The sequence below is a fragment of the Vitreimonas sp. genome, assembly GCF_035627415.1.
Classification (GTDB): Bacteria; Pseudomonadota; Alphaproteobacteria; order Caulobacterales; family Aquidulcibacteraceae; genus Vitreimonas.
This window is the reverse complement of the sequence record NZ_DASPLU010000005.1, coordinates 57,672-112,116: the sequence shown is the minus strand read 5'-3', so window position 1 is coordinate 112,116 and position 54,445 is coordinate 57,672. Positions and strand designations below refer to the sequence as shown.

58 protein-coding genes and 1 pseudogene (2 of these 59 only partly in view) are annotated in these 54,445 nt (G+C 64.3%); 24 read left to right on the top strand and 35 right to left on the bottom strand.

The window, feature by feature from the left end; all coding sequences use genetic code 11:
• A protein-coding gene (locus VEA80_RS02465; RefSeq protein WP_325059100.1) for a TonB-dependent receptor crosses the window boundary here: on the top strand, positions 1-1,926 show its 3' portion. The gene continues 54 nt to the left of window position 1, outside the view; only the last 1,926 of its 1,980 coding nucleotides appear in the window; the start codon falls outside the window, past its left edge; it ends in the stop codon at positions 1,924-1,926.
• On the opposite strand, the gene VEA80_RS02460 is transcribed toward VEA80_RS02465, so the two are convergent.
• The 3 genes from VEA80_RS02460 to zapE form a co-directional block, all read right to left on the bottom strand.
• Positions 1,916-3,226, bottom strand: a complete 1,311-nt coding sequence (locus tag VEA80_RS02460; RefSeq protein WP_325059099.1) for an aminotransferase class V-fold PLP-dependent enzyme — start codon at positions 3,224-3,226, stop codon at positions 1,916-1,918. The two genes, VEA80_RS02465 and VEA80_RS02460, sit on opposite strands and share 11 nt — an antisense overlap.
• Before the next feature lie 87 nt (positions 3,227-3,313).
• Positions 3,314-3,733 (bottom strand): YciI family protein, encoded by a 420-nt coding sequence (locus tag VEA80_RS02455; protein WP_325059098.1) that lies wholly within the window; start codon positions 3,731-3,733, stop codon positions 3,314-3,316.
• A gap of 56 nt (positions 3,734-3,789) precedes the next feature.
• The gene (gene zapE, locus VEA80_RS02450) at positions 3,790-4,896 is read right to left on the bottom strand and encodes a cell division protein ZapE (protein ID WP_325059097.1); all 1,107 of its coding nucleotides are present in this window, start codon (positions 4,894-4,896) and stop codon (positions 3,790-3,792) included.
• 134 nt (positions 4,897-5,030) lie between these two features.
• Here zapE and VEA80_RS02445 point away from each other — a divergent pair, with 134 nt between their 5' ends.
• Positions 5,031-5,954: a 1-acyl-sn-glycerol-3-phosphate acyltransferase gene (locus VEA80_RS02445; RefSeq protein WP_325059096.1), complete on the top strand. Its 924-nt coding sequence runs from the start codon at positions 5,031-5,033 to the stop codon at positions 5,952-5,954.
• Positions 5,955-6,053: 99 nt separating this feature from the next.
• Entirely contained in the window at positions 6,054-7,280 is a 1,227-nt protein-coding gene (locus VEA80_RS02440; RefSeq protein WP_325059095.1) for a tetratricopeptide repeat protein, read from the top strand.
• On the opposite strand, the gene VEA80_RS02435 is transcribed toward VEA80_RS02440, so the two are convergent.
• The 4 genes from VEA80_RS02435 to VEA80_RS02420 form a co-directional block, all read right to left on the bottom strand.
• Positions 7,277-7,549 carry a hypothetical protein gene (locus VEA80_RS02435; protein WP_325059094.1) on the bottom strand — a complete coding sequence of 91 codons (273 nt, stop codon included), beginning with the start codon at positions 7,547-7,549 and terminating at the stop codon, positions 7,277-7,279. The genes VEA80_RS02440 and VEA80_RS02435 overlap by 4 nt on opposite strands.
• A gap of 158 nt (positions 7,550-7,707) precedes the next feature.
• On the bottom strand, positions 7,708-8,490 hold the full coding sequence (locus VEA80_RS02430; protein WP_325059232.1) for a succinate dehydrogenase iron-sulfur subunit: 783 nt from the start codon (positions 8,488-8,490) through the stop codon (positions 7,708-7,710).
• A 53-nt stretch (positions 8,491-8,543) separates the two neighbouring features.
• On the bottom strand, positions 8,544-9,983 hold the full coding sequence (gene creD / locus VEA80_RS02425) for a cell envelope integrity protein CreD (protein WP_325059093.1): 1,440 nt from the start codon (positions 9,981-9,983) through the stop codon (positions 8,544-8,546).
• 60 nt (positions 9,984-10,043) lie between these two features.
• Positions 10,044-10,535 carry a hypothetical protein gene (locus tag VEA80_RS02420; protein WP_325059092.1) on the bottom strand — a complete coding sequence of 164 codons (492 nt, stop codon included), beginning with the start codon at positions 10,533-10,535 and terminating at the stop codon, positions 10,044-10,046.
• Between the two features lie 131 nt (positions 10,536-10,666).
• Between VEA80_RS02420 and VEA80_RS02415 the strand changes: the two genes are divergently transcribed.
• Positions 10,667-12,772, top strand: coding sequence for an AsmA family protein (locus tag VEA80_RS02415; protein WP_325059091.1), 2,106 nt, complete (start codon positions 10,667-10,669; stop codon positions 12,770-12,772).
• Between the two features lie 14 nt (positions 12,773-12,786).
• Here the strand turns inward: VEA80_RS02415 and VEA80_RS02410 are convergent, their stop codons facing one another.
• Both VEA80_RS02410 and VEA80_RS02405 read right to left on the bottom strand, forming a co-directional pair.
• Positions 12,787-13,173, bottom strand: a complete 387-nt coding sequence (locus VEA80_RS02410; protein WP_325059090.1) for a VOC family protein — start codon at positions 13,171-13,173, stop codon at positions 12,787-12,789.
• A gap of 70 nt (positions 13,174-13,243) precedes the next feature.
• Positions 13,244-13,795 carry a nuclear transport factor 2 family protein gene (locus tag VEA80_RS02405; protein WP_325059089.1) on the bottom strand — a complete coding sequence of 184 codons (552 nt, stop codon included), beginning with the start codon at positions 13,793-13,795 and terminating at the stop codon, positions 13,244-13,246.
• A gap of 75 nt (positions 13,796-13,870) precedes the next feature.
• Between VEA80_RS02405 and VEA80_RS02400 the strand changes: the two genes are divergently transcribed.
• Positions 13,871-14,830 carry a LysR family transcriptional regulator gene (locus VEA80_RS02400; RefSeq protein WP_325059088.1) on the top strand — a complete coding sequence of 320 codons (960 nt, stop codon included), beginning with the start codon at positions 13,871-13,873 and terminating at the stop codon, positions 14,828-14,830.
• A gap of 208 nt (positions 14,831-15,038) precedes the next feature.
• Here the strand turns inward: VEA80_RS02400 and VEA80_RS02395 are convergent, their stop codons facing one another.
• The 4 genes from VEA80_RS02395 to sdhC are packed head-to-tail and all read right to left on the bottom strand — an operon-like array spanning position 15,039 to position 18,449.
• The gene (locus VEA80_RS02395; protein ID WP_325059087.1) at positions 15,039-15,827 is read right to left on the bottom strand and encodes a hypothetical protein; all 789 of its coding nucleotides are present in this window, start codon (positions 15,825-15,827) and stop codon (positions 15,039-15,041) included.
• Positions 15,828-15,859: 32 nt separating this feature from the next.
• Entirely contained in the window at positions 15,860-17,644 is a 1,785-nt protein-coding gene (sdhA, locus tag VEA80_RS02390) for a succinate dehydrogenase flavoprotein subunit (protein ID WP_325059086.1), read from the bottom strand.
• Positions 17,645-17,649: 5 nt separating this feature from the next.
• Positions 17,650-18,048 (bottom strand): succinate dehydrogenase, hydrophobic membrane anchor protein, encoded by a 399-nt coding sequence (gene sdhD / locus VEA80_RS02385; RefSeq protein WP_325059085.1) that lies wholly within the window; start codon positions 18,046-18,048, stop codon positions 17,650-17,652.
• Between the two features lie 2 nt (positions 18,049-18,050).
• Positions 18,051-18,449, bottom strand: coding sequence for a succinate dehydrogenase, cytochrome b556 subunit (sdhC, locus tag VEA80_RS02380; RefSeq protein WP_325059084.1), 399 nt, complete (start codon positions 18,447-18,449; stop codon positions 18,051-18,053).
• A 187-nt stretch (positions 18,450-18,636) separates the two neighbouring features.
• Between sdhC and VEA80_RS02375 the strand changes: the two genes are divergently transcribed.
• Together VEA80_RS02375 and VEA80_RS02370 are read left to right on the top strand one after the other, a co-directional pair.
• Entirely contained in the window at positions 18,637-20,388 is a 1,752-nt protein-coding gene (locus tag VEA80_RS02375; RefSeq protein WP_325059083.1) for a DUF885 domain-containing protein, read from the top strand.
• Complete coding sequence (locus VEA80_RS02370; RefSeq protein ID WP_325059082.1) at positions 20,385-20,966, top strand: hypothetical protein; 582 nt, start codon at positions 20,385-20,387, stop codon at positions 20,964-20,966. The genes VEA80_RS02375 and VEA80_RS02370 overlap by 4 nt, the downstream gene beginning before the upstream one ends.
• Positions 20,967-21,111: 145 nt before the next feature.
• On the opposite strand, the gene VEA80_RS02365 is transcribed toward VEA80_RS02370, so the two are convergent.
• Positions 21,112-22,155: a MaoC family dehydratase gene (locus VEA80_RS02365; protein ID WP_325059081.1), complete on the bottom strand. Its 1,044-nt coding sequence runs from the start codon at positions 22,153-22,155 to the stop codon at positions 21,112-21,114.
• Positions 22,156-22,265: 110 nt separating this feature from the next.
• Between VEA80_RS02365 and VEA80_RS02360 the strand changes: the two genes are divergently transcribed.
• On the top strand, positions 22,266-23,261 hold the full coding sequence (locus tag VEA80_RS02360) for a hypothetical protein (protein WP_325059080.1): 996 nt from the start codon (positions 22,266-22,268) through the stop codon (positions 23,259-23,261).
• On the opposite strand, the gene VEA80_RS02355 is transcribed toward VEA80_RS02360, so the two are convergent.
• Positions 23,262-24,149: a CoA ester lyase gene (locus VEA80_RS02355; RefSeq protein WP_325059079.1), complete on the bottom strand. Its 888-nt coding sequence runs from the start codon at positions 24,147-24,149 to the stop codon at positions 23,262-23,264.
• A 63-nt stretch (positions 24,150-24,212) separates the two neighbouring features.
• Here VEA80_RS02355 and pdxY point away from each other — a divergent pair, with 63 nt between their 5' ends.
• The 3 genes from pdxY (at position 24,213) to VEA80_RS02340 (ending at position 27,530) form a co-directional block, all read left to right on the top strand.
• A complete protein-coding gene (pdxY, locus tag VEA80_RS02350) occupies positions 24,213-25,046 on the top strand; it encodes a pyridoxal kinase (protein ID WP_325059078.1) in 834 nt (277 codons plus the stop codon).
• Positions 25,046-26,155: a serine hydrolase domain-containing protein gene (locus tag VEA80_RS02345; protein WP_325059077.1), complete on the top strand. Its 1,110-nt coding sequence runs from the start codon at positions 25,046-25,048 to the stop codon at positions 26,153-26,155. Before pdxY ends, VEA80_RS02345 begins: the two co-directional genes overlap by 1 nt.
• A 106-nt stretch (positions 26,156-26,261) precedes the next feature.
• The gene (locus VEA80_RS02340) at positions 26,262-27,530 is read left to right on the top strand and encodes a glycosyltransferase family 87 protein (RefSeq protein WP_325059076.1); all 1,269 of its coding nucleotides are present in this window, start codon (positions 26,262-26,264) and stop codon (positions 27,528-27,530) included.
• On the opposite strand, the gene VEA80_RS02335 is transcribed toward VEA80_RS02340, so the two are convergent.
• The 8 genes from VEA80_RS02335 to VEA80_RS02300 all read right to left on the bottom strand — a co-directional run bounded on the left by VEA80_RS02335 (position 27,475) and on the right by VEA80_RS02300 (position 32,345).
• Complete coding sequence (locus VEA80_RS02335) at positions 27,475-28,182, bottom strand: metallophosphoesterase family protein (RefSeq protein WP_325059075.1); 708 nt, start codon at positions 28,180-28,182, stop codon at positions 27,475-27,477. The genes VEA80_RS02340 and VEA80_RS02335 overlap by 56 nt on opposite strands.
• A complete protein-coding gene (gene rarD, locus VEA80_RS02330) occupies positions 28,179-29,096 on the bottom strand; it encodes an EamA family transporter RarD (RefSeq protein ID WP_325059074.1) in 918 nt (305 codons plus the stop codon). The genes VEA80_RS02335 and rarD overlap by 4 nt, the downstream gene beginning before the upstream one ends.
• Positions 29,093-29,524 (bottom strand): GNAT family N-acetyltransferase, encoded by a 432-nt coding sequence (locus VEA80_RS02325; RefSeq protein WP_325059073.1) that lies wholly within the window; start codon positions 29,522-29,524, stop codon positions 29,093-29,095. The genes rarD and VEA80_RS02325 overlap by 4 nt, the downstream gene beginning before the upstream one ends.
• 116 nt (positions 29,525-29,640) lie before the next feature.
• On the bottom strand, positions 29,641-30,672 hold the full coding sequence (locus tag VEA80_RS02320) for an aspartate-semialdehyde dehydrogenase (protein WP_325059072.1): 1,032 nt from the start codon (positions 30,670-30,672) through the stop codon (positions 29,641-29,643).
• 75 nt (positions 30,673-30,747) lie between these two features.
• Positions 30,748-31,281: a GNAT family N-acetyltransferase gene (locus tag VEA80_RS02315; RefSeq protein ID WP_325059071.1), complete on the bottom strand. Its 534-nt coding sequence runs from the start codon at positions 31,279-31,281 to the stop codon at positions 30,748-30,750.
• A 134-nt stretch (positions 31,282-31,415) separates the two neighbouring features.
• Entirely contained in the window at positions 31,416-31,685 is a 270-nt protein-coding gene (gene rpmA / locus VEA80_RS02310) for a 50S ribosomal protein L27 (protein ID WP_325059070.1), read from the bottom strand.
• A 15-nt stretch (positions 31,686-31,700) separates the two neighbouring features.
• A complete protein-coding gene (gene rplU, locus VEA80_RS02305) occupies positions 31,701-32,009 on the bottom strand; it encodes a 50S ribosomal protein L21 (RefSeq protein ID WP_325059069.1) in 309 nt (102 codons plus the stop codon).
• A gap of 105 nt (positions 32,010-32,114) precedes the next feature.
• Positions 32,115-32,345, bottom strand: coding sequence for a hypothetical protein (locus VEA80_RS02300; protein ID WP_325059068.1), 231 nt, complete (start codon positions 32,343-32,345; stop codon positions 32,115-32,117).
• A gap of 270 nt (positions 32,346-32,615) precedes the next feature.
• Between VEA80_RS02300 and VEA80_RS02295 the strand changes: the two genes are divergently transcribed.
• The 3 genes from VEA80_RS02295 to VEA80_RS02285 all read left to right on the top strand — a co-directional run bounded on the left by VEA80_RS02295 (position 32,616) and on the right by VEA80_RS02285 (position 33,511).
• Entirely contained in the window at positions 32,616-32,933 is a 318-nt protein-coding gene (locus VEA80_RS02295; protein ID WP_325059067.1) for a hypothetical protein, read from the top strand.
• A gap of 87 nt (positions 32,934-33,020) precedes the next feature.
• Positions 33,021-33,203 (top strand): hypothetical protein, encoded by a 183-nt coding sequence (locus VEA80_RS02290; RefSeq protein WP_325059066.1) that lies wholly within the window; start codon positions 33,021-33,023, stop codon positions 33,201-33,203.
• A gap of 26 nt (positions 33,204-33,229) precedes the next feature.
• Positions 33,230-33,511, top strand: a complete 282-nt coding sequence (locus VEA80_RS02285; protein WP_325059065.1) for a hypothetical protein — start codon at positions 33,230-33,232, stop codon at positions 33,509-33,511.
• Between the two features lie 34 nt (positions 33,512-33,545).
• Here the strand turns inward: VEA80_RS02285 and VEA80_RS02280 are convergent, their stop codons facing one another.
• The 4 genes from VEA80_RS02280 to VEA80_RS02265 form a co-directional block, all read right to left on the bottom strand.
• Positions 33,546-33,920 carry a hypothetical protein gene (locus VEA80_RS02280; protein WP_325059064.1) on the bottom strand — a complete coding sequence of 125 codons (375 nt, stop codon included), beginning with the start codon at positions 33,918-33,920 and terminating at the stop codon, positions 33,546-33,548.
• Positions 33,917-36,907: a class I SAM-dependent DNA methyltransferase gene (locus VEA80_RS02275; protein WP_325059063.1), complete on the bottom strand. Its 2,991-nt coding sequence runs from the start codon at positions 36,905-36,907 to the stop codon at positions 33,917-33,919. The genes VEA80_RS02280 and VEA80_RS02275 overlap by 4 nt, the downstream gene beginning before the upstream one ends.
• Positions 36,908-37,696: 789 nt before the next feature.
• Positions 37,697-37,939, bottom strand: coding sequence for a GIY-YIG nuclease family protein (locus VEA80_RS02270; RefSeq protein WP_325059062.1), 243 nt, complete (start codon positions 37,937-37,939; stop codon positions 37,697-37,699).
• Between the two features lie 317 nt (positions 37,940-38,256).
• Positions 38,257-38,523 carry a helix-turn-helix transcriptional regulator gene (locus VEA80_RS02265; protein ID WP_325059061.1) on the bottom strand — a complete coding sequence of 89 codons (267 nt, stop codon included), beginning with the start codon at positions 38,521-38,523 and terminating at the stop codon, positions 38,257-38,259.
• Between the two features lie 81 nt (positions 38,524-38,604).
• Here VEA80_RS02265 and VEA80_RS02260 point away from each other — a divergent pair, with 81 nt between their 5' ends.
• The 4 genes from VEA80_RS02260 to VEA80_RS02245 all read left to right on the top strand — a co-directional run bounded on the left by VEA80_RS02260 (position 38,605) and on the right by VEA80_RS02245 (position 41,153).
• Positions 38,605-39,492 (top strand): hypothetical protein, encoded by an 888-nt coding sequence (locus tag VEA80_RS02260; RefSeq protein ID WP_325059060.1) that lies wholly within the window; start codon positions 38,605-38,607, stop codon positions 39,490-39,492.
• A gap of 246 nt (positions 39,493-39,738) precedes the next feature.
• The gene (locus tag VEA80_RS02255; RefSeq protein ID WP_414731489.1) at positions 39,739-40,548 is read left to right on the top strand and encodes a helicase HerA domain-containing protein; all 810 of its coding nucleotides are present in this window, start codon (positions 39,739-39,741) and stop codon (positions 40,546-40,548) included.
• Between the two features lie 32 nt (positions 40,549-40,580).
• Positions 40,581-40,940, top strand: coding sequence for a hypothetical protein (locus tag VEA80_RS02250; protein ID WP_325059059.1), 360 nt, complete (start codon positions 40,581-40,583; stop codon positions 40,938-40,940).
• 3 nt (positions 40,941-40,943) lie between these two features.
• Positions 40,944-41,153, top strand: coding sequence for a KTSC domain-containing protein (locus tag VEA80_RS02245; protein WP_325059058.1), 210 nt, complete (start codon positions 40,944-40,946; stop codon positions 41,151-41,153).
• A gap of 54 nt (positions 41,154-41,207) precedes the next feature.
• On the opposite strand, the gene VEA80_RS02240 is transcribed toward VEA80_RS02245, so the two are convergent.
• From VEA80_RS02240 to VEA80_RS02230, 3 genes are all read right to left on the bottom strand, one after another.
• Entirely contained in the window at positions 41,208-41,777 is a 570-nt protein-coding gene (locus VEA80_RS02240; protein WP_325059057.1) for a recombinase family protein, read from the bottom strand.
• 130 nt (positions 41,778-41,907) lie between these two features.
• A complete protein-coding gene (locus VEA80_RS02235; protein WP_325059056.1) occupies positions 41,908-42,312 on the bottom strand; it encodes a hypothetical protein in 405 nt (134 codons plus the stop codon).
• A 5-nt stretch (positions 42,313-42,317) separates the two neighbouring features.
• Positions 42,318-46,493, bottom strand: coding sequence for an RHS repeat-associated core domain-containing protein (locus VEA80_RS02230; protein WP_325059055.1), 4,176 nt, complete (start codon positions 46,491-46,493; stop codon positions 42,318-42,320).
• Between the two features lie 153 nt (positions 46,494-46,646).
• Between VEA80_RS02230 and VEA80_RS02225 the strand changes: the two genes are divergently transcribed.
• Entirely contained in the window at positions 46,647-47,636 is a 990-nt protein-coding gene (locus tag VEA80_RS02225) for an RHS repeat domain-containing protein (RefSeq protein WP_325059054.1), read from the top strand.
• A gap of 5 nt (positions 47,637-47,641) precedes the next feature.
• Here VEA80_RS02225 and VEA80_RS02220 read toward each other — a convergent pair whose 3' ends face one another.
• The 3 genes from VEA80_RS02220 to VEA80_RS02210 all read right to left on the bottom strand — a co-directional run bounded on the left by VEA80_RS02220 (position 47,642) and on the right by VEA80_RS02210 (position 48,695).
• Positions 47,642-47,905: a hypothetical protein gene (locus tag VEA80_RS02220; protein ID WP_325059053.1), complete on the bottom strand. Its 264-nt coding sequence runs from the start codon at positions 47,903-47,905 to the stop codon at positions 47,642-47,644.
• Between the two features lie 14 nt (positions 47,906-47,919).
• The gene (locus VEA80_RS02215) at positions 47,920-48,222 is read right to left on the bottom strand and encodes a hypothetical protein (RefSeq protein WP_325059052.1); all 303 of its coding nucleotides are present in this window, start codon (positions 48,220-48,222) and stop codon (positions 47,920-47,922) included.
• Between the two features lie 167 nt (positions 48,223-48,389).
• Entirely contained in the window at positions 48,390-48,695 is a 306-nt protein-coding gene (locus VEA80_RS02210) for a DUF6804 family protein (protein ID WP_325059051.1), read from the bottom strand.
• Between the two features lie 556 nt (positions 48,696-49,251).
• On the opposite strand from VEA80_RS02210, the gene VEA80_RS02205 reads away from it, so the two are divergent.
• Positions 49,252-49,803 (top strand): GIY-YIG nuclease family protein, encoded by a 552-nt coding sequence (locus VEA80_RS02205; protein ID WP_325059050.1) that lies wholly within the window; start codon positions 49,252-49,254, stop codon positions 49,801-49,803.
• Here VEA80_RS02205 and VEA80_RS20385 read toward each other — a convergent pair.
• A complete protein-coding gene (locus VEA80_RS20385) occupies positions 49,757-50,074 on the bottom strand; it encodes a thermonuclease family protein (protein ID WP_349257193.1) in 318 nt (105 codons plus the stop codon). The two genes, VEA80_RS02205 and VEA80_RS20385, sit on opposite strands and share 47 nt — an antisense overlap.
• Positions 50,075-50,499: 425 nt before the next feature.
• On the opposite strand from VEA80_RS20385, the gene VEA80_RS02200 reads away from it, so the two are divergent.
• Positions 50,500-52,026 carry a PfkB family carbohydrate kinase gene (locus tag VEA80_RS02200; RefSeq protein WP_325059049.1) on the top strand — a complete coding sequence of 509 codons (1,527 nt, stop codon included), beginning with the start codon at positions 50,500-50,502 and terminating at the stop codon, positions 52,024-52,026.
• Between the two features lie 570 nt (positions 52,027-52,596).
• Here VEA80_RS02200 and VEA80_RS02195 read toward each other — a convergent pair.
• Positions 52,597-53,206, bottom strand: a pseudogene (locus VEA80_RS02195) (transposase); the annotation flags it as partial.
• A gap of 114 nt (positions 53,207-53,320) precedes the next feature.
• On the opposite strand from VEA80_RS02195, the gene VEA80_RS02190 reads away from it, so the two are divergent.
• The 3 genes in view from VEA80_RS02190 to VEA80_RS02180 are tightly spaced (at most 41 nt apart) and all read left to right on the top strand, a layout consistent with a single transcriptional unit that may run on beyond the window.
• Positions 53,321-53,650: a hypothetical protein gene (locus VEA80_RS02190; protein ID WP_325059048.1), complete on the top strand. Its 330-nt coding sequence runs from the start codon at positions 53,321-53,323 to the stop codon at positions 53,648-53,650.
• 5 nt (positions 53,651-53,655) lie between these two features.
• Positions 53,656-54,327 (top strand): SOS response-associated peptidase, encoded by a 672-nt coding sequence (locus VEA80_RS02185; protein WP_325059047.1) that lies wholly within the window; start codon positions 53,656-53,658, stop codon positions 54,325-54,327.
• Between the two features lie 41 nt (positions 54,328-54,368).
• Positions 54,369-54,445, top strand: partial view of an endonuclease/exonuclease/phosphatase family protein gene (locus VEA80_RS02180; RefSeq protein WP_325059046.1) — the 5' end (the start) only. 802 nt of this gene lie beyond the right edge of the window; the window shows 77 of its 879 coding nt (coding positions 1-77); its start codon is at positions 54,369-54,371; its stop codon lies beyond the right edge, outside the window.

Below are 54,445 nucleotides of genomic sequence, written 5' to 3'. Positions count from 1 at the left end.
GCGGCCGAGGGCGAAGCGGTTTACTCGTCGCTGCCGATCGACCCCGCGACGCTCGAAGAAGCGCTGCGGCTCGATCAAGCGCTCGCGGTGGCGCCCGCCGCCAATCTCTTCCGCCGCAACGACAGCGGCGCCGCCAACCCGACCGTGCAAGGCCTCTCCCTGCGCGCGATTGGTCCGTCCGGCGCCGGCCGCGCTTTGGTGACGCTCGACGGCGCGCCGCAGCACGATCCGTTCGGCGGCTGGGTGATCTGGGGTGCGCTCGCGCCGGAGCTGATCGCGCGCGCCAACGTCATTCGCGGCGCGGGCGCTGGGCCGTACGGCGCCGGCGCGCTGACGGGCGTGATCGATCTCGAGGAACGCACTGCGCCCGGCTTCAGCCTCCGCGCCGAACACGGCGAGCGCGACTACACGCGCGTCGCCGGCGTCGGCGGCGCCGGCGACGAACGCTTCAGCGCTCTCCTAGCGGCGTTCATCGAACACGACGACGGCTGGATTCCGACGCGCGAAAGCCGCGGCGCAGCCGATGCGCCGCTCTGGCGCGACGCGATGAGCGGCGCGGCGCGCGTACAGGCGATGCAAGGCGACATGCTGATCTCGGCGCGGCTTTCCGGTTATGCGGAAGAGCGCGGCTCAGGCTTGGTCGGCGCCGACTCCAGCGCCGATGGCGCCGCCGTGAGCCTCACTCTGGTGCAGTCGCCGCGCGCCGATGCGCTCGGCTGGCGCCTGCAGGCCTGGGCGCGCGAGAGCGACATGAGCAACAGCTTCGTCGCCGTTTCGGCCGACCGCAGCACGACGACGCCCGCCGCGCTGCAGTACGCCACGCCCGCGTTCGGCTGGGGCGCGAACGCAGCGCTGCGGTGGAGCAACGCCGAGATCGGCCTCGACCTGCGCGCCAGTGACGGCGAGACACGCGAGCGCTTCTTTTTCGCCGGCGGCGAATTCACGCGCTCAAGGGTGGCTGGCGGCGCGACGCTGAGCGCCGGCGCCTACGCCGAAGGCTGGCGTACGTTCGGCGAAACCCTGCTCTCCGGCGGCGTGCGGCTCGATTGGTGGAGCGCCTCCGAAGGCCGGCGGCTCGAGCGCAATCTGCTGACCGGCGCGCCGACGCTCGACGTGAACCCGGAAGACCGCAGCGCCTGGGCGCCGACAGCACGCCTCGGCGTGCGGCGCGCGCTCGGCGAGCTCGATCTCCGCGCCGCCGCCTACGCCGGTTTTCGTCCGCCGACCTTGAACGAACTCCACCGCCCCTTCCGCGTCGGCAATGACGTGACCGAAGCCAATCCGGCGCTCGATCCCGAACAGCTCTACGGCGTCGACGCAGCAATCGGGCACGAAAGTGAGGAATTGAGCTGGAGCGTCGGCGTGTTCGCGGTGCAGCTGGTCGATCCGATCACCAACGTCACGCTCGGCATGGGCCCGGGCACGTTTCCGCCCGGCGTCAACGTCCCTGCCGGCGGCGCTTATCGGCAGCGACTCAATGCCGGCGTGATCGAGGCGGTCGGCGTCGAAGCCGATGCGCGCGGCGCCTGGAGCGATGCGCTGAGCTGGCGCGCGGCGCTGAGCTACACGGACGCTGAAGTCGACGGCGAAGACGTTGCGCCCCAACTCACCGGTCTCAGGCCCGCGCAGGCGCCGGCGTGGAGCGCGACGGCGGGCCTCGCCTGGCGACCGTGGGCCGGCGGCGAACTCGGCGCCGATCTCCGCTACGAAAGCGCGCGCTTCGACGACGATCTCAACACCCGCCGCCTCGAAGCGGCGCTGACGCTTGATCTGCGTTACGAACAGGATGTGACGGCAAATACGGCGGTGTTCGTCGCGCTGGACAACGCGCTCGACGCCGCGATCGAGACCGGCGCGACCGCCGACGACGTAACGCTCTACGGCGCCCCACGTAGTGTGCGCATCGGCCTTCGACTCACGGGCTGAGCTCACGCACGGCGCTCAGCGCCGCGTCGATCTCCGCCGGCGTGTTGCGAATGCTGGGCGTGAGGCGCACCCACGGACGCGCATAAGGCGCAGCGGAAGCGACAATGCGCCGATCGCGCAGGCGCGACACAATCGCATCGGGGGATGCGCCGTCGATGTCGAACGAGACAATGCCCGCCGAAAGCTCCGGCGCGAGCGGCGTCGCGAGGGTGACGCCATCGATGCCGCGCAGGCCCTCCTTCAGCTGTGAGGCGAGTTCGTGCGTGCGCGCCTCGACACGATCCTTGCCCAGCGCATCGTGTAGCGCGAACGCCTCCGGCAAGGCCCAGCGATGCTCGAACGCCTTGAACCCGCCCGGACTGGCGCGTGCGCCGCTCGCGCCGGCGCCAGGCTCGCGCCCCGTGATCCAGGCGTCGAACACGCCGTCGTCGAGAAAGCTCGGAATCTGCGTGTCGATCCGCCGCCACGCCGCATCGCGGCCGGCGATCATGCCGGTGCCGCGCGGGCCGAACAGCCATTTATGGCAGCCCGAGGCGATGAAGTCGCAACCGAGCGCATCGAGCGTGACGTCCTGATTGCCGTAGCCGTGCACGCCGTCCAACACGAACAGAATCCGTTCTGCTTCGTCTCGGCCGCCATTGGCGGCTTCGATCACGTCGGCGATCGCCTTCACGGGAATCTTAAGCCCGGTGCTCGAATGCACCCAGGTGAGGCCGACGACGCGCGTGCGCGGCGTGATCGCCGCGGCGATGCGCCCGGCCAGCTCGGCCGCGCTCACCCCCTCCGGCGTCTCGCCATGCAAGGAGACGCGCCGCTGCACCGCGCCCGTGCGCGCGCAGGCGAGCCGCGCCGATTCATGGGTGACGAAATAATCCTGCTCGGTCGTCAGAATCTCGTCGCCCGGCGCGAGCCGCAGGCCCGCATACACGATCCCGACGCCCATCGTCGTGCTGTCGACCAACGCGATCTGCCGCGGCGCGACAGACAGGTACGAGCCCGCGGCCGCGCGCGCCGCCTCCGTCAAACGCTGATTGTTGGCCTCGAGATAGCCGACCGTGTCGCGATCGAGCGCGCGGCGATGGCGCTCGATCCCCTCGCGCACAGGCCGCGGGTGCGAGGCGAGCAGCATCGCGCTCATGTCGATCAGGCCGCGCTCGATCGCGAACTGGCGGCGCACCCGGTCCCAGGCGTCGCGCGCACGCAAATCGCCGTAATCGCTCGCGGAATCGTCCGCGCACGCCGCCGTGACGGACGCGGCCAATCCTGTTGCGGCGATGAAGGTTCTTCTATCCAGGCTCATCGCGCCACCGGCCCGCCTCACCGCTAACGAGCGCCGAACACGTGGGTTCCTGGTAAGGCGGCTGCGATGTCGGCTGCGCCCGCTGCGCTAGGATCGTCGCGGCAGCGGCGAGTCGGTTCTGTAGCGCGGCCGCCAATGCTCGATGTCGCCGACGAAAACGTCGCTGGCGATCGCTGGATCGGCGGCCATGATCGCGCGCGCCGCCGCGATGTCGGCCGCCACCACAATCGCCATGCCGCCCTCGCTCTCGACAAATCCGCCGGCGGCGAAGGCGCGTCCGTCCGCCACCAGCTGTCGCCAGTACGCTGCATGCGATCCGAGCGCCTGCCGGCTCATCGGCTCGCCCGCGCGCCAAGCCGGCCCCGGCCGGAACGTGAAGATGAAGAGCTCCACCGCCGCGCCCTCCTCCGTTTGCGCCAGAGCTGTTCGCAACGTGGAGCATGCCGCCACGACCGCCGCTACTGGGCTGAGTACCAGCAATCGCCGCGCAAAGCTGTGTTCGCTCATAGCGACCTCCCGGACCGAGCTTGAGCAACGATTCTAGCACCGAGTTGGCGCTATCACTAATCCACGATCCCGCTCTTCCACTCCGCATCGCGCCGCGGCAGCGCGAGATAGCTTTCGCTGCGCATTTCCATGAGGCGCGAGGCGGTCCGTTCGAACTCGAAGCTCTGGTCGCCTTCTGGATAGAGCCTCTGCGGCTCGGCGTCGGCGGAGGCGATCAGCTTCACCTTCGCCTCGTAGAGCGCGTCGATCAACGTGCGGAAGCGCGCCGCCTCCTCGCGCTTGGCCGGCGAGAGCTTCGGAATGTCTTCCAGCAGCACGGTGTGGAAGCGCTCGGCGATCTCGAGATAATCCGCCGCGCCCAGCGGCCGCGCGCACAGCTCCTCGAACCCAAACCGCGCGACGCCCGCCGCTTCGCGCTCCACTTTGAGCGCCCGCCCGTTGACATCGAGCGTCACCGCCTGCGCGTGCGCGCCGTGCGTCAGCCGCTTCCAGGCTTGTTCGATCGCCTCCTCCGCCGCCGGCCCGAGCGGGGCATAATAAACCGGCGCCGCCATCAGCCGCTCCAGCCGATAGTCGCGCGGGCCGGCGATCTCGATCACCTTGAGCTTCTCTTTCAGCAGCGCGATGAACGGCAGAAAGAGCTGGCGGTTGAGGCCGTTCTTGTAGAGTTCGTCCGGCGGCCGGTTCGATGTGGCGACGATCACCACGTCCAACGCGAACAGCCGTTCGAACAGCCGGCCCAGGATCATCGCGTCGGCAATGTCGGTGACCTGCACTTCGTCGAAGCACAGAAGCCGCGCGCCGGCGGCGACCTTTTCCGCAATCTCCGCGATCAGCTGATCCTGCCCCGCGCCGCGCGCGCGCGCCTCGCGCAGCGCCGCATGCTGCTCGAGCATGAACTCGTGGAAGTGCACCCGGCGCTTCTTCTTGGTCGGCGCATGCTCGAAGAACAGGTCCATCAGCAGCGACTTGCCGCGCCCGACCGGTCCCCAGAGGTAGAGCCCGCGCGGCGTTGCGCCCTTGCCCAGCCACGCGTCGGGCCGCCAGCGCTCCAGCTCCCCCGCCAGCCGGTCGAGCCGCTCGGCGCCGCGGCGCTGGGCGGCGTCGGCTACCAGATCGCCCGCCGCGAGGCGCTCTTCGTACGCAGCCAGGGGCGAGTTCATTCCGTCTCCAAAAAGCGTGGCGGGTCCAGCGCTTAAACCCCGCTCCCGCAGTTCAAGGCAAGCCGCCCCTTTTCCAGGAACCGGCCGCGTGCTTCCCTGCGTTGAGTCGCAAGCTCTGGGACCACCTTCTTCGCATGACGCAGTTGGAAGCCGCCGTCCCGTCCCGCACGGCCCAAGCCGCGCCCGCCAAGCACATCGTCGACGTGCTGATCGAGGAGCGCGCGCCGAAACTGTCGGCCAGCCCCTGGTGGCCGCTGCTGCGGCCGCAGCTCTATACGATCCTCAACTACGACAAGGCCGTGCGCATGGCCGACCAGATCGCGCCGATGGGCGGGCGCGAGGCGCTGGAGACGGTGTCGGAGCTGCTTTCGGTGAAGCTCGAAATGACGGGCGTCGAGCGCGTCCCGAAGGACGGCGCCTTCCTGATTCTCGCCAACCACCCGACCGGCATCACCGACGGCGTTGCGCTCTACGACGCCGTGAAGCCGCACCGGCCGGATGTGATGTTCTATGCCAACTCCGACGCCGAGCGGGTCTGCAAGCGCTTCAACGACGTGCTGATCCCGGTCGAATGGGTGCAGGCCAAGCGCACGCGCGAGCGCACCCGCGTGACGCTGAAGATGACCGACGAGGCTTTCGAACAAGGCCGCCCGCTGGCGATCTTCCCGTCCGGCCGCCTCGCCCGCATGCGCGACGGCGTGCTGACCGATCCGGAATGGATGTCGACGGCGGTGAGCTTGGCGCGCAAGTACGAACTGCCGATCCTGCCCGTGCACATGGCCGGGCCGTACTCGTTCTGGTTTCACACCTTCGCGAAGATCTCGCCGGAGCTGCGCGACATCACGCTTTTCCACGAGCTGTTGAACAAACAGGGCAAGACTTATCAGTTGACGTTCGGCCCTCTCATCCCCTGGCAGCAAGCCGTCGGGGACGCGACCAGCATCACCCGGAAGATGAAGCACTACATCGAACGCGTGCTTCCCGGCGCGCCGGACGCGCCCTTCGATCCCGACGGCCCGGAATGCGCCTGGCGCGATCCGCCGAAGCCGCCGGCCTGATTCTCACGTCCGCTTGATTCTGAAATTTTGGCCATAGACGCACGTCACAACGCAGCGCAGAGTGATGATGCGAGGGTTGGGCACGGAGGGGAGACTTCCATGCGCGCCCGTGTGATGGCGATTGCGTTCTGGTGTGCGTTGGCTGCGAGCACGGCGGCGATCCCGTACATTCCGCCGCCACAACCTGTGTATGAAGCGCCGATCGATCGCGCGCTCGAGAACGTCGCGGCGATGGAGGGCCTCGACCCGGCGCAGCGCGAGCAATTGCTCGGCCGCCTGAACCTGCTCGCCTACGCGCGCGACGACGGCGCGTTCACTTACATGCGGGAGAACCACGAGTTCGTCGAAGCGGGCCCCATTCCGTGCGCCGAGGCCTACCCGCAGCGTTACCCGCCGCCCGAGGCGCCGCAATCCTTCCCGCCCGACGCGTTCTGTGCGGCGTTTGATTTCGCCCTTGGCCCGCGCAGCGAAACGCCGAACCTTGCGCCGCAGGCGCCTGGCGATGACGCCATGGCTCGCCTCGAAGCGGCGCGCACGCACTATGCGCGCGCGCTCGCACTGCAGGCGGACAATCTGCGCGCACGGCTCGGATACGCCTACACGCTCGATCGGCTCGGCCGGCTACGCGAGGCGCGCCGCCAGCTGCGCGACATCATGCGGCGGGGCATGCCGCGTCTCGCCGGCGCGCAATCGGAGTGGGAGGACCACGCCGTGCTCACCGAAACCGCCGCGCACCTCGGCCACTTGGCGACATCGCGCAGCGACCGCGCGCGGGTTGAACGCCTGCGCGCTCGCCTCGAAGCCAGTCAACCGATCATCTATGTGACACCCATCGTTGTGCCGCTGAGCGACGCGCCATTCGAGCGCTTGATCGACACGCGCTCAGACGTGGCGTTCGACTTCGCCGGCACCGGCGACACCCGCGCGCAAGGCTGGCTCACCGCCGACGCGGCGTGGCTGGTCTGGGATCCCGAATGGCGCGGCGAAGTGCGCTCTGGCTTCGACCTGATCGGCCAGCGCACCTGGGCGGTGTTCTGGAGCGATGGTTTCGAAGCGCTGCGCGCACTCGACGATAATCGAGACGGCGAACTCACAGCCGCGGAACTCGGCGGCCTCTCGCTCTGGCGCGACGAAGACGGCGACGGGATCAGCGATCCCGGCGAAGTGTTGCCCGCCAACGTCCACGGCATCGCCGCGCTCAGCGTCCGAGGAGAGCCGACCCGGCGCGGCCTCATCACCGCGCCCGCCGGCGTACGGTTCGAGGATGGCCGCACGCGCCCGCTTTACGACTGGACCCCGGGCCCAGAGCGCGCCGCCGTCAGCTAGTGCGTTAAATCCTCGGCGCCGCGGTCGACCGCCCCGTTCGCTTTGCCGTTGCGGCGGCGCTGCATGTACATGTAGCCGCCGGCGGCGAGTGCGGCGGCGCCGAGCGCCGCGGATGTCCACGTGATCGGATGTTCACGCATGCTCTGCAAGGTCGCATGCGTCGCGCCGCGCGCCTGTTCGGAGACGGCGCGTCCGGCTTTCATCGCTCGGTTTTGCGATCCTTTCGTCGCGCTCTCGGGCGCGCCGGCTTCGGCTTGAGTATTGGCCATCTGACTGAAGCTCCTTCTGGCGTAGTTGGTCGCCTCGCCCTTGCGGGCGAGAGGGCGCGTCCCGGTTCTCTGCGGACGCGGGACCCTATCCGGCGAACGCGAGCGCCGAACGACCGTTCCGACGGAGCAGGCCGAAACAGCGTTTGATGGAAGCGGATTTAGAGCTTGCGCTCCACCATCGCCTTTTTGATCTCGGCGATGGCCTTGGCGGGGTTGAGGCCCTTGGGGCAGACCTGGGCGCAGTTCATGATGGTGTGGCAGCGATAGAGCTTGAACGGATCTTCGAGCGCATCGAGCCTTTCGCCTTGCATCTCGTCGCGGCTGTCTGCGATCCAGCGATAGGCCTGCAGCAGCGCCGCCGGGCCGAAGAAGCGCTCGCTGTTCCACCAATAGGAAGGGCACGAGGTCGAGCAACAGGCGCAGAGGATGCACTCGTAGAGGCCGTCGAGCTTGGCGCGCTCTTCGGGGCTCTGGCGCCATTCGCCGTCCGGCTCGGGCGTGACGGTTTGCAGATACGGCTGGATCGCCGCGTACTGCGCCATGAAATTGGTGAGGTCCGGCACCAGATCCTTCAGCACCGGCTGGTGCGGCAGCGGCGAGATGGCGATGGCGCCGCCTTTGATCTCGTCGATCCCCTTGGTGCAGGCGAGCGTGTTGCGCCCGTCGATATTCATCGCACAGGAGCCGCAAATGCCTTCGCGGCACGAGCGGCGGAACGAGAGGGTCGGGTCGACCTCGTTTTTGATGTAGATGATGGCGTCGAGCACCATCGGGCCGCACTTGTCGAGATCGATCGTGTAGGTGTCCCAGCGCGGGTTTTCGCCGGTCTCGGGATCGTAGCGGTAGATCTTGAACTCGCGCGGGCGCTTGGCCCCTTCTGGGCGCGCGTGGCGCTTGCCCGGCTTGACCTTGGAATTCTGCGGCAGCGTGAGTTCGACCATGGCGGGCGCGAACCTGACGAGCGCCGCAGCGCCCGTCAAGCGCGCCAAATGCCCTACTCGGCCGGCTTTTGCGTGGCGTGACCGGCCTGGGCGCCCGCGCCGTACCAGTCGATCCGCCGGGTGGCGATCATGGTGGCGGCAATGACGGCGAAGGCGACGATCGAGCCGGCCAGCAGCGCAAAGTCCTCCAGCGTCATCAGCACGTACATGGCTGCGTAAAGCAGAGCGAGACCGGCGAGCGCCCGCACGCCAACGGCGCGTGAGGCGAACGAGGCGCCGGCGTAAAAGGCGAGCAGCAGCACGGTCGCGGCCGCCGCGATCAGGAAGGCTGGCGTGAAGCCGATCAGCTCGGTGATCGACAACAGCAAGAGATAGAACACGCACTGGGCGAGGCCGACCAGGAGGTATTGCGCCGGGTGCGCCTTGCGCCCGCTGACCGCCTCGAAAATCAAGGTCGCCAGGAAGACGATGCCGATGAACATGATGCCATAGCGCACCGCGCGGGCGACGCCTTGATACACGTCATCCGAGGCGACGAAGCTCACGGCCATGTCGCGCCCGGCGGCGAGGCCGAGATTGAACGTGTTGAGATCGGCCGCCGCCTCCATGCCGCGCGCGACGAACGGCACACGCCACGTGACGGCGAAGCCCTCGGCGTCCGGCGACACCGGATCGGCGGCCTGGAAGTAGCCTTCGGCGCGCACGTCCTGGCGATCGCCGCGGATGCTGACAGACGTGTCCTGCGCGAACGCGGCGACGGAGAAACGCTGCGCGCCGGTGAGCTGGAGCCGCGTCTCGACGCTGAAGTCGGTCGGGCCAATCAAACGCGCTGGGGCTGCAAAGGCTTGCAGGTTGCCAGGCAGCGGCGCCATCGGCGTCGAGGAGAGCCCGGGCCGCGTGTAGTCGGCCGCGACCGGTACGGCTGCGACGCTCAAATCGGAGATCGGCTCGAACGTCGCCGTCGCGCCGTCGGGAAAGCGCAATTCGGCGGCGTTGCGGATGGCGCGGCTGTCGCTGACGAACATCACCACGCGCGCCTGCGTCCAGTCGAAGCGATAGGCGGGATCGACGCCCTCGAGCGCCGCGGCGGGGCGGAAGCTCGCATCGAGCTCCGTCACGGCTTCATAGACGGCGGCGCGATAAATTCCGCGCCGGCGCTCGACGACGCTGAGCACCGCGTCGGCGGCGCCGGTTTCGGCGAACACGACGAACGAACCGCGCTCGGTGCGCCGCTGCGTGCGGCCCTCATCATCCGTGGTTTCGAGCGTGCGCTGGTAGGGCACGAGCAGCATCGGCCCGCCGACGATTTGCGCGCCGCCGGAGCGGGCGCCGATCTCGTGCATCACGGTCGCCGCGCGCGACTGGCGCTCGCCGACCAAGCCGCCGACGAGCAGCAGCGGAACGCCCATCACCAGAACGAGCAGACAAACGAGCAGCAGCTTCAGGCCGAGCGATCCGCGCGGGATCAGGCCTGAGATCGGATTGGTCGCCACGGATTCCCTCCCCGCGGATCGCGTCACATCATGACGCGCACACAACACTGAGCGCCTGGATCAAGGCGATATCTCGACATCGACCGCGCTTTCCGGCGGCGCCCATTCGTTCGGATTGGGCGCGCGGGGCGGCTCGGCGCTCCAGGCGATCACGAACGCCGCCGCGCCCGCCAGCGCACACGCGAGCGACCAAAGCAGCACGATCCAGTCGTAGCTTGAGGTAGTGCGGTCCACGACCGTACGGCCATCCTCGTCAACGATTTCCGGGAGGTCTGAACGCTCGTGGCGAGCGACCGCCCGCGCCACTTCTGCCTGCTCAGCCAATTTTGATTCGGCAGCAGCGATTGAGGCCTGGCGGCGCGAATCGATCAGCAAGTAGCCGGCGATGAACACAACCGGGACCGCGAATCCCCAGGGCGCTGCTGCGGGCATCCAGTCGCGCACGAACAGCCCTAGCGAGCCGACCAGCAATCCGCCCATCACCAGGAATTCGGCGATGCCCTGGCCACGGTCGCCCAGCGCGGCGCGCAGCCGGCGCCGGCGCGCGCCCATTTCATCGAACAGCGAAGCAAAGAAACCGCCCATCGGTCTGGGGATTAGCCCAATGCGGACGCGCGGCAAAGCCGCCGCCCGGGTCGATTTCACGTGATAGAGCCCCTAAACTTCAGGCCAGAGGATTTGCGATGTCAGACCAGCCGAAGCCCAAGGGGAAGCTCAAGCTCAACCTGAAGACGATCGGCGTCGGCGCCGGCGTTCTGCTCGTCGCGCTGGTGCTGCTGGTGGTCGGCTTCATCGCCTTCTTCCCGAAGGAGCTGGCGGCGCGCGAGGCCGAGCGCCGGATCGAGGAAGCGACCGAGCGCGATCTCGTGCTTGGCGGCGAGATCGACGTGTCGTTCTGGCCAGCGCTCGGCTTCTCGGTCGCCAACGCTTCGCTCTCCAACCCGGAAGGCTTTCCGGCCGACCATCCGTTCATCGCCGCCGACCGCATCGTCTTCGCGGTGAAGGTGATGCCGCTCTTGCGCGGCGCGATCGAGGTGAAGGAGCTGATCTTCGAAGGCGCCGAAGTGCGCATGATCGCCGAAGCCGATGGCGGCGCGAACTGGATCTTTCCCACCCGAGAGACTCCGGAAGATCAGTTCACGCTCGACGATCTGCGGCTTGACGACGTCCGCATGATCGACAGCCTGATCTCGTTCCAGGGCGCCGAGGGCGGCGCGCCGCTGGTGCTGGAGGACGTCGACGCCGGCCTCGCGCTCGAATCGCTCGATGCGCCCGCCCGGCTCGATGCAGAGTTCGATTATCGCGGCGAGCGGCTCGATCTCGAAGGCACGGTGCGCATTCCACGCGCGATGCTGGAGAAAGGGCAGACGCCGCTCGCGGCCAATGTGCGCTCGGCGCTGCTCGACGCCAGCTTCGACGGCGCCTTCGACGCCGCAAGCGGCGCCCTCACCGGCCGCGTCGACGCGCGCGGCGACAGCCTGCGCCGTCTGCTCGCCTGGTTCGGCTCGCCGATGGCCGAAGGCGGCGGCTTCGGCCGCTTCAGCCTCGCTGCGCAGATGGCGCGTCAGGGCGAAACCACTGCGTTGACCAGCGCCGCGCTGCAGCTCGACGAGATCGAGGCCCAAGGCAATCTCAACCTTCTCAACCAAGAGAACGGCCGCCTCCGCATCGCCGGCGGACTGACGACCGAGCGCGTCGATCTCAACACCTACCTGCCCGCGCCGGCGCAGGGCCGCGAGGCGAGCGGCGTCGAAGTCGGCTCGTCCTGGAGCCAGGATTCGCTCGATCTCTCCGGTCTGCGCGCGCTCGACGCCGATCTCGATCTCACCATCGGCGCGCTGCAGTTCCAGCGCATGCGTTTCACGAACGTCGCGCTCGACATGCGCATCGCCAACGGCGCCCTCGACGCGCAGCTGACGCGCATCGCGCTTTATGACGGCGCCGGCGTCGCCCGCATGATCGCCGACGGCTCCGGCGCCGTGCCGCGCATCGCCATCGAGATCGACGCCCAGAACATCCAGGCCGAGCCGCTGCTGCGCGACGCGATCGGCTTCGACAAGATCACCGGGCGCGGGCGCCTCACCGCATCCTTGGTCGGCCACGGCGCCTCGCAGGCGGCGATCATGCGCTCGATGCGCGGCAGCGCCGCGTTCGCGTTCAACGACGGACAGTGGAAAGGCATCAATCTCGCCCAGGTGGCGCGCACGGTGCAGGCGGTGGTGAGCGGCGAGGCGGTGGGCGCCGGCGCGGCCACCGATTTCGCCGAACTCGCCGCCAACTTCACCGTCGCCGACGGCGTCGCCGCGACCGACAATCTGCGCCTGCTCAACCCGTTCGTGCGCCTCGAAGGCCGCGGTCTTATCAATATCGGCGCCCAGACCATCGACATGCGCCTCGCCCCGCGCGCGGTGCGTTCGATCGAGGGCCAAGGCGGGCAGGCCGGCGTCGCCGGGCTCGGCATTCCGTTCCGCATCACCGGCCCCTGGTCGCGCGTGAGCTTCCGCCCGGCGATCGAGGACGTCGTGCAACAACAACTCCGCAACGTGCTGAGCCAGCAGGAAAGCGGCAGCCCGCTCGGGCGCCTGGGCGACGCGCTGTTCGGCCGCACGCCCGCAGCGGAGACGCCGGCGCCCGCGACTGAAACGCCCACGCCCGCCGCAGAAGGCGAAACGCCGGCGGCGCCTGCTCCGCAAGAGCGCCCGCGCAACCCGCTCGAAGACATCTTCCGCCGCGCCGTCGAAGGCCAGCGCGAGCAGCCGAAGCAGGAAGAGCCGGCGCCGACGCCGTAGGCCGCCCTACGACGCTATTGCTTCTTCTGCCGCTCGGTCCAGAACACGGCGAGCTTGTTGCCGTCGAGATCGCGGAAGTAAGCGAAGTCGCCGAAGCCCGCGCGCGGGCCGGGCTCGCCCTCGCACTTGCAGCCGAGCTCCAGCGCCTTGGCGTGGATGCGCGCGACATCTTCCTTCTCGTCGACATTGATCGCCAGCATCGTGCCGTTGCCGGGATGGGCCGCTTCGCCATTGTACGGCCGCGTCACCATGATCATCGGCCCCGAACCCAACCGATACATGAGCCCGTGCGGCGTCGGAAACAGCCGCTTGCCGCCCAGCTCGGCGCTCAGCGCATCATAGAATGCGCACGCGCGATCGAAGTCGTTCGAGCCGATACAAACGTAACCGAGTTGCGCCATCGCGGTTTACTCCTCTTGCGTGGGCGAACTGAAGGACCCGTCGCGCGGGCGCGTCAAGGTTCACCCTGCGCTAACCTGCCCGCGCCAACTCCGCGGTGCGGTCCATGCCGATATTGTCCACCAAGGTGTCGGCGTGGCGATGCACGAGCTCCCACGCGCCGCCGCGCCGGCGCCAAACCTGCGTCACCCGAAGCGACCAGTCCTGCTCCGGCAAACCCGCGATCACGGCGCGCTGGCGCTCGATGAACACGAGCACCGCCATGTCTCCGCTGACATAGCCTTCGACGAATTCGAACGTCGCTTCGCCACGGGTGAAGACGCGCGCCAGCTCATCGAGCCGCTCGTCCGTACCGCTAAAACCACGGCTCACGCCGCCGCTCGGCTGCATCAACGTGAAATCCTCGCTGATCGGGCCGACGATCTCATACCACCGGCGCATGTCGCCATTGATGAAAGCTTCGTTCGCGCTTTCCGCGCGCGCGATCAGGCGCGCCAGCGTCGCGCTCTCCTCGGCCTGCCCGTCCGCGCGCGCGCTGCAGCCGTTGAGCGGGAGCATCACCGCGACGAGCGCCGCGAACGCGCGCGCGAGATCGAACCTCCGGCGCCGATCGAACATCACCATCAAAGCCATCCTTTGCGTTGCAACGAGAGGATGGCGCTTCCGTGATACTGCATCCAGTGATATGAATTCAGCGATATGATGAATGAAACTGACCTCACTCGCGCCGACCTGAACCTCCTGGTGCTGTTCGAGACGGTGATGCGCGAGCGCCATGTCGGCCGCACGGCGCAGCGGCTCAATCTCTCGCCCTCGGCCGTGAGTCACGGCCTCTCCAGACTGCGCGCCTTGTTGGCCGATCCGCTGTTCATCAAAACGCCGCGCGGCGTCACGCCTACCGATCGCGCGCTCGCGCTCGAAGCGCCGGTCGCGGAGATTCTCGCGCGCGTCCGCGCCGTCGTCGCAACCTCTGCGCCGTTCGACCCGCGCACCTCGGCGCGCGCCTTCACGATCGGCGCGCCGGACGGGACGGCCGCCGTGTTCTTGCCGCCGCTGGTGAAAGCTCTGCGCCGGGAGGCACCGCACGTGGACATCCGCATTCGCCAATTGATGCCGCGGCCGGGAGAAACCTCGATCGAGGCGGCGTGGCGAGATGCGTTCACCGATCTTGACGCGCGAGCCATGGATCTGGCCGTCATGCCGGTCGCGACGGCGCCGTTGCGGTTTGCGATGCGCACGCTGTTCGAAGAGGGCTTCGTCATCGCGGCGCGGAGCGGCCACCCCTGGCTCGCGAAGCCGACGCTCAGCGCTTTCGTCGTCGCCGAACACCTCGTTGTGTCGCATACGGGGGACGCGAACGGGTTTGTCGATATCGCGCTGGCGGAGCGCGGGCTGGCGCGGCGCGTGGCGCTCACCGCGCCCAACTTCATGCTGGCCTTGGCGCTGCTGGCGGACAGCGATTTGCTCGCCGCCGTGCCGCGGAGCCTGTTCGAGCTGCATGGGCGGCGCTTCAAGTTGGGATGCGCGAAGGCGCCGTTGGCGCTGCCAAGATTTGCGCTGAACGCGTTCGCGCCTAAGCCGGCGCTCGAAGACGCCGGGCTGAGCTGGCTCGTCGCCCTGCTGGCGCGGCGCCGCTTCGTCAACTCGGACGCGGCGTAGGGTTTGCAACACGCCCAGCGCTGCGGCGGCTAAGCGGGCGCTCGCGCTGATCGTGCTGAGCACCCAAGACAGTGGGCAGCGGCCTGCGTCGGCAGCGCTGCGGCTCGCGGCCGCGAGTGCGTGAAATCCAGCAGCTCCGCTTCGGACCGCCGCCTTCGGTTGCGCATCACGGAGCACACGCCCTCTCAGGTCCGGGGGCGCGAAGGAGCTAAGATGTGCGTCTTACCGTTGTCACGTCAAATGCTGGCCCATCCCCAAATTGACCTTCGATCACCACGGAGCGACTGCCTCTTCCGGGGAGCGCAAGATTCTCCGTCGGAGCGCGCACACCTCGGCACTCAGTCTCGACCGTTAGCGCAATTGCGCTGGCAGACGGAACGATCGACACGATCCTCCCACCGCCCTCGGTCTCCCAGTGAGGACATCCATACAGGACGAAGAATCCATCACGCCACGAGGTGCGATCCATATCAAAACGGCCAACCGAGAGCGGATAGCAATCAGGGCGACCGTCATCATCAACATCACATGGCATCCGCTGAGCCATGGACGCGATGCCGGCTCCGGCTAGCCAGACCTCCGTTCCATGCTGCTCAACACGGGAGAAGTCCCAGCTAAACAAGGCGATATTGTCTCGGTAACGATTTCCCTCGTCGCTCTGGTAAAAAAGATAGACCCCCTTCTCAGCACCGTAACGAACGATGCGAATTCGGTCCGTCCATAGGCCCGCCCCGGGCACGATCTCGCGCACGTTCGGCAAAACGTGCTCGCTTTCTCGCCCCTCATCGAGGGTTTCAGCGCCGTAGACTCGCTCCAGGGCGATTCGTTGATGCTCGTTCGGTTCTGGCCGTCGAATCGGTCGAGGAGCTTCTTTCTGTCCCTCAATCTGTTCGGTCGCGCGCGTAAAGGGGCTCGGATTTCCCGTAAAAAACAAGAAGTAAGCGGGAATCAACGCCGCGGCAGCAAACAGGGCACCCCAAGCCTGAAGAGTCTTCATGCGCCAATTGTACAGGCCAACTCGCGCGGCGCTCAATACACCCGCTTCTTCGGCGGGATGTACTCCACTTCGTTCGTCATCGTCTGCGTGATCACCGGGCGGTAGTCGATCGTCACCTTTCCGGTCTTCGCATCGAGCCACGCGAGCGTGTGCTTCATCCAGTTTTCGTCGTCGCGTTCCGGGAAATCCTCGCGCGCGTGGGCGCCGCGGGACTCGGTGCGGTTCAAACCGCCGTTCACAGTGACGATGGCCTGGCCGATCAGATTGTCGAACTCGAGCGTTTCGACCAGATCGGTGTTCCAGATCAGCGAGCGGTCGGCGACGGAAACGTCCGGAGCTTCGTCCCAGAGCTTGGCCATCCGATCGACGCCTTCGGCCAGCACCGCGCCGGTCCGATAGACGGCGCAGGTGTCCTGCATCGCGCGCTGCATCTTGTCGCGCAGTTTCGCCGTCGGCGTCTTGCCGCTGGCGTGGCGGAATCTGTCGAAGCGCGCGAGGTGCGCGTCGCCCGCGTTCGGCTTCAGCGTCGGCTGCGAGGCGTTCGCTTTCAGCACTTCGCCGCAACGCAAGCCCACGGCGCGGCCGAACACGACCAAATCGATCAGCGAGTTCGAGCCCAAGCGGTTTGCGCCGTGCACCGACACGCACGCCGCTTCGCCGACGGCCATCAATCCCGGTACGACGCGCGGCTCGCCGTTCACCTTGGTCAGCACTTCGCCGTGATAGTTCGTCGGGATGCCGCCCATATTGTAATGCACAGTCGGCAGCACCGGGATCGGCTGACGCGTGACGTCGACGCCGGCGAAAATCTTCGCGCTCTCGGAGATGCCCGGCAGCCGCTCGTGCAGCACCTTCGGATCGAGGTGATCCAGGTGCAGATAGATGTGATCCTTGTGCGGGCCGACGCCGCGGCCCTCGCGGATCTCCAGCGTCATCGCCCGCGAGACCATGTCGCGCGGCGCGAGATCCTTCACCGTTGGCGCATAACGCTCCATGAAGCGCTCGCCGTTCGCATTGGTGAGGTAGCCGCCCTCGCCGCGGGCGCCTTCGGTGATGAGGCAGCCGGCAGGGAAGATGCCGGTCGGGTGGAACTGCACGAATTCCATATCCTGCAGCGGCAGCCCTGCACGCAGCACCATGGCGTTGCCGTCGCCGGTGCAGGTGTGAGCGCTGGTGCAGGACAGATAGGCGCGACCGTAGCCGCCGGTGGCGAGCACGACGGTTTGCGCGCGGAAGCGATGCAACGTGCCGTCGTCGAGCTTCCACGCCGTCACGCCGCGGCAGACGCCGTCTTCCATGATGAGATCGAGCGCGAAGAATTCGATGAAGAAATCGACGCTATGGCGCAGCGATTGGCCATACATCGTGTGCAGCATGGCGTGGCCGGTGCGGTCGGCGGCGGCGCAGGTGCGCTGCACCGGCGCTTCGCCGTAATTGCGCGTCATGCCGCCGAACGCGCGCTGATAGATCTTGCCTTCCTCGGTGCGCGAGAACGGCACGCCCCAGTGCTCGAGCTCGTACACCGCCGCGGGGGCGTTGCGGGTCAAATACTCGATCGCGTCCTGGTCGCCGAGCCAGTCCGACCCTTTCACGGTGTCGAACATGTGCCACTGCCACTTGTCCTCGCCCATATTGCTGAGCGCCGCGGAGATGCCGCCCTGCGCCGCCACCGTGTGCGAGCGGGTGGGGAAGACTTTTGTCACGCATGCGGTCTTGAGGCCCGCCTGCGCGCAGCCGAGCGCGGCGCGAAGCCCCGAGCCGCCGGCGCCGACGACGACGACGTCAAACGTGTGATCGATCCAAGTGTAAGCGGCCAAGGACGTCAGACTCCGAAATTCACCAGCAGCACGGCGAACACCGCGCCGGCGCCAAGCGCGAGCGGTGCGAACGCGTTGAGGATCAGCAAAAGCACTTTGGTGAAGGGCTTGTGGATGTAGTCGAGGATCACTTCCTGCATGCCGAGCGACATGTGGTAGAGGCCGATCGCCACCAGCAGGATGACGCCGACGGCGTTCACCGGATCGGACAGGAAGTCGATGGTCGCGGTGTAGCCGCCGTCGCGGATCGCGAGCGCGGCGGCGACGGCGAACCAAGGCCCAAGGATCGCCAACGCGATCGAGGTCCAGCGCATGGCGATGAAGTGGCCGGTGCCCTCCCCCGCCGCGCCGTGATGGCGGACGCGGCCGAGCGGACTGCGCATGCTGCGTTCACGTGCGCTCATCGTCAGGCTCCGAAGCTCAACAGCGCCCAGAGCCCGAGCGGGGCGGCGACGGCGAACAGGATGGCGAACCAGGCGCTCGTGTCCGCATCCGCGGGAACGAGGCCGGCGCCGGTGTCGAACACAAGGTGACGGATGCCGTTGGCGAGGTGATAGGCGAGTGCGGCGACGATCAGGTAGAGGATCGTCTGACCGTACCAGGCGACGATGTGCGGCTCGATCTGGGCGTAAGCTTCGGGCCCGGCCGCCGCCGCCATCAGCCAGATCGCCAGCAGGATCGCCGCGCCGTAAAGGCCGACGCCGGTGACGCGATGCAGGATCGAACTCGCCATCGTCACGTGCCAGCGCCAGATCGAAAGATGCGGCGATACGGGTCTGTCTTCCGGGCGGGGCGCGCCGGCCATGAGAACCTCTTGTCTCTGATATGGGAGCGGAATCTGGCGCGCGGAGATTAGGCGGGGCCGCCCCCAAGTCAATGAACGGAATTGCCGCGTTTTCGGACCGTCGGCGGCCCAGGCGCGGCCGCTGGTCGATCCTAGGCATGCGCTCCCCGCAGCTGATGCTAAGCTGGCGCCAACAGGGGGACCCATCATGATCCGCACGCTTGCCGTCTGCATCGCCGCTTTGCTGGCGACCTCACCCGCCTTCGCACAGAACCGTACCAACAGCCGCCTCGCCGCCGTGATGGCGGGCTATGAGCGGGTCGACCGCGCCGCCAGCCCGTTCACCGCGGCGCGGGAAGGCGACGCCGAGGCGCTGCGTCGCCTGCCCGATCCCTCGCGCGAAGCGGCGCTCGCACTCCGCGCCGAACTCGCAGCACTCCGGGCCCTGGCCGAACGTGTGCCGACGCGCGGGCTCTCCGCAGACGACTCGCTCAACCGCAGTTTCCTGATCCGCGTTTTGGACGAGGACATCCGCGCCATCGACCTCGATTTCGGCCGCGTGCCGATCAGCAATGGCGACGGCTTCTTCACCTTGGCCGACGGGCTGGCCTACGGCACGCCGATCCGCTCCGCCGCCGACGCCGAGGCTTGGATCGCGCGCCTCGAAGCGCTGCCGCTCTATTACGAACGCAGCATAGCCAACGCGCGCCGCGGCATCGCCACGGGCTACACGCAGCCGCGCATCGTCGTCGATCGCGCATTGGAGACAGCGCGCGGCCAGCTCGAAACTCTGGAGACGACGTTGCTCGTTCCGTTCGAGCGCGTGCCGACGACGTTCACCGTGGAGCAGACAGAAGGCTATCGCGCCCGCGTCCGCGCTTTGGTGCAGACGCAGATCCTGCCCGCGCACCGCAACGCAATCGCCTTCATGGAGAACGAATATCTGCCGGCGGCGCGGCCCGGCATCGGCCTCCGCTCCGTCCCAGGCGGGGAAGAGCTCTACCGCTTCTTGGTGCGCTCCTACACGACGACGGAAATGACGCCGGAGGAAATTCACGCGCTCGGCAACCGCGAAGTCGCGCGCATCCGCGCGGCGATGGAAGCAGAAATCCGCGCCAGCGGCTTCGAGGGCGACTTCGCCGCGTTCCAGACCTTCCTGCGCACCGATCCGCGCTTTTACGCCCGCACGCCGGAAGAGTTGGTGGCCCGCGCCTCCGAAATCGCCAAGCGCGCCGATGGCGAACTGCCGCGCCTGTTCGGCACGCTGCCGCGGCTCTCCTACGGCATCCGCGTCATTCCCGCCGAAGCGGCCGAAGGCTCGACCACGGCCTACTACACGCGGGGCAGCGAAGCGCTGGGGCAATCCGGGACCTATTGGGTCAACACCTCGCGGCTCGATCAGCGGCCGTTCTACGAACTGCCGGCGCTGACGGTGCACGAAGCCATGCCGGGCCATCACCTGCAGATCGCCCGCGCGCAAGAGCTGGGCGAACTCCCGTATTTCCGCCGCAACACCTTCATGACCGCGTTTGTCGAAGGCTGGGGTCTGTACGCTGAAACGCTCGGCGAAGAGATGGGCATGTACCGCGATCCGTACGAACGCTTCGGGCGGCTCTCCTACGAGATGTGGCGCGCCTGCCGCCTCGTCGCCGACACCGGCATCCACTGGATGGGCTGGGACATCGAACAGGCGCGCCGCTGCTTCGCCGAAAACAGCGCGCTCTCACCGCACAACATCCAGACCGAACTCGAACGCTATATCGCCACCCCGGGCCAAGCGCTCGCCTACAAGATCGGCGAACTGCGCCTGCGCGCGCTGCGTGCGGAAGCGACCGAAGCGCTCGGTGACCGCTTCGACGTCCGCGCCTTCCACGACGAAGTGCTCGGCGCCGGCGCGCTGCCGCTGGATGTGCTGGAAGCGCGCGTGCGCGCCTGGATCGCGCGGGAGCAGCGGCAATGACGTTCACGATCGACTTCAACCAGCTCGCCCGCGTCGGCAAATTCGTCGCGCTGCTCGGCTTTCTGCTGCCCTGGGTGACGGTGTCGTGCTCCGGCACGGAAATCCTCACCGCCACCGGCGTGCAGCTGATGACCGGCGACCCGCAACTGGCTGGCCCACTCGAAGGCATGGCCGAGAGCCAGCGCGAAGACGCCGAGCCCTCCATCATCACCATCGTCGCCTTCGCCGTCGCCGCTATCGGGCTCCTGGTCAGCCTCGCAAGCCGCTCGCGTACCGCTGCGGCAGCGATGCTGGCCACCTCGCTGCTGGCGGCCGGGCTTTCCTATTTCAGCATCGAGAACATGCGCCAGGAGATGCGCCGCGAGCTGACCAACGAAACCAGCCAGCAGCAGCCGGAGGAAAACCCCTTCTTCAGCGCCGAACAACAGCAGCAGATGAGCCAGGCGATGGCTTCCTCCATCCGCGTGGTCGAGGAGGAAGGCTATTACCTGACGCTCGTCTCGCTCCTGCTCGCCGCCCTGTTCGCGTTGTTGACTTTGTTCACACGGCGGGCGGAGACATCGTCGACCGATGCGTGAAGCAGCATAAAGCTCGTCATTCCGGGGCTCAGCGAAGCTGAGAACCCGGAACCCAGGGGCAACCGCACCGCCGCTTGCCCCTGGGTTCCGGATCGCGCTTCGCGCGCCCGGAATGACGAAATATTGGCGCGCTTTTCGGAAGTGTTCACCGCTTCGGGATCGCCGCCCAGTAGTCGAAATCCAGCACGACGTCCGGCTCGTACTCGCCCGGCTCGGTTTTGAACGGAAAGCCGGCCGCGCTCCTATTCTTCACCGCCACCAGCCGCAGCCGCAGCGCGCCGGCAGAGCCCAAATCCTCCTTCGCCAGCACTTCGCTCCACGCATACAGCGTATCGCCCGCGAACAGCGGATTGACATGGCGGCCGCCATTGATCGCCAGCATCAGCTGCGCGTTGGCGAGGCCGTTGAACGCCAGCGCCCGCGCGATCGAGATCGTCACACCGCCATAGATGAGCCGCTTGCCGAAGCGCGAGTCCTTCTGCGCCAGCGCGTCGAAATGCACCCGCGCCGTGTTCTGGTAGAGCCGCGTCGCCAGCTGGTGCTCGGCCTCCTCCACCGTCATGCCGTCGATGTGATCGATCTTCTCGCCGACGGCGTAATCTTCGAACGTGTGCGGCGCGCCGGCGAGCTGCAGATCATAGCCTTCGAAATCCAGCCCCGGCGGCAGCAGCAATTCCGCGCCCTTGACGAACGGCGCCGGCGTGATCGGCGGCGCGTCCGTCGTCACCGCGCCCGGATCGCGCTTGTTGACCATCACCCAGCGCACGAAGCTGAGCACGGCTTCATCGTCCTGATTGAACCCGGTGGTCCGCACCGTGACGACGCCGGTCTTGCCGCTCGAGTTTGCTTTGAGGCCGATGACTTCCGACACCGCGTTCAGCGTGTCGCCCGGATACACCGGCGTCAAAAACCGCCCCTCGGCATAGCCCAGGTTCGCCACCGCGTTCAGCGAGATGTCCGGCACGCTCTTGCCGAACACGATGTGAAACACCAGCAGCGGATCGATCGGCGCGCCCGGCAGCCCGCAATTTTGCGCAAAGCTGTCGGCCGAAAACAGCGCGTAGCGCGATCCGGTCAGCGCGATAGTGAGCGCTACATCCGCTTCCGTGACCGTGCGCGGCGTCGCGTGTGCGATGGTCTGGCCGGGCGCGAAGTCTTCGAAGAAATGGCCGGGGTGAGACTTGGTCATGCGCCCGGTATGAAGCCAATTCCCCGGCCCCGCACAAGCGAGCAGCGCCAGGAATCGACTCGCTGGCGGCGCCGGCGCGTGTTAACCTTCCCGCAGCGGGAGGAACGACCATGGCGGACGGCGGCGGCTGGATCGGCAAGTACGGCGTGCCGAGCCTCATCCTTTCAGCGGCGGTGTTCGCCTTCCAGCAACAGCAGCAGATCTTCGACCGCCGGCAGAACAACGTCGAAAGCGGCTATCAATTCTACTCCGAGCAGCGCACCAGCCTGCACTATGCCGGCGACGTGGAATCGGAGCTTTCCCTGCTGCGCATCGTCGGCCGCGCCTTCCCCAGCATCTACTGCGACGTGCGCCAGGATTTGTACAACCGCGCCTACGAAGCCGAGGATCGCACCGGTCTCGCCGACACAACCGGCCGCACGCCGATCGACGCCGCCGACATCGAGATTCTGCAGAACGCGCTCAATGAGCCGCAATACGATCGGCCCGCCGAAGCGCAATATCCGCGCAATGTCATCGAGAACTTCACCCTCACCCGCGCGCGCGCCTGCGATCCGCTCGGCGAACAGGAGCAGCAGGTCGCCGAGAACGGCGCCGCACAGCAAAGCCCCGCCGCAACGACAGAAGCCGCGCCGGCGCCTTCAGCGAGCGAAGCCGCCGAGACCGCTCCCGGCGGCCAAGCGCGCCCACGCATCGCCGTGCGCTCGAGCGCGCCGACGACGACGCCCGCAACTGCGCCGACGCTCGCCGCCGCGCCGACCTTGATGCGCGTCTTCATGCACGTGCCGCTCGGCGGCGTCCGCGAAGCCGGCATCCAGGACATGACCGACACCGCCCGTTCGGAGCTCGCCTCATCGAATTTCCGCGTCATGCGCGGCGTCGAGCGCATCGCCCCGCGCAACTTCCCGCGCGAGCCCACGATCCGCTATTTCGGCCCGGAGCAGGAAGACGAAGCCCGCGCGCTGGCCGAATATCTGAACTATCAGTATCGCAACGAGGACCTGCATTTCAGCCTGGTGGCGATCGGCGACCGCTATCCCAATATGCCGCCGAACAATATCGAAGTGTGGATTCCGAATCCGCGCGGCGGCGCGCCGGCGCAATAGCTAGCTTCCCAGCGCCGCGATCGCTTCGCTCACCGCCACAACGCGCTTGGCCTCCTCCAAGTGCAGCAGCTCCGTCATCCGTCCATCCACCTTGATCACGCCCTTGCCGGCGTTTTCCGGCAGCGCGAACGCTTCGATCACCCCGCGCGCCCGCGCCACTTCCTCTTCCGCCGGTGCGAACACCGCATTTGCCGCTTCGATCTGGCTCGGATGGATCAATGTCTTGCCATCAAAGCCGAACGCCAGCCCCTGCTCGCACTCGGCGCGGAAGCCTTCGGCGTCGGCGATGTCGTTATAAACGCCGTCGATCGCCGTCAGCCCTTCCGCGCGCGCCGCCGTCACCGCCAGCGACATCGCCGCGTGAAAAGCCGCCCGCCCCGCGCTCGGCCGCGCCCGCGTCTCCTTGGCGAGATCGTTCAAGCCCATGACGAAACACGAAAGCCGCGTGCCCTTCGCCGCGGCCGCGATCTCGGCGATGTCGAGAATAGCGCGCGGCGTCTCGATCATGACCCAGAGCGTCGCGTCCGGCGCAAAGCCGGCCTCGCTCATCGCCCGATCCAGCGCCCGCACCTGCTCGCCACTCTCGACCTTCGGCGCCAGCATCCCATCCGGACCCGCGGCGCCCGCCGCAGCAATGTCCTCGCCGCCCCACGGCGTCGACAGCGCATTCACACGCACGATCACTTCGCGTTTGCCATAGCCGCCGGCCTTCACTGCGGCCGCAACTTGCGCGCGCGCCGTCTCCTTCGCGTCCGGCGCGACCGAGTCCTCCAGATCGAGCAGCAGCACGTCGGCGGCCAGCGTCTTCGCCTTCTCCATCGCCTTCGTGTTGGCGCCGGGCATATAGAGGCAGGAGCGGCGCGGGCGATGTGCGAGGTGTGTGGTCATCGGCGAACTCGGGGATGGTGAGACAAACGGCAATCGCCTACATCTGCGGCGAGGTCCAGCCGCGTGAAGACAATTTTGTCGATCCAGAGCCAGGTCGCCGGCGCACGCGTCGGCAACTCGGTCGCCGCGTTCGCGATGGAGCGGCTCGGCGTGCGCGTGCTGCAGCTGCCGACCGTGCTGCTCGGCCGCCGTCCCGACCACGGCCCGCCCGGCGGCGGCCCCGTCGCGGCCGACATGCTGGCTGCGATGATCGATGGCCTCGCTGCCGATTCCCTGCTCGGCGACATCGACGCCGTCCTCACCGGCTATATCGGCGCCGCCGACCAGGCGCCGGTGATCCTCGATTGCGTCGCCCGCGTCAAAGCCGCGAATCCGAACGCCTTCTTCGTTTGCGATCCGGTGCTGGGCGACGAAGGCCGCACCTTCGTCAAGGACGAGGTCGCCGAAGCCGTGCTCAACAGCCTCTGCGCTCACGCCGATTGGCTGACGCCGAATCTCTATGAACTCGGCCTCATCACCGGCGCGCCGCTGGAAGGCTTGGCCGAAGCGCGCGCGGCGGCCAAGCGCATCCACAAGCCGGTGCTCTGCTCCTCGATCCGCACCGCGCTCGGCCTCGGCAATTTGCTCGCCGCGCCCACCGGCGACTGGTTCTGCGAAACGGCGCGTCTGCCGCGTGCGCCCAAGGGCACAGGCGACCTGCTCTCGGCGCTTTATGTTGCGCGCCGCGTGCGCGGCGATGCGCTGGCGGTCGCGCTCGAAGGCGCCACCGGCGCCGTCTATGACGTCATCGTCCGCTCGCTGGCGGCGGAGAGCGAGGATTTGTTGTTGCCGGAGGCGCAGGACGTGCTTGCAGATCCCGTCACTTGGCCGCGCGCGCGGTTCACGGAGCTGGTGTGATGGCGCAAGGCTATGTCGCGCCCGGCTTCGAGCGCGTGCGCGAAGCGTTCGACGCACAGCTCGCCGCCGAAGAACTCGGCGCCGGCTTCGCCGCGATCCGCGACGGCGAGGTCGTGGTCGACATCTGGGGCGGCTGGGCCAATCGCGAACAGACGCGGGCCTGGGCGCAGGACACCATCGTTCCGGTCTATTCCAGCACCAAGGGCGTCACCGCGCTCGTCATGGCGCTGCTGCACGACCAGGGTAGGCTCGATTACGATGCGCCCGTCGCCGCGCTCTGGCCGGAGTTCGGCGCGCACGGCAAAGACAAAGTCACGATCCGGCAAACGCTCGCGCACCAGGCCGGCGTGCCGGGCTTCCTTCAGCCGATCGATCCCGATCTCTGGCTCGATCCGCCCGCCGCCGCGGCCGCCATCGCCGCGCTCGAGCCGCTCTGGCCGCCGGGCAGCGCCAGCGGCTATCACCCGCTGACGTGGGGCTACATCGCCGGCGAGATCGCCAAGCGCGCCGGCGGCCGTCCGCTCGGCGCAATCCTGCGCGAAGACATCTGCACGCCGCTCGGCATCGACTTCCAGATCGGCACGCCGGAAAGCGAACACGCCCGCGCCTCTGAGATGAAGAAGCCCACGCGCGCCGGCGAGTTCGGCGAGATCACGCCGCCGCGCAAGGCCGCCTTCTTCACCAAATGGGCCGCCCCCGTGCGCGGCTCGACGCAATGGCGCAAGATCGAGATTCCCTCCGCCAACGGCCACGCCACCGCATTGGGCGTGGCGCGTCTTTACGAAGCCTACGCTACCGGCGGCATCGTCAACGGCGCGCGCGTGCTCTCGCAGGAAGGCTTCGACGCGCTGACCAAACGCGTCTGGTTCGGCGACGATCTCGTGCTCCCGTTCAAGATCGACTGGCGCGCCGGCATCATCGGCAACTCCAACCGCATCTACGGCCCGAACCTCGAAGCGTTCGGCCATTCCGGCGCCGGCGGCTCGGTCGGCTTCGGCGATCCGGTCGCCGGCGTTTCGGCCGGTTACGTCATGAACAAGCAATCGCACCACATCATGGGCGACCCGCGCTCGCTCGTGCTGATCGACGCGCTCTATTCATGCTTGTGATCCAGCAGTTCGTCATTCCGGACGCGCGAAGCGCGATCCGGAAGCCAGGGGCGACCGCCGCGACATTCGCCCCTGGATTCCGGGTTCTCGCTTCGCGAGCCCCGGAATGACGATGCGAAGAGCGCTGGAGCTTATCGCCGTGATCATCGCCGGCTCGATGCTGGCGATGATGCTGATGCGCGTCTCCACCGCACAGAACATGGCGCTCGACACCGGCCAGCCCGTGTTCGGCGACTTCATCGCCTTCTGGAGCGCCGGCCGCGCCGCGCTCGACGGCCACGCTGACCAGGTGCATGACCGCGCTTTGATCTTTTCCTACCACAAGCTCGCGGCGCCTGACGTTCGCTTCGTTGCGCCGTGGAATTCGCCGCCGACCTTTCTTCTGCCGATGGCGGCGTTCGCGCTGCTGCCCTATCCGACCGCGGCGATTCTCTTCCTCGTCCTCACAGGCGCGCTCTATCTCTACGCCGCGCGCAAACTGCTGCCGGATGCGCGCGCGCTGATCTTCGCCATGACGCTGCCGGCGGCGTTCTTTCAGATCGGCACAGTGCAAACCGGTTTGCTGATCGCCGGCGTCTCCGCGCTGGCGCTCTATTGGCTCGACCGCAAGCCGTTGAGAGCGGGCGCGCTCATCGGCGTCCTCGCGATCAAGCCGCATCTCGCGCTGCTGTGGCCGCTCTTGTTGGCGCTGTCCGGCCGCTGGCGCGCGTTTGCCGCGGCCGCCGTTTCGACGCTGGCTTTCGCACTACTCGCCGGCGCCGTGTTCGGCTTCGACTCCTATGTCCGCTTCCTCGACAATCTCAGCGCCTCGCAAGACCTCATCGCCGGCCAGCGCATCACCACGCCGGCCTACGCCAGCCTCTACGCCAACCTGCTCGACATGGGCGCAGCCCCTGCGCTGGCGACCGCATTGCACGCGCTCAGCGCAGGCGCGGCCGTGCTCATCGCCGCCTGGCTCTTCACCGACAGCCGAAACATCGTCATTCCGGGGCTCGCGAAGCGAGAACCCGGAATCCAGGGGCCGCCGCTCCGTCAGTTGCGCCTGGATTCCGGGCTCGGCCTCCGGCCGCCCCGGAATGACGAGAAAACCGCACTCCAAGGCGCAACCCTCTGCGCCGCCACACTTCTCGTCTCCCCCTATCTCTTCTTCTACGATTTCACGCTGCTCGCCGTGGGCGCGGCTCTGCTCGGCGCGCCGCGCGACCGGTTCGAACTCGTCGCGGCGATCTTCGCCTGGAGCGCCGCGCTTTCGCTGACACTCGGCTATTTCGCGCCGATCCCGCTCTGTCCGCTATCCGCCTGGCTCGTGCTGATCGCGGCTATGCGGCGCGCAGGAAGCGCGGCGCTTCGCCCGGCCCCAGCACCACAGCCGTAAGCGGCCCGCCGAAGCAGGCGCCGGTGTCGACATTGATGCGGCGCGGGTTCACATGCGGCGCGAAATCGTGCGTCGGCGTATGGCCGTGAACGACGAGAATGCCTTCGAGTTCGGGCCGCTCCGGCCAGCGGCCGGGATCGAAAAACTTATGCGAGCGCGTCCACATCCGCACTTCGTCGCTGCACTCGGGAAACGTCTTCGGATCGATGCCGCCGTGCACGAAGACGAGCCTGCGCGGCGTGTCTCGCACCATCACCGGCAAGCTGCGCAGCCAGACCAGATGCGCCTGATCGATGGCGTCACGAAAGTCGTCCTTTGCACCGTTCGCCATCATGTACGACAGGATCGTCTCGTCGCCGCCGTTCTCGGCCCACCAATAGATGCCGACCGACTCGCGATTGTCGCAGGCGTGCAGCATCAGCTCTTCGTGGTTGCCCTTTATCGTGAACGCCTCGCCGCCGAGCGTCAGCATCATCGCCCGCTCGACGACGCCGCGGCTGTCCGGACCACGATCGACGAGATCGCCGAGAAACACGATGAGATGCGGGACCTTGCGCCGCACCGCGTCTTCGCGGATGGCGCGCAGCAGCGCGTCGAGCTTGGCGAGCTCGCCGTGCACGTCGCCGATGGCGTAATAGGTGATGTCGCTCATGCGCTCCTGGCGCGGCGGAGCGTATCCCAGGCGAAGAACATAAGGCCAGCCCAGATCAGCGCGAAGCTGACGCCACGGAGGAACGTGAACGGTTCGCCGAACAAAATCCCGGTGGTGAATTGCAGCGACGGCGCCAAAAATTGCAGCAGCCCGAGCGCAACGAAGCTCACCCGCCGCGCCCCGAACGCGAACGCCATCAGCGGAATGGCGGTGACGGGGCCGGCGATGGCAAGCAGGATCGCGGTGGTCCAATCCGACGTGATGCCGAGCGGCGCTTCGCTCGCGGTCCACACCAGCAGGCCGATGGCGAGCGGCGTCAGCGCCAGGCTCTCGATCAGCAGCCCGACCGCCGCCGGCACCGGCGCGCGCTTGCGGATGACGGCGTAAACAGACCATGTTCCGCACAGCGCCAGCGCCATCCAGGGCGGCGCGCCGACGGCGATGCCCTGCACAACGACGCCGACCAGCGCCAGCGCCAGCGCGATCACTTGCGGCGTGCTGATCTTTTCGCGGAAGAACAGCACGCCGACGGCGACGCTGACCAGCGGCGCGAGGAAGTACGCCAGCGCCGATTCGATCACCCGCTCGTTCAGCACGAGATAGACGTAAAGCCCCCAGTTCACGAAGATGAACATCGCCGAGAGCGTCAGCGTGCCGAGCATGCGCGGACGGAGCGCCGTCGCGATCTCACGCCAGCCCGGACGCCAGCCGCTCATCACGAACACGGCGACGAACGCCGCCGGCGCCGCCCACAAAATCCGCTGCGCCAGCACTTCACGCACGTCGATCGCGGACAGCAGCTTCAGGTAAAGCGGCAGGAAGCCCCACATGATGTAGGCCGCGGCCGCCGCCATGAAGCCGGCGCGGCGCTCGGCCTCCGAGGGCGAGCTGGTGATGGGCGCGGCCTCGCTCATGACGTCTTCGTTCCGTAAGGGGCGGGATTTCGGATCTGCATGAAACGCTCAGGCGCATCGAGCGGGGTAAAGCCGAGCGGCGCATAAACGCCGTGCGCGTCCTTGGTGCCGAGCAGCCAGCGCCGCAGCCCCTGCAGCTCGGGATGGCGCTGAAACGTCTGCACCAGCGCGCGGCCAAGCCCCTTGCCCTGCTTGCCCGGCAGCACGATTACATCGCAAAGCCACGCGAACGTCGCTTTATCCGTCACCAGTCGCGCAAACCCGATCAGCTTGCCGCTCTCGTCGCGCGCCACCGCGCACATCGAGTTCGCGCACGCCCGCGCAACGACCTCGCGCGGAATCCCCGGCGACCAATAGGTCTCGCGCAGCACGGCATGGATGGCGTCGATGTCCGTTTCCGACGGTTGTTCGATGGCGATGCGCGGCACGTTTAGTCCCCTGTCGCGCGTAGATAGTAACCGGCGGCTCCCTCCGCATCCGCGCGCGCGACGAATGCCGAACACATTTTGTAACAGAGTATGTGAGCTGCGCTCACATCAGGGGATCACGCCGCCGCCAACCGCTTGAACAAACCCTTGTTCAGCATCAGCTCGGCGATCTGCACCGCGTTCAGCGCCGCGCCCTTACGCAGATTGTCGCTGACGCACCAGAGCGAAAGCCCGTTCTCCACCGTCGCGTCTTCGCGCACGCGGCTGACGAACGTCGCGAACTCGCCCACCGCCTCCACCGGCGTGATGTAGCCCTCGTCCTCGCGCCGGTCGACCAGCATCACCCCCGGCGCTTCGCGCAGAATCTCCTGCGCTTCCTCAGCCGAAAGCGGAGACTCGAACTCGATGTTCACCGCTTCGGAATGGCCCACGAACACCGGCACGCGCACGCAGGTCGCCGTCAGCTTGATCGCCGGGTCCAGGATCTTCTTGGTCTCGGCCATCATCTTCCACTCTTCCTTGGTGGCGCCATCCTCCATGAACGCATCGATGTGCGGGATGACGTTGAAGGCGATCTGCTTGGTGAAGTGCTCCTTGACGATCTCGTCGGCCACGAACAGCTTGCGCGTCTGCGACCAGAGCTCTTCCATCGCGTCCTTGCCGGCGCCCGACACGGACTGATACGTCGCCACCACCACGCGCTTGATCTTCGCCCGATCATGCAGCGGCTTCAGCGCCACCACCAATTGCGCCGTCGAGCAGTTCGGGTTGGCGACGATGTTGAGCTTGTCGAAGCCCAGCACCGCGTCCGGGTTCACTTCCGGCACCACCAGCGGCACGCGCGGGTCCATCCGCCAGGCGCTCGAATTGTCGATCACCACGGCGCCCGTCGCGCCGATCTTCGGCGACCATTCCTTCGACACCGCGCTCCCAGCGCTCATCAGCACGAGATCGACGCCGGAGAAATCGAACTGCTCGATATCCTTCACCTTCAGCGTGCGGTCGCCGTAGCTCACCTCGACGCCCTGCGAGCGGCGCGACGCCAGCGCATAAATCTCATCGGCCGGAAACAGCCGCTCTTCGAGGATGGCCAACATTTCCCGGCCCACATTTCCCGTGGCGCCGACGACGGCTACGCGCAAACCCATGCCAAATGCTCCTCGAAGCGAAAGATGTAGTCTCCGCCGGACCCGGCCGCCAGCCGCGCCCGGCTCACGTCTCAGTTAAGCCGCCGCCGCGCGCGCCTCGGCGGCATAGGTCATGCGCTTGCACATCGCGCTTTCGCCGCGCGCCATCGAGAACATGGGCTTGACTTCGCCGGTATAGACAAAGCCCGCCTTCTCCAAGACGCGCCCGGACGCCGGATTGTCGACGAAGTGCCCGGCCTCGAGCCGCCCCAGCGACCGCGCGCCCGCCATGAAGCCGGCCAGCGTCTCGCTCGCAAACCCGCGCCCCCAGTACGCGCGCCCGAACCAGTAGCCGACTTCGAACGCCTCGCCCGACTTGTGCGCGCCGATGCAGCCGATCATCTCGCCGCCGCGCTCCACCGCGAACACGAACTCCTCGGCCAGCGGCTTGCGCGCCGCCAAAGTCATGATCCAGCCTTCCGCCGCCACCGGCAGGTACGGCAGCGGCGCGCGCAAGATCATCCGCGCAACGCCCGGATCGCCGCAAAGCTCGGCCACGCGCGGCGCATCGCTCATGCGCAGCCCCCGCAAGGCCAGTCTTTCGGTTTCGATCGTTCTCACATCGCGCATGAGCCTACTCCGCTGGCTCGCAACGCGTGGGGCAAAGAAAATGGGGCGCCTTGATCCGGGCGCCCCACGCTCATCTTCGGGATACCGGATCGCCCTTCCAAAGAGGCGATCCGAGGATGTCAGTCCCGTTTCGCCTATTCCGCCGCTACCTGTGCCGGCATAATCGACACGTAGGTTCGGCCGTCGCGTTTGGTCGCGAACGCAACTTGGCCGTGGCAAAGCGCAAACAGGGTGTGGTCGCGGCCGAGGCCGACGTTTTGACCCGGATGGAATTTGGTGCCGCGCTGGCGCACGAGGATCTCGCCGCCGCTGACCGATTGGCCGCCGAAGCGCTTCACGCCGAGACGCTGACCCGGCGAGTCGCGCCCGTTGCGCGAAGAGCCGCCTGCTTTCTTGTGAGCCATTGTAGCCTCTGAACCTTACTTGCCGATCGCGGTGATCTTGACGTGCGACTCGGCCTGACGATGCCCCATCTTGCGGCGATAGGTGTTGCGCCGGCGCTTCTTGAACACCGTGACCTTGTCGCCCTTCTTGGTGTCGATCAGCTCGCCGGTGACGGTGACGCCGCCCAGATCCTTGCCGGTCTTCACCTTGTCGCCGTCGCCGGTCATCAGCACCTGGTCGAAGGTGACCTTGGCGCCCTTTTCGGCGGCCAGCTTCTCGACGACGATGACGTCGTCCTTGGCCACCCGGTATTGCTTACCGCCCGTCTTGATAACCGCGAACATCTTTATGCCTGCCTGGGCCAAACCTGGATCGCGCCCGAACGAAGCTCGCCCGGGCGGGGAGCGGCGATATAGACAAGGAGGACGGGGCCGGTCAACAGCCCAAATCTAACTGTCGGCGCCAACAGTTTTGCGCGCGCCGCCTTGGCGGATTTCCCAGTTCAATTCGCCGGCGTCGTCGCGGAAGAAGCGCACCGAGGATGACCGCAGCAGCAGGGACTCGCCGTAGAGGTAGGCGCGATAGTCGGATTCCAGCACGGCCGGGTTCGGCGCGGGGAAGCCCAAACGCTTCGCCGCGTCTTGGTATCGCTTGAAGAAGTCGGCACGAGACAGACGCATCAGCACACCATTGATTCTACACAGAATCCGCACGCACTCCCTACGGAACCCCTAAGAAGCGTGTCGCGGCTACCGCTTTTTCTCCTCTCGAAGCGCCTGACAACGCCGCGACCGGCGTCACGTGCCGAGATGGGCATTACAACCAAGCAAGACTTGGGCCCAAATCTGCCCGAGCGGCGGCAGCCCGCGGGCGCGGCGAGGCTTTTCATCAACGGTTAACCTAGGTAGGGTTCCGCCCCCAGCGTTCAACCGCTGGTCGTCGGGGGTCCTATGGCAGCTACCGCGTCACAACCGATCGTCGCCGATCCGGCTCAGCTGCCTTCCATCACGGTCTCCACCGATCTGGCGCAGGAAGTTTGGGACGCGCTCGGCGACGGCGCCTCGGCCGTTCAGCTCGTCATCGAGGTCGGCGGCACGACCATGGTCGCCGGCTACTGCATCACGCCTGACGCGTACGTCCTGGTGCGCCAACTCATCCGGGAATCGGCCAACCCCCAGAAGCTGTTGCGGTTGCTCGATGCCGATCCAAGCGATGAGGAGGACGCCGAAGGCGACGCCTCCTTCGAAGAGATTTTCCCGCCGCGCTGACGGGAATGGAGGCAAGGGGCCATGCCTTGGGGCTTTCAACATCTAGGGCCGCTGAATTTCCATTTCGGAAGAGACGCCGTCAGGTATTTGAGCGGCAGCCCGACCGCGGCGGACCGGAAGTGCCTTGAGGCGTTCTTCCGCGATCTGCAGCAGACCTCGACGAAGGTCCAAAAAGTGCGCGTCGGGAATGCGCTGTGGGTCGTCGCCTGCAACCATATCGTCGTGTTCTCGGGCAATTTGAGGCGCGTCATCGACGTGCTTCCCGTTTGATCGAGCTGCCTGCGGTAAGCGCGCCGATGGTTTCGAGCGCACTCGCCATCCTCGGCAACGTGCTCGAACTAGCCGGCGCGCTGCTGATGGCGAAACGCTTCTTGAACGTCGGCCTGCTTCAGGCCGTCGGCGCACTGATTATTGGACTGTGGCGCGGCGCCGAAGCGAAGAATGTCGCCGCCATGTCGGATTTCACCGTCGAGCGCTCGATCGACGCGCTGCAGGGTCTCGCCCTCATCAGCGCCGGCTTCCTGCTCTCCCTCATCGCCAACATCGTCAACGCCGCCCACCAGCCGACCGGCGGCTGAAGCACCACGCAGCAATGGACAGCGCCGTCAGCTCCTAACGCAGCGGGACCAGTGGAATTGTTTGCCGTCGCGTTCCATTGGGCCCGCTCCACGAGAATTCCAGGAACGTATCAGACGTCGACAGCGTAATCTGCGCGTCGTCGCCGCCGATATCCTTCCATTGCTTCTTGAGTAGATCGAGAGTGTCCCTCAGCCGTCGGCCATCCACCGACACGATCTTGCGCCAAGCTCCCTCAGCCCGGACAGACGTCTCCACAAATGGCGTCTCGACACTGACGCCATGAGGGTCAGGCTTTATCTCGGTCGTGCGAGAGATCGACCCACGCGCGCCCGCCGGCGCGCGCAACGGGCCAAGTTTGTCGGCGGCGCTACGTAGATCGCCAAGCCTAAGCACGACTGAGTTCTTCATCTTCCTGCCGCCGCCCGCTCCTGGTTCAGCTTGAACAGCCGCTCCAGAATCTCCTCCTCCGACAAGTCCGTCGGCCAGCCGTACGCAGCCGCGACAGCGTCATCCAAACGCTTGTGCAAATGATCGAGCCAAGCCGGCCGCTCATTGTAGAGCTTGGTCAGCGTGCGGTCCTTCAGCTTCTTTGCCGCCTCATCGTCCTTCGGCACGATCCGATCCGGATAGCCGGGCACGACTTCCGGCACGCGCTCGACCCATTCCGGCGGATTGAGCCACGCCTCACGCTTCTCGTTCAACTCGCGCGCCGCGTCGGCGATGGCGAAGGCGCGCGGATCGCTGGCGTACCGCGACGCCGGGATGTTCGGCGTGAGACCTTCCGGGAAAGGGAAGGTCTCGAAGGTGGTGGTTTGCGTGTATCTCGGCCGATCGGTCAGACTTGTGCCTGCTCGGAGCGCCCACACCCGATGAAACTGGCTTTCCAGCACTCCGTACGTAGTGAAATTCCAATGGGGAAACACGATAAGATTCTTGTCGGGTAGAATCCGTCCATCGATCAGTGTGAAGCACCGATACTCAGCCGTTTCAGGTGTCACCAAGTAGCGTTGCAATCCTACCAGCTTGGATCGCAGCTCAGTGCGCGGCCAATATGGTTGCCACCACTTCTCACGCGCGTGTTTGTCGCGCGCCCGTTGCCTCGCCTGCTTTAACGTCTCGGTGGCGTTCTCCTTGGGATCATAAATTGCTTCCGCAAGATGCTTAAATGGCGACGCAAATTGCGCCGCGTTGTTCTCGTCGAGGTGCAACGGGATGTCGATGTACCAATAGTCCCGAGGACGGTCCGTGACATCATCGCCGTTGTAGTACTTTCGCAGTGCAACTGAGTTTGGCTGGCCGTTCGGGTTGGATGGCTCTTGAAGCCAAGCGCGTGCCCGTGTGCCTGTGATATCAAGAGGGCCGCTTTTCTGAATGCCCAGATAAGCAAAGTCCAAGTTTTCTGACAGCTTCTCAGCGCGTGTTACGTTCACGCCACTGGTGAGATCCGAGTTGATATGTGCCACCGGAACGCCGTTCAGCGAGATCGAGCCGGCGCCTTCGGCCCGGCAAATATTGACGATCGAGGCCTCGACATTTTTGCCGCTGTCGATCCAAGGAATCTCGTCCCACGCTTCGAATACGGTCAACTGTTCTTCTATTCGGTGCATCACCGGTTGATTGGTGCCGCCCCGTATGGCGCTTGTAGCTAGGAAACCTGCCCTTGCCGCGCGACCCTCGACCAACGCCGATCGGGCCTTCTCAAACCAGTAGCAAACGAAATCGGTGAATCCCGTCAACTGATCGTAGACGTCACGGATTCGTTCGGTGATCGGGACGCCAAGTTCTCCCTTCATCTTCTTGGCGCCTAAGAACGGCGGATTGCCGATGATCACATCCGTCTCGGGCCACTGCGCTTCCGGCCAATCCTTCGGTGCCGGCCCCTTGCTCCGATCTAGCAGCGCGTCGCGCTCTTCGATCTGATCGAGCGAATCCAGGATCGGGCGCCGATCCGGCAAATAGCCGTTCTTCTTCAGCCATTGCAGATCGCCGATCCACAGCGTCACGCGCGCCAGTTCCGCCGCGTAGCGCTCGATCTCGATGCCGCGCAGCTGCTTGACGCTCACGCGCAGCGCCGGTGGTTCTAGCCCGAGCCGCAGCACATCGCCATGCGCGCGCCGCTCGATGTCATGCAGTGCATGCAGCGCCACATAGAGAAAATTGCCCGAGCCGCAGGCCGGATCGAGCACGCGGAATGAAGCGAGCCGATCGAGAAACTCATCCAGTCGTTCGCGCGCGCGGCGCTTCGTTTGCGTCTGCACCTTCAGGAGATCGGCGCGCTTCTTGCGACGCGCCGCCTCGCCCGCCTTGGCCTTGGCGGGATCGCGCTTCATCTCTTCGGCGGCTTCGTCGAACACGGCCCTTTCGCCCGCTTTCGCCGCGTTGTGCTCCTCCATGATCGCCGCGATCTCGGCGTGAGCCGTCTCCCACTCCGCCATCAGCGGCCGCGTGATCACCGGGTCGACGATCTTCAGAATCTTCTCGCGATCGGTGTAGTGGGCGCCGAGGGCCGGGCGTTCGCGAGTCGCCTTCAGCGCCTGCTCGAACAGCGTGCCGAAGATTGCAGGATCAATTTCAGACCAATCGTGCTCGTCCGCGGTCTTGGCGATCTCCTTCAGATCGATCACTTCGAGCGGAAGCACGTCCTCGCCGTCGAACAAGCCGCCGTTGAACCAATCGATCTTGTGTTCGCCGAAGAAGCCGCCTTTGTGCATCTTGGCGAACAGATCGCGCATTTGCGCGGCCGCCGCGTCTGGCTGCTTCTCGACCGCTTGCATCATGCGCGAGAAGAGCTTGTTCGGCAGCAGGCCCGCGTCTTCCGCAAACATGCAGAAGATGAGGCGATTGAGAAAATGCGCCACCGTGCGCGGATCGTGCTTGCGCTCCTGCAAGCGCCGGCCGATGTCGCCGAACCGCTGCGCGGCTTTCGCCGTTAGCTCTTGCGGACTGATATTCGGCTTCAGCCTTTCCGAGCCGTTGAACACTTGCTTGAGCAGATCGAGTTTCTGCGCATCGAGCAGATCGTCGAGGGTCCATTCGTGTGTTTCTGAAACGGTGTTGTTCCAGTTGGTGTGAACGACGATCCGCTCCATGTCGGAAACGACGAGGTAGGGCGGCATCTGCAGATCGAGCGTGTAGGTCTGCAACTGGCGGAGCGCCGCGCCGAGATTGGCGTGCTTGCCTTTGTACTCCCAAGCAAAGCAGCCCTTGCGCCAAACGTCGGCCCAGCCGTCGCCGCCGCCGGCCTTTTCCGCGCCGCGCTCGAAGCAATAGCTCTCCGGATCAGTGGGCTTGGGCTCGCCGAGCAGATCGCAGAGCATCAGGAAATGCATCTGCGACCCCTGCCGCTCACGCAGCTCGGAATCGCGCCACATCTCCACGAACTGTAACGCTGTCATCGCCCCCATGACGTCTAATGACGCCGCGCCGCAACGAGCGTCAACAAGCGCAGGCGCTCATACCATGCCCTCTCCGCAAAGCGCGCATGAAGGCGCGCGGTCCAACCTGGAGAGATCAGCGCAAACCCCATCTATCCCCGCCCTTACCACCACCAACCCCTTGATTCCCATCACTTCTCACAAAAACTTATCCGCCCCCTCCCAAACCTGGCGTATACTCCTTTCGTCCCCGTACGGGAGGATTTCGAAGTGCACCGAACCTTTGGAATGCGGGGACATCGGCCGGCGCGGCAGGCGTCGCTTCGAGGGCGAGGAGAAGATCCGCTAAGACGCGGGTCCGCTCCGAACCCTCGTTGAGAAAGCCGGCGGACGCGGGATGTCGACCGGGCCCCGAAGAGGGGTACACCGCATCTTGGGTTCGCGCGGCGAAGCGAACGGCGCTTGCATTGCCTGCGGGGCGTGAAACCGCAGGGCCCGGCGGCTTTCGGGAGCCGCCGACGCGCTGAACCGGCTCGTGGCCATAAGGAGCCAAGGCCCCTGCATGCTCGGCGTGCTGGTGCGCCATAAAACTCCTGGTCGCCAATCCGGGACAAACGGCCGACGCAACGGGGCGCGTTCGACGCGCGCAGCGCCGCTCAGCGATGATCGGCGCCAGACTAGGAACCAAACCAGCGCGTCCGACGCGCCCCGGCCTCCCTCTCGGGAGGCAAGGCAGTTGGCACTTGGCAGTTGGCAGTAGGAATTTCGAGCACCGGCGTCCGCCGGCGCACCAACTCGCCTATTGCCGACTCACCACAGACGCTTGTTGGCGAAGGCGTGGCCGGAGCCAGACTTCAGATACCTCTCGAAGCGCTCGGCTTGGGCGAGATTGGAGAAGGCGAGGTAAGTGCGAAGGCGCCACGGGCGAAACTTCGACGTGTGGAAAGACTTGCCGTCGTTGTGTTCTTGGAGACGGCGCGGAACCTCGGTGGTCAGGCCAACATACCGGCGATCCGGGAACGCGATGCTCTCGATCAGGTAAACGTAGAACACCGGCCTTCCTCCGCTAAAACTACGGAGGACATCCTGCTTCGCGGAAAGGCCGGAACCAAGTCCTGCGAAGCGCAGAGCGCGAAGCAGGAAAGTCCTGCACCGGCCCTCCTTCGCTAAAGCTACGGAGGGCATCCTGCTTCGCGAGAAACACCGGCCCCAAATCCTGCGAAGCGCGCCAAAGCGAAGCAGGATGGCGGAGAGGGAGGGATTCTAGCGAGGCTGCGGTTACGCACACACAATCAAGTACTTACAGTGTTGCGTTGTAGTGTTTTGTAGTGGCCGAATGTAGCGGATCGCGAAGGCTGTGAAGCGACCTCTCAACCCTTTGATCGTTTCCCTTTCCGCCCCATTTCGGCGGCCACCTGCTTAGCAAAAGGCCCAGCCTCGATTTCCAGTGCTTCCAGGAGGTCGAAGAACTCCAGCGCGTCCAGGCGCCGCTGCAAGGTTTCGATCTTCCCCAGGTAGCTCTGGGGCTTCTTCAGGCGCTTCCCAATTGCCTCCTGGGACAGGCCGGCCCGTTCACGCGCCTCTTTTAGAAGGCGCACTAGCCGCTTGTATCGGTCATCATGAAGTGTTGCCGCCACCCGGTCCGCACCTGCTGGACGAGAAACGGCATCCCACCTAATACCAGACCGGTATCATCCCGAACTGGTATGGGGGGAATAATGTCAGCAGGGGACGGGAAAGCGTCCAAATGGTTCTGGATCGCTGGTTCAACGATCGCAACATTTCTGCTCGCCTCTGTTGTGCCTACGTCGATCCTGCGGAGCACAGTGCTGCTGTGCCTGAATGCCGGCTTCATGCCCGATGTGTGCATCGCGCCATTCCAGGGGACTGCTGACCTTTTAGGTTCACAGATCACCGGCCTCACATTGTCGATGACGACCACGACTAAGGTCGTTCTGGCGCTGATCGCTGCGGGCGTTGCAGCGCTCGTGACAAGGCACCCCGTTGAGGCCGCAACCGACCGTCCCCGGCAGCCTGAACAGCAGCCCACACCAAGACCGGCGGTGATTGATGTCGGTGCTCGCGCTCGACTGGAAGCCAAGGCCATGCAGGTCGCGGCCAGCGTTTATGGCGGCTGCCACGAACAAGGCCTTTCAGTAGATGTGACGTACGCCGATGGTCGTGTTGAGACGGACAACACACTCTTCTGCATTGTCGTCAACTCGCAGCTTGCGAACGGAAGTCGTTACGATCCGAAGTACGACACCAGACCCGGCCATACCTGGAGGTCCGTAGTGTCGGGAGATTCTTTCGTCCGGCTGGTCCTGCAACCCTCTTCCGATCGGATCGTGCGTGTTTACCGGCCCACACTGCCCAGCGAATGGATCGGCTCGATTGTGATTGTCCCGGCATCCGCATCAAAGCTCGTTGGGCTAATTCGGCTGCGGGCAGACCTGCCGCCCGATCGCAATTCGAAGGTCATCGAGCGAGCCACGCGTCAATTCATGGGCCACAGCGGCGTCTACGTTCGGGCCATGTTGGATGCCGAGGCGGAGGAATACGAAGCTATGCTTCCGCCGTTGGTCATTCACTCGGAATCGCAGTGATGCCCGACACGCCCAACGCTCAGAAAGCGGCGCAAGCAGCACGCGCCCGGGCGAACCACAGGCTGGCTGCCTGGTCATCCCGTCCCGAAGAACGCAACCTCTAATTCGTCGCGCGTCGATACGCGTTATGATCGGCCCCGAAAGGATGATTCGGGTGCCAGAAACCGTCCACAATCCTGATCGCCTCATGGCGGACTTGCGAACGATCATCGCGCAGGGGCGTATCCGAACGCCCGCGTTCTATTGTTGGACATTCACGGTGAGTACGCCGCAGCGTTGTCGGAAAGTGCCACCGTGTTCAGGGTGAACCCTGCCAGTGGGCAACAGGCGTTGCAGGTTCCGTTTTGGGCTCTTCCGCCAACTGACTTGATACCGTTCCTGATGGGACGCCTAGACGATCGAGCACTGACGGGAGTCATTGATCGGATTTTCGACGCGAAAATGCGCCGCGCGAAGGAGAAGCTGATTCCTGGAGTGGATTTAGATTCGCTCACCATCGACACGCCAGTGCCGTATAGCCTCAAACAGTTATGGCTCGACCTTCTCGATCCAGAGATAAAGACCTGGAAAGAGAAGGACCGACAAACGGCTGCCATATCGCAACCCGGTGACGCCGAGAAGCTGATCGCTCCACAGTATGAACCGCCCGGTGCAGGCGGTTCGCCGCCGTTCGTGAACTCAGTCGGAGTCCTGAGCATTCGGCGGCATCTCGAACACATGCGCTCTCGCCTACTCGACAAGCGTTTTGCCTTCCTGCTTTCACCGGGCGATTGGGCGCCTGACTTGGCCGGCCATTGCAAGTCAGACTTAGACGATCTCCTGAACGCGTGGCTTGGTCACGACAAGCCGATCACGATTCTCGACCTCTCGGGCGTGCCCAGCGATGTCTTAGTCCAAATGCTCGGCGCAATTCTGACGATCATCTACGATGCACTGTTCTGGGGCCGCTACCTTCCCGCCGGCGGACGCCAACGACCGCAGCTTGTCGTTATGGAAGAGGCTCACCGGTATCTTGGTAAAGAGTCAACCCCGCCAGAGACGTCGTTCATCGGATAGCGAAAGAAGGACGCAAATTTGGGATCGGCGCGATGATCGTCAGCCAGCGACCTTCGGAAATCGACGATACCATTCTATCGCAATGTGGGACGTTCATCGCCCTTCGGCTCTCAAACGGGGCGGACCGCGCGAAAGTACAAGCGACACTCCCCGACAATCTGAGTGCCGTCACTGAAGCGCTGTCCATCCTCCGAACGGGGGAAGCGATCATAACTGGAGAAGCGGCGCCATTGCCCATTCGCTGCCGACTGGGTTTGCCACCAGTAGGACATCGCCGGGATAGTGGTGACCCATCAGTCGTCGCCGCGTGGGGCAAAAAACGCGAGGCGGAGGACTACACGACAATCGTCGCCGCTTGGCGGGCCCAAAATCCCCACATCAAGAAGGACTAGGCCATGGAGCGATTGCCCGTGTCATCAAGCAACATTGCGGAAATTGGATACGACCAGGGAGCCGAAACGCTTGAAGTGTTGTTCAAGAACGGAGGTTTGTACCACTACTTCAATGTACCACCCGTCGAGTACGAACAACTAATCAACGCGACGTCCGTCGGCAGCTATTTCAACCACAACATTAAGGGCCGATACGCCGAAAGCCGAGCGTAGGAAACCAAGCCCTTGTCGGTGAGTAGTTTGAGGTTGGGCCCCGAATGCCTTGCATCACGCGAGGATGCGATAAACGCTCGCTCGGCTGATGCCCGTCTGCCGAACGATGTCAGCAACACCCACACCGGATGCCTTTAGCGCACGAACGTCCTTCGCCTTCGCCTTCGCCTGCGCCGTAGCCGCACGTCCCTTATACCGACCCTCCGACTTCGCCTTGGCGATACCGTGCCGCTGACGCTCCAGCATCCACGCTCGCTCGGCCTCTGAAATGCTGGCGACGAGAGACAACAGAAGACGGCCCGTGGGAGTTGATGTGTCGAGGTCCATGCTGAGGATACGGACGGTGACGCCACGCTTCGTCAGATCATCGACGATGTTCAGTAGGTCGATCGTGTTCCGCGCCAGCCGGTCGGCAGCGGTGACAATGAAGGTGTCACGCTCACGAACGTAGGCCAGGGCTTCAGCGAGCTTGGGGCGTACTGTGCTGACGCTCGACACGTGCTCAAAGAAAACCTTGGTGGCGCCAGCGGCTTGGAGTTGTGCGATCTGGGCTTCGAGACCAGCCCGCTGTTCAAGGGTCGAGGTCCTGGCGTACGCCACGCAGGCGCCGATCGAAGACTTCATCAAGATTCGCACATGGTTCAAAGGTGCGACGAGACCGGGTGTCTCAGAACTATACACCAACCCATGTGGTACGACAATGCTTTATATATAAAGCTTCTCTCTAGACCTCGCTCGTACGAGGCAATTTCGGTCACTTGTTCCGGCGTACCCTTCTCAGAAGGATGTAGCGCAGGAAAATTGCAACCCATACCAAACCGAACGCCACCAATAGGATGGTCGGAGCCCAGTCCCACCAAATACCAAACTTTAGATGCAGCATCCATACGATCAGCAGAGTCGTCAGTACAATCGCTGGGAGCGCAGCCACTAAAGCAAGATAATGCAACAGCCGGTTTGCTTCGATCAAATCGGACTTCGCTCGGAGATACAGCCTGTACTCTCCAGCGCCAAATAGGAGCAGCACAGCTATAATCGCTATCATTTCTATCGCATCTGATCCGCGTCGCGCCTCTCCGCCTGGACCTATCGCCGAGAAAACGAAGAGCATGCCGCAGATCAGCAACACGGTCGTCATAATAAGTTGCACATATCTCATGGGCGCTATCCAACGTTCGGTAGGCACACACTGCTCCCGAAGAGTTCGGATGGGGGTACGTAGTCATTCGGACCGCCGAGCATCGAGCGCGTAGCTCGATCCTGGAGTTCTTCTCCATACTCTCCCAAACCATGAAGCCAGAGAGTATCCATTCCGCCTTCAATGGCGACTTCACCGACCCCATAGCTCAAGATTCCAGTGGTCGCCATGCCCAAACCTACAAGAGGCCCCAACCCGGTCGGAGCCGAGACCGCTGAAACCACTGCTCCCGAGGCAGCAGTCGCGAGAGACAGCACTTGCGTTTGTCGAGCTTCGAAGATTTGCTCCGCGGCCCGATCGATAGTCCGCAAGCATTGACGTCGCTCCTCTTCCGGCGACGGGTCACCAGTTGTGCCGCCACCGCCGCCCGCATCACCAGTCCGAGGCAACGATCGAGACGGATAGATGCTTGCAAGATTTCCGGCCACGTCCACGCAGTTCTCTGATTGCTGAATCCACGGAGGGGGATTCCCATCCGGTTGTCGAGTGTGGAATATCCACCAACAAGTCAGCCCTAACGGATCAACGAAATTGATTGGGTCGGCATCAACATACGAGTACAAGTTCATACCCCCCGCCCAGAGAATTGGATCAGTCTGCATGAAGCGGCCAAGCACTGGTGAGTACGCACGCGACTTATAATGATAGAGCGACGCTTCCGAGAGCCACGTCTGGCCCGTGTACTGAAAACGCCCGACATTCGTTGCAGCCGGACGCCCATATTCGTCGTACGAGTTGATGTTAGTCGCCGCGCCCGAGCCGTTCGTCACAGCGATCACAGAGCCGAGTTGATCCTGTACTAGCCAGCGTCTGTCCGTTGTGCCGCTGCCTTCGTACCAGACCAGAGGTTCGTCAAATGAAGGTCCATGCACGTAGCGCTTCAACAAGGTGGAGCCATTGTACTCGGCAATCAGGTCGAGCCCATCATAGAGGAAGCTCGTCGTCGTTCCCGAAGCGCTCGTCTGATAGAGCCTGCTCGCCGGATCGTAGGTTAGCGTCGCAGAACCGGCGCCCGTGAGCCGGTTGTAAACATCGTAGCTGTACGTGGTCGTCCCGTCTGATGTGAGATTGCCGCGACCATCATAGGTGAAGCTCGTCGCATCAACCGCTGAGTACTGGTTCAGACCGTTTCGCGTGTAGTTGTCATACCCAAGCGCCGGTTGGGGCCAATCATAGGCGCTGTTCGTGCCCGTCCGTGAGAGAGCTTGGCTGGCTGGGTTGTAGCTGAAACTCAGAGTCTGGTCGTAGGTTGACGAAGAGAGGTCCTGGGCCAGAGACGACAGTCTAGAGGCGCTGTCATAGCTGTAACTCGTCGTCACGCCGTTGCCGCGCGTGATCGTCGTACGCCGCCCCCGATTGTCATAGGCGTAGTTCGCCAGAACGCCTGGGCCGGAGGTAGCGCCGTTCTCACGGATCGCCATCACGGCGCCGGTGAGGTCGTAGTCGTACTGGGCGTAGAAGCTGTCCGGCCATGTAATGCGGGTGCGCCGCCCGGCGAGATCGTACTGGTAGGCGACGGTCCCAAGGGGTCCGGTAGCGCTGGTATTGCGGCTGAGTTGATCGAAGGCAAAGGTGAGTGTGTGCCCGGTGAACGCGACTTGCGTCTGGCGATTGAAGTTATCGTAGGCGTACGAAACAACGGCCCCACTCGAAGGCGTCATCGTCGTGGCGCGGTTCAGGTTATCGTAGGCGAAGCTGACCGTGGCACCATCGCGGCGGCGATCTTGCGTGACGTTCGAGGCGGCGTCGTAGGTGTACTGCTCATAATCCGTCGCGCTCGACCCGGCGCCGCTGGCGTTCGGGAAGCGAATTTTCCGTAAGCGGTCGAAGCCGTCATATTCGTACGTGGTGAGATTGCCGTTGGCGTCTAGCAACGTCGCCATCATGTTGTTGGGGGTCCAGGTCTGCGTCGCCGCATTTTGCTGCATGTTCGTGCCATAGGCGCTCGTGACCTGAACGAGACGATCGGCGCCGTCATAGCCGTAACGCGTGATGCGGTCCGGCCCGTGCGAGCCTTCAGTCCCCAGGGTGCACGCCGACGGCGGCAGCGCACCGAACGCGGCGGCATTCATCCGCACTGCTACGCACTGCAAGCGATTGTCGCCATCATAGGCGTACTGAGTGACGGCGTGCGTCGTGCTGCTGGCGATGAAGCGATCCTGAACCCGCCGGCCGCCGGAATCATAGCCGACGTTCAGTTGCTCCAAGCTGGAGAAATTGGCCCAGTCAGGATCGGATTGAGAATCGACCGTTCCGCGCTCCACTACGCTCGGAAGGCCGTAGCTATTATAGGTGTACCGCAACGCACGGTGCTTCAGTGTTCCTACGCCATCCGGGTCTGGGCCAATGACGCCGACGCGCTGACGGCCGGCGTCATAGCGCAGACGCGTCGTGTCGTCAGAGCCGACGAGCGGCCCATCTATCGTCAGCAAATTGCCTACTGCGTCATAGGTGAACGCCGTCGTCGCCGTCAGCGAACCGTCCCCGGCGCCCGCCGATGAAGACACAGGCTGGCGATTGTTGGCGACCCCAGTTGAACCATAATCGATTGTGCTGATGGTTTCGTCGGATCGATTTGGCGCCGCACTGCACGATGACAGCGTGGCGCACGCCGACGTGCCAGTCAGTCGAAAGACCGCCGATGGCGCCTGCACGATCGAGCCGCTGCTGTCCTTGTAGTACGCATACAGCGATGTGTAGCTGTAGCGGGTCTGGGGACGCACTTGCGGCCCGGTGCCGTCCGGATCAGGAAGCGTAACGGTCAGCAGACCGCCGTGCGTAGAGTCATAGGTGTAGTCGGTGGTGTTGCCGCGCTCGTCTGTTGTCGAAAGAGGCAGGTTACAAGTTACTTGGTTCGAGCACGTCGAAGCGTAGCTCGCGGATGTGACGATGTTCGACAGACCTGAGCCCGACTTGGCGACCATCGTAGTCTGCGTGACGTTCCCTCGACTGTCGTATGTGTATTCGGTATAATTTCCCTGCGGTTGGGTAACCCGTGACAGCCGTGACTGAGAATCGTACTGATAATTGGTGACGCTGAAGACGCCGTTGGTCGAACTGGTGACGCGGTTGGTGGTGAGGTCGGAATCGTAGATGATGTCGTAATCGACAGGGCTCCGTGCGATCGCTCGGCGGTTTGATCCGTTCGTCGTGTAGGTGTACTGCCAAGTGCCGGCGATGGTCGTGACCGTGCTGACGAGGCCGGTCGTAGCGTTGTAGCTAATCGTGACATTGTTCGAGCCGCTGGACGGCCAGCGCACCGCTGTGATGCGGTTCGATGTCAACGTGTACTCTGTCTCGCGGCCAAGCGTGTCCGTGACCGTCTGCGTCGAACCGCTCTCAGCGAAGGTGAGGCTAGGCCACGTCTGGGCAAACCCGGTGCAGCCGTTGGCAGTCGGGTCGCAGTAGTCCACAGCGTTGTTGATCGCAGTGACCTCGACGAGCCGAATTCCGGACGCGTCTGCGCTGTTCGAGGCGTATTCGAAGCTCAGTTGGTAGCCGAGATTGTTCGTCACCGACTGAAGACGGTGCGCCAGGAATCCCGTGGTCGAGAGCGTGGTGTAGGTGAACACCCATGCTTCGCCCGAAGGCAGCGTCAGCGATGTGACCCGGCCTTCGTTAGCTTCAACCGGCTGCTCGCCGGCGAGGTTCTTGTCGTAGATGGCGGTCGCGCCGCTCGCCGTTCTGTACTCGTACGTGTTGGCGACAGAATCAAAACTTAGGGTTCCGCCTCGCCCTTCGTTCGACGTGAAGACGCTGCCCGATAACGTGAACGTCTCGGACGCTCCCATCAGTGTAACGATGTAATCTGATCCATCGCTGTTGATCGAACCGGTGACATTATCGCGCCAGCCTTGGACGCTGGAGTCGTAAATTCTTTGATAGCTGAGACCGCCCAACCCTCCCTGGCCGACGCTTATGGCTGGCGACTGGATGTGAATCGAGCCGTTGATAACGTCGACGCCGTTTTCATCGAGCGAATATTGCGTGAGCGGTGGGGGAACAGATTGCGCAAGAGCAGCGGTAGCTGCGAGGCCCCAGAAACCGAGCAGCAGCAAGACGGTTCGAGGCGCGCGTGAGAAAATGGAGAAGACAGCGCCGCGACCACCGCGCCGAGCAAACCAATGAGCGTCCCGCAGCATCGTGCGTCTCCCGCCTTCGTCTTGACAGAAGTGGTAATTCGCGCTTCACGATGGAGTCAACCAAAAGGCGAGCGGCGCTCGTTTGTTCAACTTCGGTGGCGGATAATGCTGACGGAGGTCAGCAGCACGTAATCGAATGCACGGAGACGCGACATGGGCATCTCTCGGCGCGCACTTCTCGCCCATGCAGGCACTGCGACGCTTGTCGCGTCGCTAATGCCGGCATCCGCCGAAACCGCAACTTATCTTTATGATGCGTTAGGTCGCTTGGTTCGGGTCACTTATTCCGGTGGAACGATTGTCGTCTACGATTATGACGCGGCGGGAAATCGCTCACGCACATGCCGGACGGACGGCAGCACGTTTGTCGCGACTATTCAGGTGGCCGGCACCGGACCCGTGAACCTTCGTACTCTCGCTGACGCGTCCGGTTATTGTGGCGTCACCGACGCGACGATCACATTTCAAGTCGGTTCAGCCGTAACGATCATGGGGGCGCCGGGTGGCGGTCCCGGCATCGATACAGGCGTCTGGCCGACGGACAAGACGATCTCACTCGCGTTGCAAGTCAGCGGCAAAGTGTACGGTGGCGGCGGTGCGGGCGCCGCTGGAGCGGGGACGAGCGGCGCTTTGCAAGGCGGTGTGGGCGGCGACGCCGTGAGATGTCAGCACAATATCTCCATCACCGTGAACTCCGGCGGGCAGATCAGAGCAGGCGGCGGCGGTGGCGGCGGCGGCGGCGCATGGCACCGAGAGCAGAATTACGAAGGCGTCCCAACCTGGTTCGTATACACAGGCGGCGGTGGCGGCGGTGGCTTTCCAAACGGTCCTGGAGGCCCCGGCGGTGAATACGGAGAGCACGGTTTTTCCCGTGGTCAGCCTGGAAGCAATGGCACGACCTCCGGCGGCGGTGCGGGGGGTGCTGGCGGCAACGCTGGCATAGGCCGCACGACGGGCGCGGGCGGCGCAGGCGCCGGTGCAGCGGCAACTGGTTCGAGCGGAGTCGGAGCCAGCGGGACGGAGGACGCAACGGCGGTGAAGTTCGCAGCAAGCCCAGGCGGCGGCCCCGGCTACGCCATCCGCAAGAACGGCCACGCCGTGAGCGTGACGAACAACGGCACGATCTCGGGTACGGTGGGCTAACTCAGTCAGAACCATGCGTAAGGCAATGTGCCAAGCATGACGCCGACAAGTAGAAAAACTGCACCGCAGAATGAGAGATCGAGCCCGCCGGTAGCGTGCGCCGTCAGCAGCTTGCGTACATCGCGGATTTCAGATGTTCGTTTCGCTTCCTCGGCCTCTATCAAGCCCCTTAAGCTCTCGTGTTGTCGGCGCGTCTCCTTCTTGAAGCTGCTGATGTCGGCATGCTGTCGTTCGACCTCCTGCAACAAATACGCGATTTTCTCGTCCATCGTTGCATCTGGTTTCAACCCTGCCGCACCGTCCCCATCCCAAACGCCGTCGCCGGGCTGAGCGCGGCGTCCATCGAAGCGTATCGCGTCTTGGGAAAGACAGCGGGAAAGCTTCGAAACCAGTTCAACACCGCGCCGTGCAGAGACGGCAACCCGAATTGTGCTCGCGTCATCAACACGCCTTGCATTACAAACATCACGCCGATGCATTGAAGCGCCGCGCCGATCGCACGTACCCAGGTTTCGTGATCCGAACCGAAGAATCCATACGCATAGATAAGCGCAGTCAGGTTCATTGCGGTGGTGACCAGACCCAATAGACGAGACGAAGCCAAGCACCGAGCCGACCTGGATATGACGCGATTTGTTTCCGCCACATCGATACCAATGCTCTTAGTGAGACTCGCCAACGAGCAGGCGAAGCCCCATGAAGCGCGGATCGCCCGGCGGGTTTCCAGGGCTCGAAAGTGGGAGATGGCACCTTCTACGCTCCGTCCACTTGCTGGAGCCGACGGCCCACCAACCACCAGTGGACGCCGTACAAAACCGCGACGCCGACATCGATCGGCGCCCAGGTCTCGCGATCCAGCGCAACGATGATGAAAGGGTTGAAGAGCAGCGCCACGACTCCGAACAACACCGACCACACGGCATGCTTTGGCCACGATTGGTAAGCGACGATCGCCGCAGTGATGCAGACTACCAACCGAAGGAGCGTGTAGTATCCGTACGGAAGCTGTAACAGCGCTGCGATCAGCATAGCTGCCGGAACGAACCAAAGAGCCGCCATACAATCCCCGTCTATCTCGACAGAGACGGTCGCGTGCCTCTGCGTTCGATCGGTCCCGAGCGAATGATCTCCCCTACGCTCGAGCCGAGTTCGTCCGCAACCGCCTGAAGCTCGGCCAAGCTCAGATCGTAAGAGCCTGCCTCAAGTTCAGCCACGCGAATACGCGAAAGCCCGCTTTCAGTCCGAACTCTGTGACTGACAGATTCCGGCGCGAACGATGCATAGCCACCAGAACGCCGATGCGACAATGAACGGAAGATACAGGGCGCCGATTCTCGCGACACCTCGGGTCCTTGGACCTTGTCTTCATCGTGCGGCGTCGGCCCCGATCCTTCTCGGACTTGATGTACTTCATCACCAACGCTGGCGACCTTCCAAACTGCTTGCTCACCGCGCCGACGGACCAGCCGTCATCGAAGTATCGGTTCATCATGTCGCGACGTAGTCGCTGAAGAGCACGCGCCATTGACGTTAGTGCGCTCCTGCGAGATGCGTGATCGCTCATCAGCCTGAAAGAATGGGGCGAGTCGCTTGAAACGCGCAAAGCCTTGCGTCGATGAGCTTGTACTCGCTCAAATTCGTGCCGATAGAGGATGAAATGGCGGGCGTTGACCTCCGAAACATGATCCGGCGGGAGGGGAGCGAGACCTGGATCAAGGTCACCCCGGGGCGGGTTGATACGTTCCTTGCTTGCTGCGTTTATCGAACCGATATGACCGGTCGAAACATTGGCTCTGCCCAGCGTTTCCTCGCACTACTTGAATCTGTGTCAGGCAAAACGCTGACCAATTCCAAACTCCTCACGACATGCGATGTCTACGTCATCGTGGCCAAGGACGCCGTCAAGATTGGCATTAGCAATGACACAGCGCGAAGAGTGAGCGATCTGCAAACAGGGGTCGGCAACGAAGAACTCGCGCTATATCGGACTTGGACGCTACCCAGCGCCAGGGCTGCTCAACTTGTCGAACGGACAGCGCATGCCGCGTTGAAACAGCATCAGACTCGGCGTGAGTGGTTTTCGGTGACACCGGAGACTGCCGCCGAATGCATCGATGCAATCATCTCCGCCGCCTCTGAAGCCGACGAAGCCGCCGTCCCGGGCTAATCATAATTCCGATCGCCCCAAAGCCACGGGCATTCCAATCCCCAGAGCCCCCTGCCCCCGATCGAGCCCGTGCTTCCTCGTCAGCATACCGACCGCCGCTGTACCGCCTCCAATCGCGCGCCCAGCCCACCTCGACCATCCGCTCACCCAAGTCGGTGCCGCCGACGCTGCACTGAGCCACGCGCCGCCCGTATCGGTCCTGTTCACCGATAGAGCACCGGACCGTTTGGCTCCCGATCGTGTCTGAGAGCGCCCTTCGCTTCGGCGCCATCGAGGCGACAACTACCAACCAGGAGGAGCGCCGAACAGGCCGCAGCCAAGAGCCATCGAGCATGCATCACCGGTCTCCCCTCGCAGCCTCAGAATCAAGACAGTGCATCTTGATATTCGTTGTCGAGAGACAAAAGGCCTTGTTACCCTGGAGCAATGCCCTTCGATGCTGACCCAACCCGTCAAGAACCGCTCCCGTCCGAGCCGTTAGACCTGCCTATCGACTGGCTCGACTGGGGCCTTAGGATCATCGTGTTGGGCACACTCATGTTGCTGTGGCTGACGTGGGCCGGCACGTCGATTTGGAACGCGGTCGTTCAGGGATGGGGACTCAGTGGGAGAAGCTAGCCTCTGCACTTCGGGAAGCTCGCGTTTGACATATCTCCGCGTCTGTCGCCTAGAAACCGCGAGAACGGAGATTGAGTGATGGCGGCGCACGACCGAACCGATCCCGATGTGGTGGGCATCGGGGCCTTGAACGTTGATTTCGTGGCCACCCGATCGCGACTCAGCAGTCGCGATTCAAAGACAGTTTCGGAATTTTCCCGGAGCTTTGAATCTGGACGCGAGCGGATTGTATCAGAACAAGAAGCCGCTTCACTCCGCGCTCATCTAGGTGACGCCGCTTTCGAGATTCGGTTAGGCGGCTCCGCGTTCAACACGATTCAAGCGCTTCGAAGCGCTGCTCCCACACTCCGACTGGGATATATCGGCGCCGCTGGCCAGGACCAGCCAAGCCTGCCGTCCTTCCGAGAGTGGTTTCGCCAGAACGACGTCGAACAGCGATTCATAGATTTCTCTACGAGCAAACCCTCTGGGAATTGCATCTCTCTGATGGCAGGAGGCGAGCGCTCGCTCGCCACATCACGCGGGGCCAACGACGGCGCAGCGCGCTTCATGCGTCGGCACAAGAGCGCAATCATCGGGAGCTTGGGAAGATGCCGCTGCATTCACCTAACGTCATTTTTCGACAAGGACACACCGGTAGTCCTCCTTGAAATCTTGCGCGAGGCGAAGGCCCAGAATCCCAATCTGATCGTCAGTTTTGATCCTGGGCACCAGTGGTGCGCTGAGCACAGCCTCAACCCATCCATTATTGGGTTGCTGCGACTAACTGATGTGCTGTTCGTAAACTCCGTCGAATTCCAGCTTTTGGCAGGTCATGCACCTGGGGATGCGGACAACGCCGCCGCCGCCCGATTGATCGGAAAATGTCATGATCGGACAATGATCATCTTTCAGAAGAACTACGCTACAATCAGTGTATTCTTCCACATCGCAAGTCGCGGTGTTCTCAGGCGAGACTTCCCTGTTTCTACGATTGCTGAACCTGATATCGAGGATGCCACCGGCGCAGGGGACGTATTTGCGGCGGGTATCATTGCCGGTCGGCTGACTCCTGGCTTTCAGCTCGAAGACTCCATCAACCTCGCACTGAAGATGGTCAGCAAGAAGCTAACAGTCACTGGAGCTAAGACGCTCGATATTTTTGGCGGCGTTATTGGTCAAGTGGCCGATGAGATTGCTTATAAGCATCAAGAAAAGGCGATCTTTATAGGACATGGACGCGACCCCATCTGGCGGGAAGTCGAGAGCTTCCTTCGGCAAGACCTGAAGGTGAACGTGGAAGCTTGGGAGTCGGACACCCGGCTCAATCAGTTTCCAATCGAGGTGTTATCGGCGCTGCTCGACAAGACCCGGTTCGCGATTCTCCTTATGACTGCCGAGGACGCCACTGACATTGGCTCGGTAAGAGCGCGGCAGAACGTGCTTCACGAGATGGGCCTGTTTCAGGGGCGACTAGGTTTCAAGAACGTCATCGTTCTTCGAGATGTTGGCCTGGAAATGCCGACTAACCTGGAGGGCTGGCAGATGGTGGAGATCGACAGACAAAATATTCGCGGAACGCTTGCCAATCTGGAAGCAGGATTGCGATCGGCGAAGATAATCTGACGACTCTAGGGCGAGGTCTGACAGCGTGGAAGGCGTCAGTGGATTCAGAAAACTGTTGAGCGGTCGGTCGCTCTCCTGCGCCACCGCGCACAAACGATTGCACGTAGTTGTAGAAACAAATCGAGTTCCAGAAGTTCTTGAACTCGTCGGACGACCAATGGGCGCCGTCTTCATTGAAGGTCGCGTAGATGTTGCCGAAGAAGCGCTTGTAGCCCTCAGCATTCGCCCCCCATCGAGTGACGATTTCGCTGGTGAATGACGAGACCAGTTCAGGCGGCGGCAGATCGTCTTGGTCGTAATGGGACTCGCCCACGATCAGAAGACGGATGCTCTTGAAGCGGGGATCACCCGGGGGTTCCAGGGTTCAAACACCATTTCCGATCAGCCCGCATCTGCTCTGGGTCAGCCCGAAGTGTATTCGGTGTGGATAGACCTAGCACGCTCATACAGCGTGACGTGACCCCCGTTTTTCATCCAGCCGCCACTGGAGTCCGGTCGTCATCAAACGCCCCCGATGGGCGTCGTTCAAGCTCTTCATTTCCTGCCCATCGCGCGGCGTAGTCGGCAGGCGTTCGGCCGATCCGGCGCCACCATCGGCACCCGCAGGCCCAAGGCGCGTTTGCGTCCGCCTCTGCGACGCACCCCCAGCCGTTCTTCCTGGTAGATACGCTGCACGCGCTTCCTGTTCACGAGCCGACCCTCCCGGCGCAGCAAGACGTAAAGGCGGCGATAGCCGAAACGCCGGCGCTCGTGCGCCAGCGCCCTGATGCGGGCGCGCAGGTCAGCGTCATCGGGCGTCGTGCGCTGGTAACGCACGCTGGTCCGATCGACGCCGATAATCCGGCACGCCCGCCGCTCGCTCATCCCGTGCGTCGTTTCGAGATGAGCGACGGCTTCTCGCCGATGTGCGGGCGTCACCATTTTTTCCAAGCAGGTCTTTCAGCGCCGCGTTGTCGAGCATCGCGTCCGCCAACAGCCGTTTGAGCTTGGCGTTTTCCGCCTCCAGGCCCTTCAGCTTCTGCGCGTCGGCCACGTCCATGCCGCCATACTTGGCCTTCCACGCGTAAAAGCTCGCGCTCGACATGCCGTGTTTGCGGCAGAGGTCGGCCGTCGCCACGCCCGCCTCGTGCTCGCGCAGGACCGCAATGATCTGCTCTTCGCTGAACCGCTTCCGTTTCATCTCCGGCTCCCTAGCTGGGCCGGACTCTAGCGTCAGATGGAGGAGTTTGCGGGGGTCACGTCAAGCGTTCCTAAATGCCGGAGGCATGAGGTTGGGTCGGCGGGAGCCGACACAGTGGGATACGTCGAGAAGGTCCCAGAAAAGTTCGGTCAGCTAAGCCGCCTCCGTGGCCTCTACTTCGGCTGTCGTGGATGTTCACGCGGCAAGATGTTCGAGCAGACAGAACTCGTGCGGCTGTGGGGCACGGAAGGTCGTGTCGCGGACCTTGTGAAGCGCCTCGTCTGTTCGAACTGCAAGGCGAAGCGAAAGCGTCCGCCGCCGATCTTCGTCGAGGTCTCTAAGCTACTTCGCAGTAAGGCCGAGGAAGCGCGTACGGCGATGACGATGGTGGACGCGCTGGTGTATGACATCGGGCAACTGAAGCCGAACAAGACGATCGAGTAGTCGCCATGTGCAACCGCTATGCATCAGACATTCGGAAGGCGGACCTAGAGCGCGAACTCTATGGTTTTGAGGAATGGAGCGAGACGCGGATAAAAAACTCGATCCTGGAAGTCTTCCCGAAGAGCATCGGACCAATCATCACGGTTGGCGAGGATGGCCGCAGAATGTGGTCTCGAATGCGCTGGGGACTTCCCGGTCCATCGAGCACCGGCGGCGCCCCAGTGACTAACATCCGCAACACTAGGAGCCCGCACTGGCGGTCACTCATGGGTCCGGCACATCGATGTCTCGTGCCGTTCACAGCGTTTTCCGAGTACGAGGACAGTTCGCCCAAAGGCGCAAAGGTAATACGGTGGTTCGCGCCGCCCGATCGGACCATGCTCGCCTTCGCCGGCATTTGGCGAAATTGGACCGGCGACTACGGCTCGAAGAAAGAGCCGAACGTTGGAATGCACAAGCTCTTCGGCTTCCTGACCACTGACGCCAACGATCTCGTGCGACCTGTGCACGCCAAAGCGATGCCAGTAATCCTTCAAACGGAAGCCGAATTCCAGGAATGGTTGACTACGCCCTCCGAGAACATCGAAGAGCTTCAGGCTCGCGTTCTTCCGACGGACGCTCTTGAAGTACTTCCCGACGAAGAAGCGGCGGCGTACGTCGGCGGTTACATCAAGTGAGCCAGTACGGTCGATGGTCTAGGTCGTGATCGAGAAATTTCATGCGTCTACTTCTTCTATCTGTATTTGCGATCGCTGCGTGTGCCCAACCGGTCTTGGGCCAACCAACGTCCGCGCC

Excerpts from the sequence above, each read along its gene's own strand:
- VEA80_RS02460 (WP_325059099.1), bottom strand. The coding sequence starts at position 3,226 with ATGAGCCTGGATAGAAGAACCTTCATCGCCGCAACAGGATTGGCCGCG.
- VEA80_RS02455 (WP_325059098.1), bottom strand. The coding sequence starts at position 3,733 with ATGAGCGAACACAGCTTTGCGCGGCGATTGCTGGTACTCAGCCCAGTA.
- zapE (WP_325059097.1), bottom strand. The coding sequence starts at position 4,896 with ATGAACTCGCCCCTGGCTGCGTACGAAGAGCGCCTCGCGGCGGGCGAT.
- VEA80_RS02445 (WP_325059096.1), top strand. The coding sequence starts at position 5,031 with ATGACGCAGTTGGAAGCCGCCGTCCCGTCCCGCACGGCCCAAGCCGCG.
- VEA80_RS02440 (WP_325059095.1), top strand. The coding sequence starts at position 6,054 with ATGCGCGCCCGTGTGATGGCGATTGCGTTCTGGTGTGCGTTGGCTGCG.
- VEA80_RS02435 (WP_325059094.1), bottom strand. The coding sequence starts at position 7,549 with ATGGCCAATACTCAAGCCGAAGCCGGCGCGCCCGAGAGCGCGACGAAA.
- VEA80_RS02430 (WP_325059232.1), bottom strand. The coding sequence starts at position 8,490 with ATGGTCGAACTCACGCTGCCGCAGAATTCCAAGGTCAAGCCGGGCAAG.
- VEA80_RS02420 (WP_325059092.1), bottom strand. The coding sequence starts at position 10,535 with ATGGGCGCGCGCCGGCGCCGGCTGCGCGCCGCGCTGGGCGACCGTGGC.
- VEA80_RS02415 (WP_325059091.1), top strand. The coding sequence starts at position 10,667 with ATGTCAGACCAGCCGAAGCCCAAGGGGAAGCTCAAGCTCAACCTGAAG.
- VEA80_RS02410 (WP_325059090.1), bottom strand. The coding sequence starts at position 13,173 with ATGGCGCAACTCGGTTACGTTTGTATCGGCTCGAACGACTTCGATCGC.
- VEA80_RS02405 (WP_325059089.1), bottom strand. The coding sequence starts at position 13,795 with ATGGTGATGTTCGATCGGCGCCGGAGGTTCGATCTCGCGCGCGCGTTC.
- VEA80_RS02400 (WP_325059088.1), top strand. The coding sequence starts at position 13,871 with ATGATGAATGAAACTGACCTCACTCGCGCCGACCTGAACCTCCTGGTG.
- VEA80_RS02395 (WP_325059087.1), bottom strand. The coding sequence starts at position 15,827 with ATGAAGACTCTTCAGGCTTGGGGTGCCCTGTTTGCTGCCGCGGCGTTG.
- sdhD (WP_325059085.1), bottom strand. The coding sequence starts at position 18,048 with ATGAGCGCACGTGAACGCAGCATGCGCAGTCCGCTCGGCCGCGTCCGC.
- sdhC (WP_325059084.1), bottom strand. The coding sequence starts at position 18,449 with ATGGCCGGCGCGCCCCGCCCGGAAGACAGACCCGTATCGCCGCATCTT.
- VEA80_RS02375 (WP_325059083.1), top strand. The coding sequence starts at position 18,637 with ATGATCCGCACGCTTGCCGTCTGCATCGCCGCTTTGCTGGCGACCTCA.
- VEA80_RS02370 (WP_325059082.1), top strand. The coding sequence starts at position 20,385 with ATGACGTTCACGATCGACTTCAACCAGCTCGCCCGCGTCGGCAAATTC.
- VEA80_RS02365 (WP_325059081.1), bottom strand. The coding sequence starts at position 22,155 with ATGACCAAGTCTCACCCCGGCCATTTCTTCGAAGACTTCGCGCCCGGC.
- VEA80_RS02360 (WP_325059080.1), top strand. The coding sequence starts at position 22,266 with ATGGCGGACGGCGGCGGCTGGATCGGCAAGTACGGCGTGCCGAGCCTC.
- VEA80_RS02355 (WP_325059079.1), bottom strand. The coding sequence starts at position 24,149 with ATGACCACACACCTCGCACATCGCCCGCGCCGCTCCTGCCTCTATATG.
- VEA80_RS02345 (WP_325059077.1), top strand. The coding sequence starts at position 25,046 with ATGGCGCAAGGCTATGTCGCGCCCGGCTTCGAGCGCGTGCGCGAAGCG.
- VEA80_RS02340 (WP_325059076.1), top strand. The coding sequence starts at position 26,262 with ATGACGATGCGAAGAGCGCTGGAGCTTATCGCCGTGATCATCGCCGGC.
- VEA80_RS02335 (WP_325059075.1), bottom strand. The coding sequence starts at position 28,182 with ATGAGCGACATCACCTATTACGCCATCGGCGACGTGCACGGCGAGCTC.
- rarD (WP_325059074.1), bottom strand. The coding sequence starts at position 29,096 with ATGAGCGAGGCCGCGCCCATCACCAGCTCGCCCTCGGAGGCCGAGCGC.
- VEA80_RS02320 (WP_325059072.1), bottom strand. The coding sequence starts at position 30,672 with ATGGGTTTGCGCGTAGCCGTCGTCGGCGCCACGGGAAATGTGGGCCGG.
- VEA80_RS02315 (WP_325059071.1), bottom strand. The coding sequence starts at position 31,281 with ATGCGCGATGTGAGAACGATCGAAACCGAAAGACTGGCCTTGCGGGGG.
- rpmA (WP_325059070.1), bottom strand. The coding sequence starts at position 31,685 with ATGGCTCACAAGAAAGCAGGCGGCTCTTCGCGCAACGGGCGCGACTCG.
- rplU (WP_325059069.1), bottom strand. The coding sequence starts at position 32,009 with ATGTTCGCGGTTATCAAGACGGGCGGTAAGCAATACCGGGTGGCCAAG.
- VEA80_RS02300 (WP_325059068.1), bottom strand. The coding sequence starts at position 32,345 with ATGCGTCTGTCTCGTGCCGACTTCTTCAAGCGATACCAAGACGCGGCG.
- VEA80_RS02295 (WP_325059067.1), top strand. The coding sequence starts at position 32,616 with ATGGCAGCTACCGCGTCACAACCGATCGTCGCCGATCCGGCTCAGCTG.
- VEA80_RS02285 (WP_325059065.1), top strand. The coding sequence starts at position 33,230 with ATGGTTTCGAGCGCACTCGCCATCCTCGGCAACGTGCTCGAACTAGCC.
- VEA80_RS02280 (WP_325059064.1), bottom strand. The coding sequence starts at position 33,920 with ATGAAGAACTCAGTCGTGCTTAGGCTTGGCGATCTACGTAGCGCCGCC.
- VEA80_RS02275 (WP_325059063.1), bottom strand. The coding sequence starts at position 36,907 with ATGACAGCGTTACAGTTCGTGGAGATGTGGCGCGATTCCGAGCTGCGT.
- VEA80_RS02260 (WP_325059060.1), top strand. The coding sequence starts at position 38,605 with ATGTCAGCAGGGGACGGGAAAGCGTCCAAATGGTTCTGGATCGCTGGT.
- VEA80_RS02250 (WP_325059059.1), top strand. The coding sequence starts at position 40,581 with ATGATCGTCAGCCAGCGACCTTCGGAAATCGACGATACCATTCTATCG.
- VEA80_RS02245 (WP_325059058.1), top strand. The coding sequence starts at position 40,944 with ATGGAGCGATTGCCCGTGTCATCAAGCAACATTGCGGAAATTGGATAC.
- VEA80_RS02240 (WP_325059057.1), bottom strand. The coding sequence starts at position 41,777 with ATGAAGTCTTCGATCGGCGCCTGCGTGGCGTACGCCAGGACCTCGACC.
- VEA80_RS02235 (WP_325059056.1), bottom strand. The coding sequence starts at position 42,312 with ATGAGATATGTGCAACTTATTATGACGACCGTGTTGCTGATCTGCGGC.
- VEA80_RS02230 (WP_325059055.1), bottom strand. The coding sequence starts at position 46,493 with ATGCTGCGGGACGCTCATTGGTTTGCTCGGCGCGGTGGTCGCGGCGCT.
- VEA80_RS02225 (WP_325059054.1), top strand. The coding sequence starts at position 46,647 with ATGGGCATCTCTCGGCGCGCACTTCTCGCCCATGCAGGCACTGCGACG.
- VEA80_RS02220 (WP_325059053.1), bottom strand. The coding sequence starts at position 47,905 with ATGGACGAGAAAATCGCGTATTTGTTGCAGGAGGTCGAACGACAGCAT.
- VEA80_RS02210 (WP_325059051.1), bottom strand. The coding sequence starts at position 48,695 with ATGGCGGCTCTTTGGTTCGTTCCGGCAGCTATGCTGATCGCAGCGCTG.
- VEA80_RS02205 (WP_325059050.1), top strand. The coding sequence starts at position 49,252 with ATGAGCTTGTACTCGCTCAAATTCGTGCCGATAGAGGATGAAATGGCG.
- VEA80_RS20385 (WP_349257193.1), bottom strand. The coding sequence starts at position 50,074 with ATGGCGCCGAAGCGAAGGGCGCTCTCAGACACGATCGGGAGCCAAACG.
- VEA80_RS02200 (WP_325059049.1), top strand. The coding sequence starts at position 50,500 with ATGGCGGCGCACGACCGAACCGATCCCGATGTGGTGGGCATCGGGGCC.
- VEA80_RS02185 (WP_325059047.1), top strand. The coding sequence starts at position 53,656 with ATGTGCAACCGCTATGCATCAGACATTCGGAAGGCGGACCTAGAGCGC.